This is a genomic window from Agarivorans litoreus (assembly GCF_019649015.1).
Classification (GTDB): domain Bacteria; phylum Pseudomonadota; class Gammaproteobacteria; order Enterobacterales; family Celerinatantimonadaceae; genus Agarivorans; species Agarivorans litoreus.
The window spans coordinates 2,240,344-2,297,128 of the sequence record NZ_BLPI01000001.1 but is presented as its reverse complement, the minus strand read 5'-3'; the positions used below and the strand labels follow the sequence as shown (position 1 = coordinate 2,297,128).

General features: G+C 45.8%; 59 protein-coding genes and 2 pseudogenes (2 of these 61 running past the window's edge). 23 read left to right on the top strand and 38 right to left on the bottom strand.

The window, feature by feature from the left end; translation table 11 throughout:
* From K5L93_RS10685 to K5L93_RS10660, 6 genes are all read right to left on the bottom strand, one after another.
* A protein-coding gene (locus K5L93_RS10685) for a sugar 3,4-ketoisomerase (protein WP_220719831.1) crosses the window boundary here: on the bottom strand, positions 1 to 226 show its 5' portion. 179 nt of this gene lie to the left of the window's left edge; the window shows 226 of its 405 coding nt (coding positions 1–226); the start codon lies at positions 224 to 226; the stop codon falls past the left edge of the window.
* 50 nt (positions 227 to 276) lie between these two features.
* On the bottom strand, positions 277 to 714 hold the full coding sequence (locus K5L93_RS10680) for a MaoC family dehydratase (protein ID WP_246615115.1): 438 nt from the start codon (positions 712 to 714) through the stop codon (positions 277 to 279).
* Positions 707 to 1,459 carry an N-acetyltransferase gene (locus tag K5L93_RS10675; RefSeq protein WP_220719829.1) on the bottom strand — a complete coding sequence of 251 codons (753 nt, stop codon included), beginning with the start codon at positions 1,457 to 1,459 and terminating at the stop codon, positions 707 to 709. The genes K5L93_RS10680 and K5L93_RS10675 overlap by 8 nt, the downstream gene beginning before the upstream one ends.
* 48 nt (positions 1,460 to 1,507) lie before the next feature.
* Positions 1,508 to 2,533 (bottom strand): L-threonine 3-dehydrogenase, encoded by a 1,026-nt coding sequence (gene tdh / locus K5L93_RS10670; RefSeq protein ID WP_220721504.1) that lies wholly within the window; start codon positions 2,531 to 2,533, stop codon positions 1,508 to 1,510.
* Positions 2,534 to 2,535: 2 nt separating this feature from the next.
* Entirely contained in the window at positions 2,536 to 3,729 is a 1,194-nt protein-coding gene (locus K5L93_RS10665) for a glycine C-acetyltransferase (protein ID WP_220719828.1), read from the bottom strand.
* An 82-nt stretch (positions 3,730 to 3,811) separates the two neighbouring features.
* Positions 3,812 to 4,456 (bottom strand): TetR/AcrR family transcriptional regulator, encoded by a 645-nt coding sequence (locus K5L93_RS10660; protein ID WP_220719827.1) that lies wholly within the window; start codon positions 4,454 to 4,456, stop codon positions 3,812 to 3,814.
* A 156-nt stretch (positions 4,457 to 4,612) separates the two neighbouring features.
* Here K5L93_RS10660 and rfaD point away from each other — a divergent pair, with 156 nt between their 5' ends.
* Positions 4,613 to 5,569, top strand: coding sequence for an ADP-glyceromanno-heptose 6-epimerase (rfaD, locus tag K5L93_RS10655; protein WP_016400135.1), 957 nt, complete (start codon positions 4,613 to 4,615; stop codon positions 5,567 to 5,569).
* Between the two features lie 49 nt (positions 5,570 to 5,618).
* Positions 5,619 to 6,650: a lipopolysaccharide heptosyltransferase II gene (waaF, locus tag K5L93_RS10650; RefSeq protein ID WP_220719826.1), complete on the top strand. Its 1,032-nt coding sequence runs from the start codon at positions 5,619 to 5,621 to the stop codon at positions 6,648 to 6,650.
* Here waaF and K5L93_RS10645 read toward each other — a convergent pair.
* Together K5L93_RS10645 and K5L93_RS10640 are read right to left on the bottom strand one after the other, a co-directional pair.
* Complete coding sequence (locus K5L93_RS10645) at positions 6,647 to 7,462, bottom strand: glycosyltransferase family 2 protein (protein WP_220719825.1); 816 nt, start codon at positions 7,460 to 7,462, stop codon at positions 6,647 to 6,649. The two genes, waaF and K5L93_RS10645, sit on opposite strands and share 4 nt — an antisense overlap.
* A gap of 4 nt (positions 7,463 to 7,466) precedes the next feature.
* Positions 7,467 to 8,468, bottom strand: coding sequence for a glycosyltransferase family 9 protein (locus tag K5L93_RS10640; protein WP_220719824.1), 1,002 nt, complete (start codon positions 8,466 to 8,468; stop codon positions 7,467 to 7,469).
* A gap of 119 nt (positions 8,469 to 8,587) precedes the next feature.
* Here K5L93_RS10640 and waaA point away from each other — a divergent pair, with 119 nt between their 5' ends.
* Positions 8,588 to 9,844, top strand: a complete 1,257-nt coding sequence (waaA, locus tag K5L93_RS10635; protein ID WP_220719823.1) for a lipid IV(A) 3-deoxy-D-manno-octulosonic acid transferase — start codon at positions 8,588 to 8,590, stop codon at positions 9,842 to 9,844.
* On the opposite strand, the gene K5L93_RS10630 is transcribed toward waaA, so the two are convergent.
* Complete coding sequence (locus K5L93_RS10630) at positions 9,841 to 10,560, bottom strand: 3-deoxy-D-manno-octulosonic acid kinase (protein WP_220719822.1); 720 nt, start codon at positions 10,558 to 10,560, stop codon at positions 9,841 to 9,843. The two genes, waaA and K5L93_RS10630, sit on opposite strands and share 4 nt — an antisense overlap.
* 89 nt (positions 10,561 to 10,649) lie before the next feature.
* Here K5L93_RS10630 and K5L93_RS10625 point away from each other — a divergent pair, with 89 nt between their 5' ends.
* Together K5L93_RS10625 and K5L93_RS10620 are read left to right on the top strand one after the other, a co-directional pair.
* Positions 10,650 to 11,699, top strand: a complete 1,050-nt coding sequence (locus K5L93_RS10625) for a glycosyltransferase family 9 protein (protein ID WP_220719821.1) — start codon at positions 10,650 to 10,652, stop codon at positions 11,697 to 11,699.
* A complete protein-coding gene (locus tag K5L93_RS10620; RefSeq protein WP_220719820.1) occupies positions 11,696 to 12,475 on the top strand; it encodes a glycosyltransferase family 2 protein in 780 nt (259 codons plus the stop codon). Before K5L93_RS10625 ends, K5L93_RS10620 begins: the two co-directional genes overlap by 4 nt.
* A gap of 2 nt (positions 12,476 to 12,477) precedes the next feature.
* Here K5L93_RS10620 and K5L93_RS10615 read toward each other — a convergent pair whose 3' ends face one another.
* From K5L93_RS10615 to K5L93_RS10600, 4 genes are all read right to left on the bottom strand, one after another.
* Complete coding sequence (locus K5L93_RS10615) at positions 12,478 to 13,551, bottom strand: glycosyltransferase family 9 protein (RefSeq protein WP_220719819.1); 1,074 nt, start codon at positions 13,549 to 13,551, stop codon at positions 12,478 to 12,480.
* A gap of 4 nt (positions 13,552 to 13,555) precedes the next feature.
* Positions 13,556 to 14,599: a glycosyltransferase family 9 protein gene (locus tag K5L93_RS10610; protein WP_220719818.1), complete on the bottom strand. Its 1,044-nt coding sequence runs from the start codon at positions 14,597 to 14,599 to the stop codon at positions 13,556 to 13,558.
* A 77-nt stretch (positions 14,600 to 14,676) separates the two neighbouring features.
* Positions 14,677 to 15,912 (bottom strand): EAL domain-containing response regulator, encoded by a 1,236-nt coding sequence (locus tag K5L93_RS10605; RefSeq protein ID WP_220719817.1) that lies wholly within the window; start codon positions 15,910 to 15,912, stop codon positions 14,677 to 14,679.
* Positions 15,913 to 15,920: 8 nt separating this feature from the next.
* Entirely contained in the window at positions 15,921 to 17,582 is a 1,662-nt protein-coding gene (locus K5L93_RS10600; RefSeq protein ID WP_220719816.1) for a response regulator, read from the bottom strand.
* Between the two features lie 132 nt (positions 17,583 to 17,714).
* Here K5L93_RS10600 and K5L93_RS10595 point away from each other — a divergent pair, with 132 nt between their 5' ends.
* Positions 17,715 to 21,170 (top strand): ATP-binding protein, encoded by a 3,456-nt coding sequence (locus K5L93_RS10595; protein ID WP_220719815.1) that lies wholly within the window; start codon positions 17,715 to 17,717, stop codon positions 21,168 to 21,170.
* Positions 21,167 to 22,552 (top strand): CHASE4 domain-containing protein, encoded by a 1,386-nt coding sequence (locus K5L93_RS10590; RefSeq protein ID WP_220719814.1) that lies wholly within the window; start codon positions 21,167 to 21,169, stop codon positions 22,550 to 22,552. Before K5L93_RS10595 ends, K5L93_RS10590 begins: the two co-directional genes overlap by 4 nt.
* Here the strand turns inward: K5L93_RS10590 and K5L93_RS10585 are convergent.
* Entirely contained in the window at positions 22,521 to 23,231 is a 711-nt protein-coding gene (locus tag K5L93_RS10585; protein ID WP_220719813.1) for a Crp/Fnr family transcriptional regulator, read from the bottom strand. The genes K5L93_RS10590 and K5L93_RS10585 overlap by 32 nt on opposite strands.
* A 392-nt stretch (positions 23,232 to 23,623) precedes the next feature.
* On the opposite strand from K5L93_RS10585, the gene coaD reads away from it, so the two are divergent.
* Positions 23,624 to 24,106, top strand: coding sequence for a pantetheine-phosphate adenylyltransferase (gene coaD, locus K5L93_RS10580; RefSeq protein WP_220719812.1), 483 nt, complete (start codon positions 23,624 to 23,626; stop codon positions 24,104 to 24,106).
* Positions 24,107 to 24,111: 5 nt separating this feature from the next.
* Here coaD and mutM read toward each other — a convergent pair whose 3' ends face one another.
* The 5 genes from mutM to radC form a co-directional block, all read right to left on the bottom strand.
* Positions 24,112 to 24,924, bottom strand: coding sequence for a bifunctional DNA-formamidopyrimidine glycosylase/DNA-(apurinic or apyrimidinic site) lyase (gene mutM / locus K5L93_RS10575; RefSeq protein WP_220719811.1), 813 nt, complete (start codon positions 24,922 to 24,924; stop codon positions 24,112 to 24,114).
* Positions 24,917 to 25,384: a hypothetical protein gene (locus K5L93_RS10570; protein ID WP_220719810.1), complete on the bottom strand. Its 468-nt coding sequence runs from the start codon at positions 25,382 to 25,384 to the stop codon at positions 24,917 to 24,919. The genes mutM and K5L93_RS10570 overlap by 8 nt, the downstream gene beginning before the upstream one ends.
* Positions 25,385 to 25,524: 140 nt before the next feature.
* Entirely contained in the window at positions 25,525 to 25,680 is a 156-nt protein-coding gene (gene rpmG, locus K5L93_RS10565; protein WP_285762680.1) for a 50S ribosomal protein L33, read from the bottom strand.
* Positions 25,681 to 25,703: 23 nt separating this feature from the next.
* Positions 25,704 to 25,940, bottom strand: coding sequence for a 50S ribosomal protein L28 (rpmB, locus tag K5L93_RS10560; RefSeq protein WP_016400150.1), 237 nt, complete (start codon positions 25,938 to 25,940; stop codon positions 25,704 to 25,706).
* 133 nt (positions 25,941 to 26,073) lie between these two features.
* Positions 26,074 to 26,748, bottom strand: a complete 675-nt coding sequence (gene radC, locus K5L93_RS10555) for a RadC family protein (RefSeq protein ID WP_163130312.1) — start codon at positions 26,746 to 26,748, stop codon at positions 26,074 to 26,076.
* 127 nt (positions 26,749 to 26,875) lie between these two features.
* Here radC and coaBC point away from each other — a divergent pair, with 127 nt between their 5' ends.
* From coaBC to mscS, 4 genes are all read left to right on the top strand, one after another.
* Positions 26,876 to 28,084 (top strand): bifunctional phosphopantothenoylcysteine decarboxylase/phosphopantothenate--cysteine ligase CoaBC, encoded by a 1,209-nt coding sequence (coaBC, locus tag K5L93_RS10550; protein ID WP_220719809.1) that lies wholly within the window; start codon positions 26,876 to 26,878, stop codon positions 28,082 to 28,084.
* A gap of 13 nt (positions 28,085 to 28,097) precedes the next feature.
* Positions 28,098 to 28,553 carry a dUTP diphosphatase gene (dut, locus tag K5L93_RS10545; protein ID WP_220719808.1) on the top strand — a complete coding sequence of 152 codons (456 nt, stop codon included), beginning with the start codon at positions 28,098 to 28,100 and terminating at the stop codon, positions 28,551 to 28,553.
* A gap of 51 nt (positions 28,554 to 28,604) precedes the next feature.
* Positions 28,605 to 29,198 (top strand): nucleoid occlusion factor SlmA, encoded by a 594-nt coding sequence (gene slmA / locus K5L93_RS10540; protein WP_220719807.1) that lies wholly within the window; start codon positions 28,605 to 28,607, stop codon positions 29,196 to 29,198.
* 123 nt (positions 29,199 to 29,321) lie between these two features.
* Entirely contained in the window at positions 29,322 to 30,152 is an 831-nt protein-coding gene (mscS, locus tag K5L93_RS10535) for a small-conductance mechanosensitive channel MscS (RefSeq protein ID WP_220719805.1), read from the top strand.
* Between the two features lie 62 nt (positions 30,153 to 30,214).
* On the opposite strand, the gene K5L93_RS10530 is transcribed toward mscS, so the two are convergent.
* Positions 30,215 to 30,670: a hypothetical protein gene (locus tag K5L93_RS10530; RefSeq protein WP_220719803.1), complete on the bottom strand. Its 456-nt coding sequence runs from the start codon at positions 30,668 to 30,670 to the stop codon at positions 30,215 to 30,217.
* 217 nt (positions 30,671 to 30,887) lie between these two features.
* Between K5L93_RS10530 and K5L93_RS10525 the strand changes: the two genes are divergently transcribed.
* On the top strand, positions 30,888 to 31,565 hold the full coding sequence (locus tag K5L93_RS10525) for a potassium channel family protein (RefSeq protein WP_220719802.1): 678 nt from the start codon (positions 30,888 to 30,890) through the stop codon (positions 31,563 to 31,565).
* A 13-nt stretch (positions 31,566 to 31,578) separates the two neighbouring features.
* Here the strand turns inward: K5L93_RS10525 and K5L93_RS10520 are convergent, their stop codons facing one another.
* The 3 genes from K5L93_RS10520 to rph form a co-directional block, all read right to left on the bottom strand.
* A complete protein-coding gene (locus K5L93_RS10520) occupies positions 31,579 to 31,716 on the bottom strand; it encodes a hypothetical protein (protein WP_220719800.1) in 138 nt (45 codons plus the stop codon).
* A 406-nt stretch (positions 31,717 to 32,122) separates the two neighbouring features.
* Positions 32,123 to 32,767: an orotate phosphoribosyltransferase gene (gene pyrE / locus K5L93_RS10515; protein WP_220719798.1), complete on the bottom strand. Its 645-nt coding sequence runs from the start codon at positions 32,765 to 32,767 to the stop codon at positions 32,123 to 32,125.
* Between the two features lie 13 nt (positions 32,768 to 32,780).
* Positions 32,781 to 33,497, bottom strand: a complete 717-nt coding sequence (gene rph / locus K5L93_RS10510) for a ribonuclease PH (RefSeq protein WP_220719797.1) — start codon at positions 33,495 to 33,497, stop codon at positions 32,781 to 32,783.
* Between the two features lie 126 nt (positions 33,498 to 33,623).
* Here rph and K5L93_RS10505 point away from each other — a divergent pair, with 126 nt between their 5' ends.
* From K5L93_RS10505 to hepT, 4 genes are all read left to right on the top strand, one after another.
* A complete protein-coding gene (locus K5L93_RS10505; RefSeq protein ID WP_137675385.1) occupies positions 33,624 to 34,484 on the top strand; it encodes a YicC/YloC family endoribonuclease in 861 nt (286 codons plus the stop codon).
* Positions 34,485 to 34,558: 74 nt separating this feature from the next.
* Positions 34,559 to 34,687, top strand: a complete 129-nt coding sequence (locus K5L93_RS20280) for a nucleotidyltransferase domain-containing protein (RefSeq protein ID WP_220719795.1) — start codon at positions 34,559 to 34,561, stop codon at positions 34,685 to 34,687.
* Positions 34,627 to 34,881 carry a type VII toxin-antitoxin system MntA family adenylyltransferase antitoxin gene (gene mntA / locus K5L93_RS20180; protein ID WP_220721503.1) on the top strand — a complete coding sequence of 85 codons (255 nt, stop codon included), beginning with the start codon at positions 34,627 to 34,629 and terminating at the stop codon, positions 34,879 to 34,881. Before K5L93_RS20280 ends, mntA begins: the two co-directional genes overlap by 61 nt.
* A complete protein-coding gene (gene hepT / locus K5L93_RS10490; protein WP_220719793.1) occupies positions 34,874 to 35,278 on the top strand; it encodes a type VII toxin-antitoxin system HepT family RNase toxin in 405 nt (134 codons plus the stop codon). Before mntA ends, hepT begins: the two co-directional genes overlap by 8 nt.
* Positions 35,279 to 35,363: 85 nt before the next feature.
* On the opposite strand, the gene K5L93_RS10485 is transcribed toward hepT, so the two are convergent.
* The 10 genes and pseudogenes from K5L93_RS10485 to K5L93_RS20240 form a co-directional block, all read right to left on the bottom strand.
* Positions 35,364 to 37,982, bottom strand: a complete 2,619-nt coding sequence (locus tag K5L93_RS10485) for a restriction endonuclease-like protein (protein WP_220719792.1) — start codon at positions 37,980 to 37,982, stop codon at positions 35,364 to 35,366.
* A gap of 85 nt (positions 37,983 to 38,067) precedes the next feature.
* Positions 38,068 to 39,789 carry a DUF8727 domain-containing protein gene (locus K5L93_RS10480; protein WP_246615034.1) on the bottom strand — a complete coding sequence of 574 codons (1,722 nt, stop codon included), beginning with the start codon at positions 39,787 to 39,789 and terminating at the stop codon, positions 38,068 to 38,070.
* Positions 39,790 to 40,875 (bottom strand): DNA cytosine methyltransferase, encoded by a 1,086-nt coding sequence (locus tag K5L93_RS10475; protein ID WP_246615033.1) that lies wholly within the window; start codon positions 40,873 to 40,875, stop codon positions 39,790 to 39,792.
* Positions 40,868 to 41,359, bottom strand: coding sequence for an HVO_A0114 family putative DNA-binding protein (locus K5L93_RS10470; protein WP_246615032.1), 492 nt, complete (start codon positions 41,357 to 41,359; stop codon positions 40,868 to 40,870). The genes K5L93_RS10475 and K5L93_RS10470 overlap by 8 nt, the downstream gene beginning before the upstream one ends.
* 109 nt (positions 41,360 to 41,468) lie before the next feature.
* A complete protein-coding gene (locus tag K5L93_RS10465; protein ID WP_220719791.1) occupies positions 41,469 to 42,734 on the bottom strand; it encodes a type II toxin-antitoxin system HipA family toxin in 1,266 nt (421 codons plus the stop codon).
* Positions 42,731 to 43,036, bottom strand: coding sequence for a helix-turn-helix domain-containing protein (locus tag K5L93_RS10460; RefSeq protein WP_004249763.1), 306 nt, complete (start codon positions 43,034 to 43,036; stop codon positions 42,731 to 42,733). The genes K5L93_RS10465 and K5L93_RS10460 overlap by 4 nt, the downstream gene beginning before the upstream one ends.
* A gap of 407 nt (positions 43,037 to 43,443) precedes the next feature.
* Complete coding sequence (locus K5L93_RS10455) at positions 43,444 to 44,562, bottom strand: hypothetical protein (protein WP_220719790.1); 1,119 nt, start codon at positions 44,560 to 44,562, stop codon at positions 43,444 to 43,446.
* Between the two features lie 10 nt (positions 44,563 to 44,572).
* Entirely contained in the window at positions 44,573 to 45,577 is a 1,005-nt protein-coding gene (locus K5L93_RS10450; RefSeq protein ID WP_220719788.1) for a YecA family protein, read from the bottom strand.
* A gap of 12 nt (positions 45,578 to 45,589) precedes the next feature.
* Positions 45,590 to 45,742, bottom strand: a pseudogene (locus K5L93_RS20245) (type II toxin-antitoxin system HipA family toxin); the annotation flags it as partial.
* A gap of 73 nt (positions 45,743 to 45,815) precedes the next feature.
* A pseudogene (locus K5L93_RS20240) lies at positions 45,816 to 46,106 on the bottom strand (helix-turn-helix domain-containing protein).
* Positions 46,107 to 46,582: 476 nt separating this feature from the next.
* Here K5L93_RS20240 and K5L93_RS10435 point away from each other — a divergent pair.
* The 3 genes from K5L93_RS10435 (at position 46,583) to K5L93_RS10425 (ending at position 49,299) form a co-directional block, all read left to right on the top strand.
* Positions 46,583 to 46,942 (top strand): DUF6172 family protein, encoded by a 360-nt coding sequence (locus tag K5L93_RS10435; protein WP_220719787.1) that lies wholly within the window; start codon positions 46,583 to 46,585, stop codon positions 46,940 to 46,942.
* A gap of 187 nt (positions 46,943 to 47,129) precedes the next feature.
* Complete coding sequence (locus K5L93_RS10430; RefSeq protein ID WP_220719785.1) at positions 47,130 to 47,897, top strand: endonuclease; 768 nt, start codon at positions 47,130 to 47,132, stop codon at positions 47,895 to 47,897.
* Between the two features lie 136 nt (positions 47,898 to 48,033).
* The gene (locus tag K5L93_RS10425) at positions 48,034 to 49,299 is read left to right on the top strand and encodes a GGDEF domain-containing protein (protein ID WP_220719783.1); all 1,266 of its coding nucleotides are present in this window, start codon (positions 48,034 to 48,036) and stop codon (positions 49,297 to 49,299) included.
* An 11-nt stretch (positions 49,300 to 49,310) separates the two neighbouring features.
* Here K5L93_RS10425 and K5L93_RS10420 read toward each other — a convergent pair whose 3' ends face one another.
* Positions 49,311 to 50,864, bottom strand: a complete 1,554-nt coding sequence (locus K5L93_RS10420; RefSeq protein WP_220719781.1) for a M14 family zinc carboxypeptidase — start codon at positions 50,862 to 50,864, stop codon at positions 49,311 to 49,313.
* 137 nt (positions 50,865 to 51,001) lie between these two features.
* Entirely contained in the window at positions 51,002 to 51,841 is an 840-nt protein-coding gene (locus K5L93_RS10415; protein WP_220719779.1) for a mechanosensitive ion channel family protein, read from the bottom strand.
* A 251-nt stretch (positions 51,842 to 52,092) separates the two neighbouring features.
* On the opposite strand from K5L93_RS10415, the gene K5L93_RS10410 reads away from it, so the two are divergent.
* The 3 genes from K5L93_RS10410 (at position 52,093) to K5L93_RS10400 (ending at position 53,915) form a co-directional block, all read left to right on the top strand.
* On the top strand, positions 52,093 to 52,791 hold the full coding sequence (locus K5L93_RS10410) for a PEP-CTERM sorting domain-containing protein (protein WP_220719777.1): 699 nt from the start codon (positions 52,093 to 52,095) through the stop codon (positions 52,789 to 52,791).
* 98 nt (positions 52,792 to 52,889) lie between these two features.
* The gene (locus tag K5L93_RS10405; RefSeq protein WP_220719776.1) at positions 52,890 to 53,435 is read left to right on the top strand and encodes a phage tail protein; all 546 of its coding nucleotides are present in this window, start codon (positions 52,890 to 52,892) and stop codon (positions 53,433 to 53,435) included.
* A gap of 264 nt (positions 53,436 to 53,699) precedes the next feature.
* The gene (locus K5L93_RS10400) at positions 53,700 to 53,915 is read left to right on the top strand and encodes a hypothetical protein (protein ID WP_220719775.1); all 216 of its coding nucleotides are present in this window, start codon (positions 53,700 to 53,702) and stop codon (positions 53,913 to 53,915) included.
* A gap of 38 nt (positions 53,916 to 53,953) precedes the next feature.
* Here the strand turns inward: K5L93_RS10400 and glmS are convergent, their stop codons facing one another.
* From glmS to K5L93_RS10385, 3 genes are all read right to left on the bottom strand, one after another.
* The gene (glmS, locus tag K5L93_RS10395; protein ID WP_220719774.1) at positions 53,954 to 55,786 is read right to left on the bottom strand and encodes a glutamine--fructose-6-phosphate transaminase (isomerizing); all 1,833 of its coding nucleotides are present in this window, start codon (positions 55,784 to 55,786) and stop codon (positions 53,954 to 53,956) included.
* 22 nt (positions 55,787 to 55,808) lie between these two features.
* Positions 55,809 to 56,573: a DeoR/GlpR family DNA-binding transcription regulator gene (locus K5L93_RS10390; protein WP_220719772.1), complete on the bottom strand. Its 765-nt coding sequence runs from the start codon at positions 56,571 to 56,573 to the stop codon at positions 55,809 to 55,811.
* An 81-nt stretch (positions 56,574 to 56,654) separates the two neighbouring features.
* On the bottom strand, positions 56,655 to 56,785 hold the end of the coding sequence (locus K5L93_RS10385) for a DUF2804 domain-containing protein (protein ID WP_246615031.1). 787 nt of this gene lie beyond the right edge of the window; the window shows 131 of its 918 coding nt (coding positions 788–918); its start codon lies off the right edge, out of view — the gene reads right to left on this strand; the stop codon is at positions 56,655 to 56,657.

Below are 56,785 nucleotides of genomic sequence, written 5' to 3'. Positions count from 1 at the left end.
GGTTTTCTCCGTCATCAAGCACGAACTCACAGCTACCCGTAACACAAACGGCCACTTGCTTGAGATTTCTATGCGCGTGAAACCCTCGAGATACTCCTCGCTCCGTGCGAAACACGTAATAAACTCGCTTCATAACAAAAGGAATATCGACAAGTTCCTCTAGAGCAACTAAATCTCCACGTTCATCGCCTAAAGGTTTAAAATTTAGTACTTTTATTAAGCTCAATGTTAGTGCTCTGCTTTTAAGTAATTTATTCCAATTAAATTATTATGAGGTTACTTTTGAGGCATAAAAATATCCGCGGAACCATCAATTACGACTTTGTTTTTGACAAAGCATTTGGTTTCAAAACTCACAATCTTTTTCACACGATCAATCTTACGAATTGTCACTTTTGCCGTAACCGTATCACCTACATATACAGGCCTCTTAAACTGCAGATTTTGTGATGCGTACACACAGCCTTCGCCTGGTAATTGAGTACCAAATAGAGCTGAAAAAAAACTTGCCCCATGCAAACCATGAGCTATACGCTTCTTATATCTTGAGTTCGCAGCATAGTTTTCATCTAGATGAACAGGGTTACAATCTCCAGATAAATCAGCGAATTGCAAGGTGTCCTCTGCCGCAATAACTTGAGTTAATTCAGCACTCATCCCTTCGATTAACTCCTCCAAAGTATATTTTTTTTTGGTCGGCTGCTGGTTAGGCATTGTCACTGGCGATACTCTCCAAAATTTTAATGGCTTCTTCTGGGTAACCACGCTTAAAATGCTTTGGCCAAGGGTAAGCGGGTCTCCTAGAGCCATCTTTTAAACGAATCTTTGACGTTTCACCTACTGCTTTTGCAGGTGAACCGGCATAAATAGTATTCGCTTTAGTATTTCGGTTAACCGAAGAGTGAGCAGCAACCAAACAGCCTCCTGCGATTTTCACTCCTGGAAGAATCACACTCATAGTGGCAATCACAGCAAAGTCTTCTACAGTTACGCCTTGCATTACGTTACTTGGGGGATGGGGATCATTGGTTAAAACCACATAAGGGAAGATCCATACAAAATTGCCGACAATAGAGTGTTGACCAATATGCACATTACTATGAAAACGCACATAATCTCCTATCACACAATCACCTTGGATGTCGCCTAAGGTACCAACTTGAAAATTTTTACCTGCAGAAGTGTTCTCTCTAATGGTAACCCTATGCCCTGTTACGAAATTACTTCCAAAGCTCGAGGCCGCATACAAAACACTATGAGAGCGAATATGAGAATTGCTGCCAACCACTAAGGGTTTATCACCCGTTCGTTGATTTCTAACACCCAATTCACAGTGAGATTCAATCACCACATTATCTGCAATTTCAACATTATCATGAACGATCGAAAATGGGCCAACAGTAACATTATTACCAAGGGTCGCTTTAGGCGATATAATCGCTGTAGGGTGTATATCCATATCTCATATCCAGGTTATTATCGCTTACTACAAATAATAATTTTTTTACTAACGCCAATCCAAAATAACCTTGCCACTTTGTCCTGAGCGCATCGCATCAAAACCTTGCTGAAAATCGTCAACACTATAATGATGCGTAATGATTGGGCTTAAATCGAGGCCAGATTGTACCAAAGATGCCATTTTATACCATGTTTCAAACATCTCTCGGCCATAGATACCTTTAATCACCAAGCCTTTAAAAATAACTTGGCTCCAATCAATACCCATATCGCTGGGTGGAATGCCCAACATTGCGACCTTACCGCCATGATTCATCAGCTCTAACATAGAGCTAAAAGCGCTGGGCACACCAGACATTTCTAGGCCTACATCAAAGCCCTCGGTCATGTTGAGTTCGTTCATGGTATCTTTCAACGATTGCTTGGCAACATTGACTACCCGAGTTGCCCCCATTTTTTGGGCTAGATCCAAGCGGTAGTCATTTACATCAGTTACCACCACATGGCGCGCACCAACATGCTTACAAATGGCCGCAGCCATTACACCAATGGGGCCGGCGCCGGTAATCAATACATCTTCGCCCACTAAATCAAACGAGAGGGCACTGTGTACAGCATTACCAAAGGGGTCAAAGATAGCGGCTAAGTCGTCACTAATTTCGTCGGGTAGTTTAAAAGCGTTAACTGCAGGAATAACCAAGTATTCTGAAAAGCAGCCAGTACGATTTACGCCAACTCCAACAGTATTGCGGCACAAATGGGTACGCCCACCCCGGCAGTTACGGCAATGACCACAGGTAATGTGCCCTTCGCCAGAGACTCTATCACCCACCGAAAAGCCACGTACTTCTTGGCCAATATCCACCACTTCTCCTGCATACTCATGGCCTATCACCATAGGCACTGGAATGGTTTTTTGTGACCATTCATCCCAGTTGTAGATGTGCACATCGGTACCGCAAATAGCGGTTTTGTTTATTTTAATCAGAAGGTCGTTGTGACCAAGCTCTGGCATGTCGACTTGGGTCATCCAAATCCCAGGCTCTGTTTTTAACTTTGCTAAGGCTTTAATGCTCATTCAATCACCCCCAACTCTTTACCTACTTCTGTAAAGGCTGAAACGGCATGTTCTAGTTGCTCGCGTGTATGCGCGGCCGAAATTTGCGTACGGATCCTTGCTTGGTCTTTAGGTACCACAGGGAAAGAAAAACCAATCACGTAAATACCGCGCTCAAGTAATTTGTCGGCAAAGGTGCTTGCCAGTTTCGCGTCACCTAACATCACAGGAATGATGGCATGGTCGGCGCCCGCTAAAGTAAAGCCCGCTTGGCTCATCTCAGTTCTGAAGTATTCGACGTTATCCCACAGCTGTTTACGCAGAGCATCACCTCCAGCGAGTAATTCCAATACTTTAAGAGACGCACTAACAATGGCCGGGGCGAGGGAGTTAGAGAAGAGGTAAGGACGAGAGCGTTGGCGCAACCAATCAATCACTTCTTTTTTAGCTGAAGTAAAACCACCTGAAGCACCGCCCATAGCTTTACCTAAGGTGCCAGTAATAATATCCACTCTGTCCATTACTTGATGGTACTCATGGGTGCCACGGCCATGTTCACCAACAAAGCCAACAGCGTGAGAATCATCAACCATTACCATGGCATCGTACTTATCAGCTAAATCACAAATGCCTGGCAAGTTAGCAATTACGCCATCCATAGAGAATACACCATCGGTGGCAATCAGCTTAAAACGCGCTCCTGCTTCATCGGCGGCTTTTAAGCATTGCTCAAGCTCTGCTAAATCATTGTTGGCATAACGAAAACGCTTTGCTTTGCATAAACGAACACCATCAATAATCGAAGCATGGTTTAGTGCATCAGAGATAATCGCATCCTCTGGACCCAATAAGGTTTCAAAAAGCCCAGCGTTGGCATCAAAGCAAGAAGAATACAAAATCGTATCTTCCATACCCAGAAACTCACTCAAGCCTTGCTCTAAGCGTTTGTGAATATCTTGAGTACCACAAATAAAACGCACCGAAGCAGCACCAAAGCCGTGGCTATCTAAACCCGATTTGGCTGCCTCAATAAGAGCGGGGGAATTGGCTAAGCCCAAGTAATTGTTAGCACAAAAGTTAACAACTTGGCCTTGTTCTACAGCGATAGCGGCTTGCTGCTGCGAGTTGATAACTCGCTCATGCTTATATAAACCGTCATCTTTTACTTGTTGTAAGAGCTGAGAAATGTGTGCTGAGAAAGCGGCTGTCATGGCAAACCCTATTAAAATCCAGAATAATAGCTGAATTATAGTGTTTTATTTGGCAAATACAGCCTTAAATCTAAATTAAAAACTATTCACTGCGTTCAGCACATTTTACATAATGTTGATGCAAATCTTGATAGATGTTTTGCGACTCCTCAGTAAAGTATGGGCGCAGGGTAAACAAGATTTTAAGCACCCCTTGATACAAGCGAGGTTTAGTGATTTCCCCACCTTTTAACTGAGCGCTTTGGTAGCCAATCCAAGCACCAATAATAAACTTAACACTGTCGGCTAACTCTACCATTGTTGCATCATCACCACTTATAAAGCGACTCTCGCGTAACTGAAAAAGAATATCTCGGCTCCAATTAGCCAGTTCTAACTGTAAGGCTTGGTATTTCTGTTCTAGTTCAGCATCTCGCGCCAACAGTTCTAACAAGTTGGCGTACATAAAACGAAAACGCCACATTAGCTCAAAGCTGGCATCTAGGTACTGCGTTAAGTGTTCTAGGCGTAATCGTTGATCAGCATGAGGACGAAAACTGCTTTCTAACTGAGCCACGTATAAATCGAAAATGCTGCGGATAATTTCTTGTTTGTTACTAAAATGGTAGTAAAGATTTCCGGGGCTAATGCCCAGCTCGGCGGCGATATGATTGGTTGTGATTTGTCTTTCGCCGCGCTCGTTGAAGAGTTTGAGAGAAGTATGAATTATTTTGTCTTTAGTTTTCATTTGGCTAAAAAGTTCTCAATGATATTACGTTGATACCTGCAAACGCTGCCAAAATCCAGTTTTTATTGGCTAGATTCAACTGGAAGCACAATTGCTATTCCCCTCGCCACAGCATAAAATCCTTAGATTAACGGCAATTTTTGGAATGGCAGTATTATGATTATCGTAACAGGTGGCGCGGGCTTTATTGGCGCAAACATTGTAAAAAGTCTCAATGAACAAGGCCATAATGACATCATTGTGGTTGACGACCTCAAAGACGGCACCAAATTCGTCAATTTAGTTGACCTAGAAATCGCTGACTACCTCGATAAAGACGACTTCATAGCTCGTATTGTTTCTGGCGAAGATATTGGCGCTGAATACGGCCAAAAAATTGAAGCCATTTTCCATGAGGGCGCTTGCTCTGCCACCACTGAGTGGGACGGCAAGTACATGATGGAAAACAACTACGAGTACTCAAAAGAGCTATTGCATTACTGCTTAGACCGTCGCATTCCGTTCTTATATGCCTCGTCTGCTGCCACTTATGGTGACACAGAGATTTTCAAAGAAGAAAAGCAATACGAAGGCCCACTTAATGTATATGGTTATTCAAAACTACAGTTTGATAATTACGTGCGCCGTTTGTTACCCGAAATTGACTCTCAAGTAGTTGGCTTTCGTTACTTCAACGTATATGGCCCTCGCGAGCAACACAAAGGCAGCATGGCCAGTGTGGCTTTCCACCTAAATAACCAAGTAAATGATGGGCAAAACCCTAAATTATTTGAAGGTTATGACGGCTATGGCAACGGCGGACAAAGCCGAGACTTTGTTTACGTTGGCGACGTGGTAAAAGTAAACCTATGGTTTTGGAAAAACCCGGACCAAAGCGGTATTTTCAACCTAGGTACAGGCCAAGCAGAACCTTTTCGAGCGGTGGCGGAAGCGGTAATCAACTATCACCAAAAAGGTGAAATTGAGTACATTCCATTCCCAGATCACCTAAAAGGTCGTTATCAAAGCTTTACCCAAGCAAATATCGACAAGCTACGCGCAGCCGGTTATGCAGAACCATTTAAAGACGTTGCCCAAGGGGTAGCAGAATACATGGCCTGGCTAAACAAGTAATAAAAAATACTCAAGGGGCGACAAGCCCCTTTTTTAACATAGGTTGTTAATGAAAATTTTGGTGGTAGGCCCATCTTGGGTAGGCGATATGGTAATGTCGCAAAGCTTGTACAAAACCCTTAAACAACTGCACCCCAAGGCGCAGTTGGACGTATTAGCACCAGATTGGTGTCGCCCCATGCTGGAGCGGATGCCCGAAGTAGACAATGCGCTGCGTATGCCCTTAGGCCACGGTGATTTGCAACTTGCAACACGTTGGAAGCTAGCCCGCGAGCTAAAACAAAACCGCTATGATTGGGCCATTACCCAACCTAACTCATTAAAGTCCGCACTAATCCCTTGGTTTGCCGGCATTAAGCAACGTACTGGTTGGAAAGGGGAAAGCCGCTATGGTCTGCTTAACGATTTGCGCAGCAACAAACAAAAATTCCCACTAATGGTGGAGCGTTATGTTTCCTTGGCTCACCCTAAAACGTCGATGCAATCAGCAGCTGATCTACCCGCTTATCTGCACCCTCAGCTACAAGCCAACCAAGCAAATCAGCAAGAGGCTTTAACTCAGCTTGCATTAAACACAGAACAGCCAATATTAGCCTTGTGCCCTGGCGCAGAATTTGGTCCTGCAAAGCGCTGGCCAGAGCAACACTACGCCCAAGTGGCAGCCCACTGGATTAGCGAGCGCAAAGGTCAAGTATGGATTTTTGGCTCAGATAAAGATCAAGCCGTGGGAGCGCAAATCATTAGCCACGTCCCCCAAGAGCAGCAACAGTACTGCCACAACCTTGCAGGAAAAACTAAGTTAGCTGAAGCTATCGATTTAATGGCGCTAGCGACTTTGGCGGTAAGTAATGACTCAGGTTTAATGCACATCGCCGCAGCGCTAGAGTTACCGTTAATCGCCGTTTATGGTTCGTCTTCACCAAAATACACACCACCACTAACCAAACATGCCGCTATCTTGCATACTGATATCGATTGTCGCCCGTGTTTTAAAAAGACTTGTCAGTTTGGCCACCTAAAGTGTTTAACCGAACTGTCTGCTGGTAGAGCAATTCATGCAATGGATGAGTTATTGCCTTAACCTTGCCAACGACGCTTAGGCTTAAACCAACTAGATTGCGGTAAAACCACCACCAATAAAGCAATCAGCCGACATTTTAGCCTAAATAGAAAACGGCTTTGAGTTTGATTTACAGGGAAGAAGTCATCATCCAGGCACAAGTTCGCAAGGCGCTTTTTTTCTGCTAAGCCTCCGTCAAGCTCTTCAATATGGTGAGTCACCATTTTAGAACGAATAAAGCTATTAAAACGGTAATTACATTTAGGGTATAACGTTCGGAAAAGCTTACTCGGGTGAACAGGCATATTCTCTTTTATGAACAAAAAGCGCTGATGATCTTCTAGTAAATAATTACATACGGTTTTCTCAGGGTGCTCACCATAATCAACTAGCTTGGGATTCGCACGTAAATAGTCACTTGAGATAATCGCAAAATCTAGACCAACACTCCAAACATTCGATATCCAGCTAGCACTCGACCAAACCGCGGCCTGATTACTCATTTTCCTGCAGTATCGAGTAATTAGCGAATCATCAAGCAACCAAGTATCGGCCTCCAAAATAACGGTGTACTCACTATCGTCTGCAATATAAGGTATAGCGGCCTGCAGTAGCTGACTATTTCCCTTCAGGTGACCAGCATTTTCTTCAAGGCAAACGTGCACGTTAGCATATTTTTCAAGTTCTTCAGAAACAACGTAGCCCGCGTTTTTACCGTTACTTACCAACACTACATGGTAATTATTTTGCTGCCAAAGCTGATTTATTACCTGTAAGCAGCATGCTAGATCATCAAGTCGGTTATAAACTCGAACTATTACCGTAATATTCATAATGTTAAATGTTATTCATCATTGAGCTAAGCTGAGACAGCACCCGTTCTACTGGCAATTGCTTCATACAATTATTGTGTTGGCACTGCTTAAATCGAGGGGTAAAAGAGCAAGGTGAGCAATCTAATTGCAAGCTAACAACGCTTACATGGTTAGCTTTACAGGAATATGGCCCGGTTTCATTAGGATCACTTGGACCGAACAAGGCTAAAGTAGGAGCGCCAGCCGCCGCCGCAATGTGCGATGGCCCCGTGTCGGTAGTCACAACCGCTCTGGCATTTCCCAATACACCTATAAGCTCAGCTAAGTTTGTATTACCCACTAAGTTATGCAGGTTTTTATGCTTTAAGGCCGTAAGTGGCGCAAGACCTTTTGCTTCTTCAGCGGTGCCAACTAATACCACATGGCAAGAATCGAGAAGCTGCTTAGCTAACAGCAACCACTGCTCAATAGGCCAAGCTCTATAACTACGGTAGTCTTGTTTATCAGAGTGGCTATTAGCGGCATGCAAAACTATATAGCTGTCAGGCAGGTTAAACTTATCGGCTATTTTGTCTAAACTCGAGCCAACTAAACGCGGCTTAGCGTGTTTATATTGATAGTCAGTACCCGAAAATACAGAAAGCATATTGTCTACCGCATGCGGCCCCAACGCTTTGCTTTTATCTACGTCAGCTACATTGAGTTTTTGTGTTGCCTTAATTGACTTAAACAGTGAATGAAAACGAGCAGAATGCTCCAAGTTAATCAGCAAATCATAAGGTTGCTTCTTCGAATGATTAACAATTGCGCGCTTCTCTTTACTTAAGCAAATAGGTAATTTACGTCTTCTCAAAGAAAACACATTTTTAATCAACGGATCCTCAGCAAACAAACCTTTTGCTAAGGGAGTTCCTAACCAATCAACTGCAAGAGCATCTCCAAATTGAGAATATAAAGCATCGACAATTGCGGTTGCAAAAACCGTATCGCCTAAGGCCCCGGCTCGAATAATAATGACTTTCACTTTGTTCACTTTATACAATTCTCTTCCAAGGCAATATTAACAGCTTAAAAGCAAACTACTAACCTTTCGCCGTATTTAGGTGCTAAACTCGCTGCATTACTCTCTATGTTAACCAGAATGTGATCGTCTTTTTCTTATACCAACTACTACTCGTTTTAGTACTTCCCTTAGCCCTGTACAAACTCTATTGGCCACGAGCGGGTAAACCTTCGGTAGGCAAACGCTGGTTGGAACATTTTGGGCTTAGCCAAAAAGTGGCGAAGGTGGACCTGTGGTTTCATGCGGTATCGGTAGGCGAAGTATTGGCTGCTATTCCACTAATTACTCAAATAAAACAACAACAGCCAGAGTTAAACATTCTACTCACCACCACCACGGCCACCGGGGCTGAACAGGTTAAACAAAAACTTGGTGACTTAGTTACTCATCGTTATGCGCCCTTTGATTTATGGCCTTGTATTTGCTGCTTTCTGCATCTTCACCGACCTAAAAAGCTATGGATTATGGAAACCGAATTGTGGCCAAACTGGTTAAGCTTGTGTCACAAAAAGCAGATCCCGGTATCGCTAATAAACGCTCGAATGTCTGAACGCTCGTGCAGGGGATATATGCGATTTAAAGGTTTTGCTCAAAACCTTTATAACAAGCTCAATTTGGTATTAGCACAACATCAAGATGACGCACAGCGCTTTAATCAATTGGGAGTTGCGGCAGCCAACTTAGTGGTAACGGGTTCTATAAAATACGACCTACCCGATACCAAAAATATACAGCAACAAGCAAAGCAACTTAGGTCGAGTTTGTTTGGTGAGCGCTTAGTATGGATTGCCGCAAGCACCCATAAAGGCGAAGACGAGAAAATACTTGAGGTAATGCAAAAAGTACGCAAGCAGCTTCCCGACAGCGTATTAATATTAGTGCCGCGACACCCAGAGCGCTTCGATCAAGTGGCCGAATTAATCGCAGGCAGCGGCTTTGATTGCGCACGTCGCAGCAAACAACAAAGCCCCAGCGCAAAAAACGCGGTTTATTTAGCCGACACTATGGGCGAGATGCTGTTGATGTATGGCTGTGCCGATGCCGCATTTATCGGGGGGTCATTAGTACCCATTGGCGGACATAATTACTTAGAAGCAGCCGCCATGGGCTTGCCTTGTGTGGCGGGCGAACATGATTTTAATTTCTCAGACATTAGCCAACAATTACAGGCATCAGGCGCACTTAAACTAAGCGCTGATACAGAACAACTGGCCAACTGGCTTAAAGCGTGGTTGGCAAACCAGGAAGAGCGCCGCAAAGCGGGTGACGCGGGTTTAACAATTGTAAAACAAAACCAAGGTGCGTTAACACGCAGTATATCTGCCTTAACCCCTTAAAGCGCCTGCTGATAGCTAGTTAAAAAATGCTGCCAGTCAGACTCTAACCAATGGCAATACCCTGGTTTGGCTTGCTCTTTCTCTAGAGAGCGGTATAAACGAGCGATATTGGCTTGCTGCCATTTTTTACGCGGGCGACAAATGCGGCCATTATCGAAATCAATAAGCCAAACCTGCTGCTGATCATCAACCATAATATTCCGCAGGTTTAAATCAGCATGATAAACCCCCGCTTGATGAAATTGGGCGATAGTCTCTGCAATTTTTTGCCACAAGGCTAATGATAACCGACGCTCGCTAAGTAACTTAGCAAGATCTTTAGCGCCACTAATCCGCTCTAAAATCAAATCCGCTTGAAAACTAAATCCTTTACGTTTTACTCTGCCGGCCACTGGCACTGGAGCGGGCAAACCTAAGGTTTGTAATTTCATCAATAATGAAAATTCTTTCCACACACGACTACTTTGTAAACTGGAGTAGATATATCGGTCATTGCTTAACTTTGAGATTAAACCACCGCGGTGATAATGGCGTAATACAAACTCACGATGCTCAAAACGAAAAAACAGCGTTTTACCTCGCCCCATTGCTTGGCCAACTACAGCTCTATTTTGCTGCCAATGACGTGGCTCAAAATAAGCGTCACTAACTTGCCGCCATATATCTGGGTTATAAAATAGCCAGCCGTCAGCAGTTTTTTGTTTTTCTATTTGCATAGTTATCGCTTGTGAAACAAATCACAGCAATTTTACAACGCACGCAGCAAAAAGCATAATACTTAAGAAAATCCGCCACTTTTGTCAAAATGAACAGCAAATCAGCTACCTTAAAAATCTGCGTATTACGCCTCTCTGCCATTGGCGACGTATGTAATGCCCTCGCAGTAATACAGCAACTGCAACAACATTACCCAAATAGCGACATCACCTGGATTTGCGGCAAGGCAGAAGCACAGCTATTAGCGGCCGTCAGTGATATAAAACTGGTTATATACAATAAAAAAGATGGCTTGAAAGGCATGCTCGCCATTAAACGAGAGCTTAAGAACCAACAATTTGATGTATTGCTACATATGCAAGCAGCACTGCGCGCCAGCTTGTTAAGCTGCTGCATTCGCGCAAAGCGTAGAATTGGTTTTGACAAGAGCCGCGCTAAAGATGGCCAATGGCTATTTACTAACGAGAAAATTGCGGCGGCTAATTCTGCTCATGTCTTAGATGGTTTTTTACAGTTTCTATTACCACTGGGAGTAGATATTCAAACTCCAAGTTGGCAGGTTCCACTTTCTCAAGCAGACCAACAAACTGCCAAACAATTGCTAGGCAGTTCTGGTAAACAAATCGTGATCTGTCCGGCCGCTAGCAAAGCCTATAAAAATTGGACCTTACAAGGTTATGCAGGCATCGCCCAATACGCGCTTAAGCAGGGTTACCATGTGAGCTTAATCGGCAGCCCAGCTAGCAATGAAGTGGCTCTAAGCGAGCAAATTAACCAAGCTTGCCAAGGAAAATTAAACAACCTTTGTGGAAAAACCAGCTTAAGCCAGCTTTGGGCACTGATTGCCCAAGCAGATCTGCTAATATCACCAGATACTGGCCCAGCCCACATGGCGGTAGCGGTAAATACACCCGTTTTAGGGCTGTATGCTCACCACAACCCGCAACGCACCGGGCCTTATCATTACCGAAACTACGTAGTGAGTGTTTGGCAACAGCTAATCGAACAAGAGCAAGGTAAACCTGCCGAGCAACTTAGTTGGCGCAGCCGAGTAAAAGACCCAAAGGCTATGCAACATATTACGCTCGATGCCGTTATTGAGATGTTTGAATTAATTAAAAAAGAGCAACTATTATGAGTGCACGCCAAGCTAGCATTAGCGCAATAATCATTACTAAAAATGAGCAAGACAGTCTAAAAGATTGCTTAGAAAGCTTAACTTGGGTGGACCAAATAGTAGTTGTTGACTCTGGCAGCACCGACAGTACCGTAGCCCTTGCCAAACAATATACTAAAGATGTTTATAGCAATGCTAAGTGGCCGGGCTTTGGTAAACAAAAGCAACTGGCCCAAAGTTATGCAAACAGCGATTGGATCTTGGCAGTAGATGCCGATGAACGTATTGATGACACTCTGCGCCAAAATATCCAAAAAATGCTTGAAAACCCGCCGAATAACACCGTATTTAATCTTAATGAACTTACTTGGGTATTTGGCCGCTTTTTAAAGCACTCTGGCTGGTACTACCGACACATTCGCCTTTATCCACGAGAACTCACTGGCTACAACGATAACTTAGTGCACGAGTCTGTAATAGTGCCGGAGAATTGCCAAGTGGCAGAGCTAGACGGTGATATCTTGCATTACTCCTACAAAAACATAGAGCACTACTTAGTCAAATCAGCGGGTTATGCCAAAGCTTGGGCAGATCAACGCGAAGCCAGAGGGAAACGTGCAACATTGGGGCAAGGCGTAATGCACGCCATAGGTTGTTTTGCCAAAATGTATTTACTTAAACGCGGTTTTTTAGATGGTAAAGCCGGCTTTTTGATAGCCCTGTTATCAGCGCATTCAACCTTTGTTAAATACGCCGATTTATGGGCACGAGAAAACGACAGCCACTACAAAAAGTAAACTTACTTAAGTTTAAGTTCTTCCAACAATTTGCCTGCATCAATAGCAGCCAAATCAGTCACATTAACTGCGTGTTCACCTAGGCAGCCATATTGCGCTACGTTGGTTACCGTAAACAAACCTACGCAATAGGCACCAGCAGAGCTTGCAAGGTGTAAGGGGCCTGTATCACCACAGAAAAACAACGGTACTTGCTGTAAAAATGCCGCTAACTTTCTTAAATCACCATTAGAATAGGTGAAATCTGCTTCTGCCAGTGGCTCTGTTACATCAGGGCTCAGTATCTCAATAAGGTTCACTTCGCCAGCATAGTGCTGCTTAAACTTAGCTAACAAAGCCTGCCAGTCTTTATCGGCAATCACCTTAGCGCCACGCGCGCCACGAAAATACGCCAAACTTGGTTTTGCTTGGCATTCGCCCAACAAAGTCTGCAATTGCTTAAGCGCTTCTTGCTGCTCAGCGTCACTCAATACTAGTCGTCCAAAATATTCAGTGGGCTCAGCATTATGCAGTTGCTCTAAAAGCTCCATACAGCTAAGTGCAAAGTGTTGGTAGCGGCCTTGATATTTAAACGTATGGCTACAAATAGCTGCATTAGCCGAACCGTTAAAGGCAATAACATTTTTGCTTTCAATCATCGACGCGACAATCCGATCACTTGACCCACCATAAGGCACTAGAGCCAAATCATAGGGCTGTTGCTTTAGTTGCCTCATTACCCGAAAAAACTGCGGAATGGTTTTCAAACCAAACTGAGAGAAATGGACTTTAGCCAACCCTAGGTTTTCAAATATCGAGCCCTGCCAAGGATCACTAAGTATTAGCTCAACCTCAGCATCGGGATACAGCGCTTTAACTTGGTTAACAAAGGGCAATAAAAAAAACATATTTCCTATGCGTTTGTTGTTGCGAATAATTAAAACACGTTTCACCTCTGTAGGCTTAAGCAAACGCTTAGTTCTACCGTTTCTACCGCCCAGAAATTTAAGAAACCAAACCTCCAAACCAATCGATTTCTCTCTGCGCTTTCCGTCAAACTTTCGCAGTGCCGTTTTTATCTTTTTTCTTACGCTCATCGTTTTATTCTGCTACTTGTTTTGTCTGCAGCTTTTGCCACCACAAATTAATTTTAACCGCCGAGTCACTCACATTTATCAAACTCATATCTTCTTGCGTGAGTTCACCTGCTGGCGGTGAAAAAGAAATATGACGCCCCTTGCTATTAAGCGGTTGCCAACGCAAAGGTGTAGCACTGCGACGACTGGGGAAAAAGCCCACGGTTGGCACATCCAAAGCGCCAGCAATGTGCAAAGGCCCGGTAGACCCCGCAATAAATAAACTTGCACAGGCCAGCACTTCACAAAAGGTTTTTAAACCATCTTCTGAATAATATAGCTGACTAGACACCTCTGCAGTATCTAACTGGTTTACCAACTCTTGGGCGGCGATTAACTCACCAGGCCCTGCAGTAATCACAAAGTGTAACTCGGGCTTAAGCTTAGCCAGACAATCAATCAAGCTAAAATACTGCTCAATGCTTAAGTTATTGGCCGAGCCACCGCTGCCGATATGCACCATGGCTAAGGATTTATCATCCAACTCGGCAAACTCAGCCTGTTTACGTTTAGCAATTTGCTCAGCGCTAAACTGCAAATAAGGAGGACTAGGCTCTATCGGGTTGACTTGCAACTTAGTTAAAAAAGCGCGGGTAAGTTCTAAGTTGTATTCAAATTCAGGTTTTCGAGATTGAGAGCGGCGTTGCTTTACTCGGTGATTATACAAAAACTGAGCGAGCTTAGTGGCGGGTGCACAGCGTAATTTAATACCGGCGCGTGCACCTAACCAAGCGTTACGCATGGTCGAGAACAGGCACAAATAACCATCAAAGTGCTGTTGCTTCACCTCATTAAGTAGTGCAGCTTGCTCGCCAGCATCACCATCAGCCCCGCAATCAATAATTACCTTATCAATCCAAGGGCAAAGCTCTGCCAGAGGAGCGGTATAGCTAGGAACTAAAGCACTAATTTCGCAATTAGGTAGAGAGTTTTTAAGTAAGGCAAAACTTGGCCACGCCAGCATAAAGTCGCCAATTTTATCGTTTCGCACTACCAACAATTTTTGCATATATTCATCTCTATAATTAAGCCTGCGCATTGTGACCAATCTGCTGATTAAATGCATCTTTTATCTGTTGATTCACCTCAAGCTCCGGCAATGTCCTTGGCAAGCTGAGCCTCGGCTTTGGCCCAAGTAATAAAGTCCGGTAAGGCCATGGCCTTGGCGTAGCAATAGCCTTGTAGGCCATCGCAGCCCCACTCTTCCAAGGTATCAGCCAGCTGCTGATCTTCCACCCCCTCGGCCACACTGCGGATCCCTAGGCTTTCAGCCAAAGCCAGCGAGGCCCGCACTACTGCCGCACATTTGCGATCACTGAGCATACGCCGGATAAACAGCTGGTCGATCTTCAGCTCAGTGAAGGGGCTGGTGCAAAGCTGCATCATCGACGAATGGCCGGTGCCAAAATCATCCACCGCTAGGCCAACGCCCAGCAGCCGCAAGCGGCTCAGGCTGTCCAAAGCCTTGGCCATTTGTGGATAGATCTCGTTCTCGGTAACTTCCAAGACCAGTCGGTGGGCCGGAAGTTGATGCTGCTCCAAGAGCTTAGCGACAAAGTCAGCAAAGCGCAGGTCCATCAAATCGCTGGGGGTCACATTGACACTGACATAGGCCTGATCCAGCTCATTTTGCCACTTAGCACAACTGGCAACGGCCTGAGTCAATACCTGCTTGGTCAATTGGTGACCTTGGCCCAACTCTAGCAAGCGCGACAAAAAGGCATTGGGCATATAAAGCTGGCCTTGGTGTTGCCAACGCACCAGCGCCTCGGCACCGACCAGCATACCGGTTTTAGCATCGATGTGGGGCTGATAATAGGCCTGAAACTCCCCGTCATACAGGGCCTGCTGCAACTGTTGATCGCTAAAGCACGGCTTAAGGCTGTGTTTAAGACTGGCCGTTATTTTAGCTTTGGGCTTAGCTAACAAATCATCCATCAGAGCCTGCAACTGCTGCTTACGCACCGGCTTGCTTAACACGCTCAAGTCCTTCAAGCCGTAGCCGCTGGCCATCGACTTTACCGCGGTAACCACGTCATCTTCGGCACTGCTACTCAGTACCAAGTGGGAACCCAGGCTACGCTTGGCCAGTGAGCGAATAAACTCCACCCCGTCCATCTCCGGCATATGTAAATCGCAGAAGATGAAGTCTGGTTCTGGCTGCTGACTAAGCTGGGCCACAGCCCTCAGACCATTATCGGCAACCTCACATTGCACCCCGTCCATGGAACTCAACAGGCTCTTCATTAGCCTTTGCTGAAAGGGGTCGTCCTCAACCACGAGCACCCGAATCGCTGTTTGTTGTTTCGCAGAATATGTCATAGTGACCCCTAGTTGCTGGTTTCGAGTTCTTGAACTTGTAGCTGTCCAGATAGCGCGCGCGAGCTAGTTTGATAGCGAGGTTGGCTGGAAAGACTGCTGCCCTTGAGCAACTCTCGACAGCGCAGCGCCAATTCAATCACCTCACTCTTGCTCCAACCCAGTGGCCAGGCCTTGGTCAAGCAGGTGGTTAAGCGTGCCGGGATCTCCAAATCGCTGCGGTTTAACTCTAGCGCTTGCACCAGCAAACCGGTGGCCCGCTCGAAATTCTGATCGCGATAAGCACGCTGACTTTGCTCCTTGAGCCGATTAGCCTTGGCTTGCATACCGTCAACGCGCTCCTGCCACTTAGACAGATAGCGCTGGAGCATCAAACTTTGGTCGCTATCGGACAACTTCAACAAGCTATGCTGGGCCACCCGCAATTGCGCTTTGTACTCCTGCGGAAAGCTCAGCAACTGATAAACCTTGGCTAGCTCCAAGTCCTCTAGTACTGAGGGCTGGTGCTGTTCCTGCTGCTCCAACCACGAGTGGTAGTCAGCCAGCATCTGTCGGGCTTTACCAATGTAACCTTGAATGCCATTGCTTCTGGCCAACATCAATAGCTCCAGCGGTTTATAGTCTTTGCGCTGAAAGCGGCCACGCAACCGGCGACACTGTTCGGCGAAGCGTCGCTGCAAGCTACTTTGCTGACCGTTGTCTTCGCTGAACTGAGCTAGATCTAGGGTTAGTTGGGCCACTTGCTGATGCAAGCTTAGCGTCTCGCGAAAGGAGTGGCGAGCGAGGTGCAGGGCGGCGTTAATACTCAGAGCTGCGGCCGGTAGCTCAAAGTTGGCCATCGCCAGCTGGGCTTTGAAGATCTGTCGCTGAGTATTCTTGGGGCTGTGCGCCAGCGCTTCCTCCAGCTTGGCATAAGCTTCAGCCACCCGCTGCTGGCGCAGCAACTTGATGGCCATTTTCTCCTTGGCCAAGGCACACAGCATCGGGTCGTTTTCCAGCTTCAGCAGCAACGCTTCAGCTAGCGGGTATTGTTTCTGGCGCAGGCTTAACTCAGCCAACAACAAGTTAACCTGACCTTTCTCTGCATCTAGGTTGAGGCCAACCAATTGATTACGCGCTTGCTCATACTCGCCCAAGTGCATCAAGGCCTCGGCCTTAATCAATAATGCTGACAGGCTGAACTCACTTCCGCCAATGACCAAGTTGTCTACGAGGTGCAGCGCCATATGGTAGTCCTGCTGCGCCATCGCCTGATGAACCCGCGCCAGACTCAGCTTTTTGTGAGCAATTGTCGGTAAGCGCTTGGACAAGTTGCTAAAGTTGAGCGGCTTAACCAAGTAACCGTCGGGCTGCAGCTCGGCGAAGCCGCGAACCACTTCGGCCGAGGCATCGGCAGTCACGATCGCCAATACACAATCGGCGGCCAGCAGCGCACTATGGCGCAACTCGTCGATCAACTGATGGCCATTAGCTCCCTCACCCAAGTTGTAGTCACACAACACCAGTTGAAAACGACGGTTACGACATTGTTCCAAGGCCGAAGGAGCATCCTTGGCGAAAAAAATTAGTTCAGAAGAGACACCCAGTTTTTGCAACATGCCACGGGCGGCGGTGCGATACATTGGGCAATCATCGATGATCAGTGCGGGACGTTGTGGGTCGAAGCTAGGCATCTTTTTACTCGGCTGCTGAAAAACTCACCTCAAATTTTTATCTAATTTTCATCACCTGTCTGTTCCCCAGAGAACAGAGTTGTACAAAAAATCACCATAGAATGCACTGGTGCTTTTGAACAGGGTTATCCGATGCAAACCAACTACAAACTACTTGGCCTAGTCTTGCTGCTACTTGGTAGCACCTTGGCGGTCAGCTTTGCTCCATCCGTCGCCAATACCATCGCTGATATTAGCGTAGAGCCAGAGCCCCTCGAGCCAATCGGTCAAGCCGAGTCCTTATACACAGACACGCCAAGTTTGCCCAAGCGCCAACTGCCGCTGCACTTGGATTATTCACGAAAACTGGTGATAGGCCTGCCAGAATTAAGCTCTAGTCAACGCAACACCCAGCAGGCCGCTGCTGCGCTGCGCCGTTACTTGATCAACTATTGGCAACAATGGGGACGCAACTTTAACTATCAGCTGTCATTTAAGCTGATTCCGGCAGAACAGGCCTTTGCGGCACTCAGCGAGCAACGAGTCGACATCATCGCCACCAGCTTTTACAGCTCGGCCAAACATACCCAAAACTTGTTTAGCATTCCCTACATCAACAGCACATCGGTGCTGTATCGCCGCGCCGGTGAATTGCCCGCCAGACCCAAATTGGGTGTCCATCAGTTGATAGAGCAGCAACTACCGACAGATCTAGAGCGTTACTACTCAGTGGAGGTGATTGAGGACTTAGCCCTAGCAGTTGAACAGCAGCGCTTCGATTTGCTCTACAGTAATGCCCCAGCCTTGTTGGAAAGTATCCTGCATCAGCACAACATGAGCGGTGACTACCAACCAATTCCCGCACCAGCCTATGACAACGCGCTGCGGGCAGCAGTACTACCCGAGCGCCGCGAGTTGATGTTGGACATCAACACCGGTATTCGCACCTTACCCGTCCACTTCATCGACCAAGCTTGGCAACAAAGCATGGGCCAACAGAATGGTCAGTTCTCTCCTATCAGCGGGAGTTATCTGCCGCAACTGAGTTTGACCAAGCAACACTTCATCATCGATCATCCGGTCTTGGAGTACGGCATTGTCGGTAAGGGCTGGCAACCTTATACCATCAATCAACAGGGCATGATTGATGGCTATGTGGTGGACATTCTTGAGCTAATCGGCAGCAAAACCGGCCTGCATTTTGTGCCGCGCGAAATCGGCAGCTTTGACGCCGCCATGCAGGCGGTAAAAGGGGGTAGCCTAGACCTGCTGCCCAACGTTTACAAGACTAGTGAACGCTTGGAGCAGCTGCAGTTTAGCGTTGCCTATGACGACGCCCAATCAGCCATTGTCAGTCTTCAGGGTTTTGACCAGTTGGCTGATTTAGCGCAGGCTAAGCTGGCGGTGATTCGCGGCTATCACGAAAGCGAACTACTCCGTCAGTTACTGCCCCAAGCCGAGTTGCAGGTGTTCGAAAACCCAAACGCCGCAGTGCAAGCGGTCAAGCAGGGCCAAGTGGATGCCTACGTGGGTAACTACTTGGTTAACAGCCTCCTGGTTAACAGCCTAGAAGATAGCGAGTTAGAGGTAGAGCCAATCGCTCCCTACAGCGAGACGCTGCTACTGCGCTTCGCCACTAGCAAAAAGATGGCGCAACTGGTATCGCTGTTGGACATGGGCCTGAACTCGCTAGGCGAACAACCGTTGGCAGAGCTACGTCAGTCTTGGGTTGAGCGCTTTAACAATCAACAGGTCGAGCAGCAGATTGATCAAATTTACCAGCGTTTGAGTGTTGCAGGAGCCGCGCTGGCTGGGGTGCTACTACTGGTATTTCTGCTCTATCAACAGCAACAACGTAAACGTCGCCAGACCGAACGCACCATTCGCCAAGCTTTAGACCAAGCCCAGCAGGCCAAAGCTCAGGCTGAATTGTCCGCCAAAGCCAAGACCGATTTTCTGGCGCGCATGAGCCACGAGATCCGCACTCCAATGAACGGCGTGTTGGGCATGGCCGAAGCCTTGTCTTGCACCCAGCTCAGCCACGAGCAGCAAGATTTACTTGGCACCCTAAACGGATCGGCCCGCAATTTAATGGCGCTACTCAACGATGTGTTGGATTTCTCCAAGATGGACGCCGACAAGCTGAGCCTGGAGCATATTCCACTCAATCTCAGCAGCCTGGTGCAGGGAGTGGTTGATAATTACCGCCACCGCGCCAAACACCAGCAACTCAGCCTGCACTATCAGATTGATCCCCAGCTTAGCGATATCTATCTAGGAGACCCCACCCGCTTGGCTCAGGTATTAAACAATCTGGTGTCGAATGCTCTCAAATTCACTCAACACGGCTTCGTTGATATTCAGCTTAGCTGCCTAGAGAAGGGTAGTGAAGGTGAAGCTGACCGAATCCTGTTCGCGGTTCGCGACTCCGGCATTGGCATTGCCCCAGACAAACTGGCCAGCCTGTTTGACCCTTTCGTACAGGCGGAGGGCGATACCACCCGCAAATTCGGCGGGAGCGGCTTAGGCCTGAGCATCTGCAAGGAAATCATCGCCACCATGGCTAGCGAAATCCAGGTGCAGTCAATCCAAGACATGGGCAGCCTGTTTAGCTTTGAGCTGCAACTGCAGGCTCAGACTCAGCCTGAGTTCGATCTGGCAAACCCGCTGCTGGAGCTACCCCTACAGTATGATTTGAGCCAACTCCGAGTGCTGTTTGCCGAAGATAACGCAGTTAACCGCAAGGTGATTCAAGGACAGTTGCGTCGCTTAGGCATCGAGGCCGATGTGGCCGAAAACGGTCTACAGGCGCTGCAGATGCACCAGCAACAGCGCTATGACCTAGTGCTCTCCGACTGCCATATGCCAGAAATGGATGGCTATAGCCTAGCCGAGCAGCTCAGTGCTGAAGAAAACAGTCCTTATCTGATAGCGATAACCGCCGATGCTCTAAGCGGCGCCGCCGAGAAGTGCCTAGCCGCTGGCTTTAACGACTATATCTCCAAGCCTTGCCCCATCGATGTGTTGGAAAGCAAACTGCAACAGACCGCCGAGCGACTTGGTTGCAGCCTCTATGCTCATGACTTCGCCTGCGCCGAGGAGCGCTTTCTGGCGACTCAAGCAGAGATAGATGCGCTGGAGCAAATAGACTCTAGGCTAGCCGCAGAAGAGATCTACCAAGACTTACAGCAAACGTGGCAGCAACAAGATGCAACGCAGCTTGAGTCGCCCAGCCCGTGCAGTGGGACCGCCGAGGAGGCTAAGCTCAACCATGCTCACCTGATGGAGATGTGCGGTGATGACCCATTGCTAGCCGAAGAAATCCTGCAAGTCTTTGTTGAACGAAGCCAAGTCGATATCGACGAACTCCAACAGGTCTTGAGTCAGGGTTGTGGAACCCAGCTGAAAAACCTTGCCCACCGCATCAAGGGTAGCTTGCGCTACCTAGGCGCCGAACAACTGGCCGAGCTGGCCGCGTACTTCGAGCAGCAAGGGCAGGCCGGGCGAGCAGTGCCCGAAGCGAGCGCACAGCAACTAATTTACGGTATTCAACAACTTAGCCAAGCCGCCAAGCAGTGGTTAGCAGCACAGCGGGAGCAAGACCAATGAAATTAGCACAGAGTATCGAAAAACGGCTGATTGGCATGGTGCTACTCAGCATCGGCCTAATGTTTGTTTTGGTTAGCGCCAGTTCTTGGCTGTTTATAGAAAGTGAAAAGCAACACTGGGAACAGCGTCAGATATCCCGCTTGGAGGTGATTGCCGAAAAGCTGGTGGCCAATCAGTTTGATGCACTGCGTCAGCTAGCGGTGAGCTACGCCCTAGCCGACGACACCTACCTATATGTGGAAAACGCCAACCTGGATTTTGTGCTGCGAAAGATGCAAAAGGCCAGTCTTAGCTACACCCAATTATCGGCGGTGCTGGTCACCGACCGCCAGGGCTACTATCTGCATGGCACCAGTCTGCTCAGCAAGGGCGAACAAAATTTGTTGTTCGAGTTGTTACTGCAGCCGCATCCAGCCATCGACTCGCAGCGACCCGATAGCGGCGCCATTTACCTCGACCAGATGGTTTTTATCTATGTTCGAATGCCAATCAGCAATAGTACCGGCGAAGCCGCACACAATGGCCATGCCTACGTGGTGCGCGCCTTTGACGAGCGCATGCTCAATCAACTCAGCGATGACTTAGGCCACCAGTTTCGCATTCAATACAACACCGAGTCAGCAATCAGACTTAAGGCCAGCTTTCAAAAAGGCTGGCGCACCGAGCCCATTGCCGCCAAGTACTTTGAACACGAGATTGAGGCCCACTATGCCATCCACCTTGGCCATGGCGAACGGACCCCGCACGATTTCGTGATTAATTTTGAGCGCGAACTACAAAGCTTAGCCACTCCACTGCTGTGGGTGGTACCGCAACTATTGGGGATTACGGTACTCAGTTTAGTGTTAGTGAGAATTGTGCGCCGCCAATTCACCCAACCGCTGACCGAGATCAGCCAACAGTTGCAGCTCAGCCAGAGCAGCGATCCCGAAGAGCGGCCACTCAAAGAAGATCGCCAGGATGAGCTTGGCCTGCTGGCCAAGAACATCAACCGCCTCTATCGCCAAGCCTACAGCCAAAATCAGTTCTCCTCACTGCTGCTGAGTTCGATTGGCGAAGTGATCATCACAGTGCAAAGCAATGGATTAGTCAGCTTTGCCAATCAGGCTGCCGCAAATTGGCTAAAAATGGACCCCAAGACTCTGTGCAATAAACACTTGGCGCTGTTGGTGACTTGCGTTGACCATGCCGAGCACAGCGTCGAGAAGTGGTTGCATCGAGTATTGCAGCAACAAGAGCTGAACGTATACGCACAGCTACGTAGCTGCAGCCAGCCACTGCAAACCCGCTATGCCCAAGTTTTCGCCCACCCCTTATTGACAGCCAAGGGCGACAGCGAAGGAGCGGTGTTTATTTTGCGGTTGGAAAAAAGGATGGATTAGAGTCACTTAGCGAAAAATAAAGCTGACTAATTTCACGCTCCAAAGCGGCTAAATCAAGCAATTGGATGGCGCCGCGCTGCACTACTATCAGCCCTTGTTGCTGCAGCGCCTTAAGCACCTCATTGAGCCGCGGCCGAGTTAAGCAGCAGATCTCACTGAGCTTTTGCTGCGATACCTTAAGCTGGGGCAAAGCACCGCTGATAGTGGTTTGGCGCGCGCTAAGCTCGAGCAAAACATAGACCACTCGGGTGCGGCGACTATGGTGCTCCGATATCACCGCCCCCAGCAGCCGCGGTTGAAACTGGCAGGCGGCGAAGTACAGCCATTTGTAAATCTCGGCGTTGCCTTTGGCCAACTTATCAATGCTGGCGGCAGGGAAAAACCAATAACTGCTTGGCGCCACCTCAACGATAGCCACTACCAAGGGGTCGGCCCGGTCGATGGCCAACACGCCAAACCAATCATCTTTGGCCACCACCGTGCTCAAATATTGCTTGTCACTGTCTGAAGTCAGGGTGACCGTGAGCATGCCTTGCCGTAAGTAGTAGACCCCATCCATCAGCCAGTGGTTGGCAGGTAAGTTGGCGTTGTTTGAGTTGACGCTGCGTGAAATAGCAGTCAATTGCAACTTGGTTTCGCTGCTCAACTCACAGGGCCAGGCTATTTGCTCGCTATCCATCCACTACCTTTCGCAATCGCTTTCTCACAATTATAGTACGTGAATTTCAGTACCTTGCAGCAAACCCTAATAAGCCTTCGTCAGCCACTAAAAGTCTGTCATGACGAGTCTCCATATGGAAAATCCTATATTCTCTCGCCTAAGTGATTACTTGAGGAGAGACTCATTTCACAATGTGAAATGAAATCTGGGGAGGGTATCGTACTGATGCCAAGACGATCGGTAACTTTGAAAGGGCAGTACTCGATAATCTCAGCTAGGGCGAATAAACATCGAGCAAGGACCTCTCTCTGATCCTAGATAGCGCTACTGCGCTGTTTCTATTGCCCCCTAACATTTCAAGTTCTTAGCCGTTATACTTGCCTGCAAGATATGCTGATTAACGACTAACTATGACCACTCGAGTGATTTACCCCGGCACCTTTGATCCAGTGACCAACGGCCATAGCGATTTAATCCAACGCGCGGCGCGCATGTTCGACACAGTAATTGTGGCGGTTGCCGCCAGTCCCAGTAAACAACCTCTGTTTAGCTTAGAAGAAAGGGTTAAGTTGCTGGAGCAAACGATTAGTACCAATACCAATATTGAAGTGATTGGTTTTACCGGCTTATTGGTAGATTTAGCCAAACAACAAAATGCCAACGTATTATTACGAGGCTTGCGCACCGGTTCTGATTTTGAATATGAGATGCAGCTAGCCGACATGAACCGTCAACTGGATCCCAACTTAGAAAGTGTGTTTCTTACGCCGGGTGAGGGAGTGAGTTTTATTTCCTCTACCCTGATTAAAGAAGTGGCCAAACATGGCGGCGAAATCGAACGCTTTGTTGCGCCGCATGTTGCCCGAGCCGTCAGTGAGAAACTCGCTAAATAAAAAAGCTAGCACTGACAGTGCGGGCAAAAGAAGGTATTGCGCTGACCAATGCGCAATGCCTTAATCAACTCCCCGCAAGTATCACAAGCTTCGCCTTCTCTGCCATATACCGCTAAGGTTTGCTTAAAGTAGCCAGGCTTGCCATCGGCATTGGTAAAATCTTTAAGGCTAGTGCCACCTTGTTCAATGGCTTCCGCCAACACTTGTTTAATATTGTCGGTTAGCAATTCTAGGCGCACTTTACTCACTTTGTTAGCGGCACGTTTAGGGTGGATGCCCGTTCTAAACAAAGCTTCGTTCGCATAGATATTACCTACGCCCACGACCACTTTGTTATCCATAATAAATTGTTTAATCGCCACACTGCGCTTGCTGGCTTGCTCAATTAAATACTTAGCTGAGAACTCATCATGTAAGGGCTCAGGCCCCAAATTAACCAACAAATTATGCTGCTCGATAGGTAACTGACTAAACAATACACAGCCAAAACGGCGAGGATCGTTAAGCCTAAGCACTTTTCCGTTAGCCAATACTATATCTACATGGTCATGTTTTTCGGCCACAAGGCCTTGCTCAACAATTCGCAAACTACCCGACATGCCCAAATGAATAATGATGTGGCCAGCCTCTGTTTCCAGCAGCAAATACTTAGCCCGCCGCGTTACCGACAAAATAGCTAAACCCACACAGCATTGGATTAACTCCGGCACAGGCCAACGTAATTTAGGCTGGCGAACCACTATTTCGCTAATTACTTGCTTTTCGATATGTGGGCTAATCCCGCGGCGGCTGGTTTCTACCTCTGGTAATTCAGGCATCGGGTGAACTCATAGTAGGAAATAAAGCATGGTAGCTATCGCTATCCACAGACAAAAGTTGACCTTGCCAGTTGGTAAGCCAGTGCTGCTCGCCTAAGCTAAATAAAGTAAGCTCGAGCGGCACGGCAGAATTGGCTAAGTAAACCATAATGCTACGGCTCGTTGCTGCGCCACCTAAAGCATCCTGCCAAGGTTCTAGCTTAATATGTAACCATGCATCAATAACTGCCACCGAGCGCTCTATAGGCGGCTCACTGCGCCATTGAGTACCAACACGTTCAATCACCACACCCGGTAACTCTACGCGCAATATGGTCGCGCCTTGCGGCAATAACTGGCCAACAGCCATTTGAGCATCGGGCGCTGCTTGTTCATTCATTTCCACATATTTGAAAATCAAAATCATCGAGGCAACAGCAAATATAATGATGTTATTCCAGCCTCTGCGGCTCATTTTCATTGAGAGTCTCCTTTAGATAGGAGTCATCATAAGCGGGAAGTCTTTGGTGAGTAAAGGGCACTAGGTGGGTGTAGCCACTAAAAAACAGGCAAAAAAAAGCCCAGCCTAAGCTGAGCTTCTTGATTCATTAAAGCCAAAATCTATTTGATTTTGCCTTCTTTGTACATAACGTGCTTACGAACAACAGGATCAAATTTTTTGATCTCCATTTTTTCAGGCATGTTACGTTTGTTCTTATCAGTGGTGTAGAAGTGACCAGTGCCAGCTGATGAGTTCAAACGAATTTTCTCGCGAATACCTTTAGCCATTTCTTAGTTCCTTATACCTTCTCACCACGACCACGCATCTCAGCTAAAACAGCGTCGATACCTTTTTTGTCGATGATGCGCATACCTTTAGTTGATACGCGTAATTTAACAAAACGTTTCTCAGTCTCAACCCAAAAACGGTGAGATTGAAGGTTAGGCAAAAAACGACGACGAGTGCGGTTTTTTGCGTGCGATACGTTGTTACCAACAGCTGGTTTCTTACCAGTAACTTGGCATACTCTAGACATGTCAGTCTTCTCCAAATATGTACTTCTGCTCGAGCATCTGTTCATGCCCCGTTAGGCCGTCGCCCGGGACGACAGAAAGGCCGCATTTTATACAGGAAATAGAACCCTAGATCAACTAAAAATTGAACAAAGATCAGATCCAACCGCGCTCGGCGAAAGACACAGTCTCTCCACAGCCGACTACAACATGGTCTAAAACTCGCACATCAATCAGCGCTAAGGCCTTGATTAATTTGGTAGTAATTTGCTTATCAGCCAAACTTGGCTCTGCCACACCCGAGGGGTGATTATGGGCAAATATTACTGCAGCAGCATTTTTTTCTAATACTCGCTGTACCACCACCCGTGGATAAACACTGGCGGCATCAATCGTTCCGAAAAATAGCGGCGCGAATTGTAACACTCGATGCTGATTATCCAATAGCAATATTGCAAATACTTCGCGTTGTTGGTGAGATAATTCCATAGAAAGGTAGTTTTTTGCCGATTCGGCACTATCTAACACGCTATTTTCACTGATATCGGCCAACAAATAACGCCGACTCATTTCTATCGAGGCATGTAACTGTGCAAATTTTGCACTACCCAAACCTTTTTCAGCACAAAACTGTTGATGATCGGCTGCTAACACCGCGCGCAAGGATCCAAATTGGGCTAATAAGTGCTGGGCTAAACTCACCGCATCTAATCCGGCACATCCTACCCGCAAAAAAATTGCCAGTAATTCAGCATCACTTAAACTTTGGGCACCACTATTTAATAGCTTTTCTCTTGGCCGCTGTTCGGCCGGCCAATCACAAATTGCCATAGGTTCTAGTAACTAATGAATCAATAAAAATAAGCGTAGTCGAAACTGCTGGCTTGTGTGTGCGGAGATCTTAAGTTTTGTGATAGGCTTGCCGATATCAAACTGAGTTTATCGAAGCGGTATCAGCATGTTAACGGGAAAGAAGATCCTACTCGCGATTACAGGCGGGATTGCGGCATACAAAATGCCAGAGTTAGTGCGTCGTCTAAAAGAGCAGGGCGCCGAAGTAAAAGTGGTAATGACCAAACACGCCACCCACTTTATTACTCCCTTAACGCTACAAGCAGTATCTGGCGAACCAGTAGGCTTAGAAGTGGTCGATCCCGCTCAAGAAGCATCCATGGGTCACATCGCCTACGCCAAATGGCCAGATTTAGTATTAATGGCACCAGCCACCGCAAATAGTATTGCCAAATATACCCATGGTTTAGCTGACGAATTAGTAAGCACATTAATGCTAGCAACTGCCGCTCCCATTGCTATTGCGCCAGCAATGAACCAACAAATGTACCAAGCAGCCGCTACTCAGGCTAATTTAAGCCAGCTTAGGCAACGCCAAGTGCAAATATGGGGCCCAGCCCAAGGCGAGCAAGCTTGTGGCGATGTAGGCCCAGGTAGGATGCTTGAGCCCGCTCAACTGCTCACTCACATTAAAGAGTTTTTTGCTCCCAAAGCCCCAGCGCTACTAAAAGACGTAAATGTGATGATTACCGCTGGCCCTACTCGTGAAGCGATTGATCCGGTGCGTTATATAAGCAATCACAGCTCCGGTAAAATGGGCTTTGCTTTAGCCGCAGCAGCTGAACAACTTGGCGCCAAGGTTACAGTAGTTTCAGGCCCGGTGAACTTAAGTACACCAGCAGGCGTAACTAAGGTGGCGGTAAATACTGCCCAGCAAATGCTCGACGCAACACTAAAGCAAGTCGCAAGCTGTGATATTTTCATCGCTTGTGCGGCCGTCGCCGATTATCGCGTGGCCGATGTTGCCGAGCAAAAAATAAAGAAAACCGATGACAGCGACGAAATGCAGTTACGTTTGGTGAAAAACCCAGATATTGTAGCCACCATTGCTGGTTTAGCGAATAAGCCCTTTACCGTGGGTTTTGCTGCAGAAACACAAGATGTAGCGCATTACGCACAAGATAAAATGGCGCGGAAAAATCTAGACATGATCGCCGCCAACGACGTATCAAAGCCCGAACAAGGCTTTAATAGTGAACAAAATGCCCTATCGGTATTTTGGCCAACTGGCCATCAGCAATTAGACCTCGCTGATAAATCAGAATTGGCACAACAATTAATGGCATTAATCGCCAAGCAGTACGCTGCACAATAATCAAAACAAAAAAATGAAACAAATAGCACTAAAAATACTAGACCAAAGAATTGGCACTACTTTTCCAATGCCAGAATACGCGACACCAGGCTCAGCAGGTATGGATTTACGCGCCTGCTTAGGCCAAGCCATCACATTAGCCCCGGGCCAAACCGAGCTAATTCCTACTGGCTTAGCGATTCATATTGCCGATCCTACTCTTGCTGCCACCATTTTACCGCGCTCTGGCCTTGGCCATAAGCACGGCATTGTTCTGGGTAACCTAGTTGGACTGATCGATTCCGACTACCAAGGGCAATTAATGGTGTCTTGTTGGAACCGCGGACAAACGACTTTTACCATCGAACCCGGCGAGCGCATCGCCCAGTTAGTATTTGTGCCCGTGGTACAAGCTAGCTTCGAGATAGTAGAAGATTTTGCCGCTAGCCAACGCGGTGAAGGTGGATTTGGCCATTCCGGTACCAAGTAAATGGCTCTCAAGTAGTACGCTAATAGACTAATAAAAAGGATTACCATAACCATGGCGGGAAAACCAAAAAGCAATCGCCGCGAACAAATTCTACAGGCGCTAGCGCGCATGTTAGAAACCAGCCACGGGCAACGCATCACCACTGCTAGCCTAGCCAAAGAAGTAGGCGTATCAGAAGCTGCCTTGTATCGTCACTTTCCCAGCAAAGCTAGGATGTTTGAAGGCTTAATAGAATTTATCGAAGAAACCTTGCTATCACGTATTAATCTGATTCAAGAAGAACAAAAAGACACCTTAAATCGCTGCCAGCACATACTCATGCTATTACTAGGTTTTGCCGAGCGCAATCCCGGCTTAAGCCGAATTTTAACTGGCGATGCCTTACAAGGTGAACACGAGCGTTTGCGCGCCAGAGTCAGTATTTTGTTCGACAAAATTGAAGTGCAACTAAAACAAGTATTGCGCGAGCGTAGGCTACGTGAAGGACAAGGCTTCTTAATTGAAGAAAACAGCCTAGCTACCTTGTTACTGGCCTATACCGAAGGACGTATTAGCCAATACGTGCGCAGTGAATTTAAGCTAGAACCTACCGCGCAGTTCGACATCCATTGGGGATTTTTAAAGCAACAGCTGCTCCAAAGCTAAACTCTTAAGGCCTGTTAATCCTTCCGCAGGCCTAATACTTTCTGTAAAAAATCTAGACACTTGTTTGTATTAAAAAAGCTGCTAAATTTGTAGCTTATTTCACTCCATAAAAAGGCTTAACACATGGACGTATTTACCGAAGGTACCAGTTGGTTTGAGAACAACCAAGACCTGCTAATAGAGTACGCAATCAATATTGCTGCTGCGATCGCTATTTTGTTTGTTGGTATGATCGTTGCGCGCATAATGGCATCAAGCGTCGAAAAACTAATGAACGCCCGTAATTTAGATACAACGATTAGTCACTTTGTTGGCTCAATGGTGAAATACATCATTATTGCCTTTGTGATTATTGCAGCACTATCACGTATTGGTATTCAAACCGCTTCATTTGTTGCCATTATTGGTGCCGCTGGCTTGGCCGTTGGTTTGGCCTTGCAAGGCTCATTGTCTAACTTTGCGGCAGGCGTACTGATTATTGGTTTCCGCCCATTTAAAGCTGGTGACTACGTAGAGATTGCCGGTACAGCGGGTTCGGTAGCTTCAGTGCAAATTTTCACCACCGTGTTAAAAACGCCCGACAACAAACAAATTGTGGTACCAAACGGCGCGGTATTAGGCGGTAACATTGTTAACTATTCTACCCATCCTACCCGCCGCGTGGATTTGGTGGTAGGGGTAAGTTACAATTCAGACCTTGCTCAAACAAAAGCGATTTTACGCGAAGTATGCGAAGCGGACCCGCGTGTATTAAAAGATCAAGACATCACAATTGGTGTAAAAGAACTTGCTGATAGCTCGGTAAACCTAGTGGTTCGCCCTTGGGTGAATAGCGCCGATTACTGGGGTGTATACTTTGACCTAAACGAAAACATTAAAGTTGCTCTAGATAACGCTGGCATCGAAATTCCATTCCCACAAATGGACGTTCACTTGGATAAAGTGGCCAGCTAATACGCTGCATTGCACCAACAAAAAGCACAGCCAACGCTGTGCTTTTTTTGTCGTTAATTGGTTTAGATATCATCTAAGCGATGAGTGGCATGCACCATTTGCTGTTGGCGTTTTTCTTGGTGTTCAATCAAGTTAGCTAAAAACTGCCTCGCCCCTAACATGGTTAACTCATCTTTAGCTAAGCGCAATAAGCTTAAGGACTGCTCACTCAATTCCAAAGCTAAATGGCTTACATCATCAACGGTAATATCCGCTGGCTTGCTCAGTTTAGCCATGTACTCCTGCAAGTTTTGCTCTAAGCGAATATCTGTCCAAGTATCTAATAAATCGGGCTTGGCTTGACTAATAAATGCCTGTAAATGCTCGGCATTTTCCCGCTCTTGATGCTGCAAATAAGCCAACAACATGCGTACTCGCTCAGCGTCGCTGTTTAATTCTAGCCGCCGGTATAACGCCGTCATAGCTTGTCGGCACGATACAAAATGTTCCAACAACAGTTTTAGTTGATTAAATCGCATAGCAACTCTCCCGACTATCTGGTGATAATTACAGTGTAGAAGCTGATATTTCCTCTGTTTTAGCTAAGCGATCTTGGCTTGATTTACATCAAGCTAAGTAGCTACCAAATTTCAAAGTTGCGATTAATAACAAGCTTTAATCTACACAATAATTAATAAGCAGTTCGTCACTAAATTTGCTAACTTATTAACCAAACCATTGATATAGGTTAGCTAAATGAAAAATCTTATAAACTGGAGCGACAAAAATAACTTCTATTTTCTCACCATTGCATTGGTGGGTTATATTTTTTTAGCCGCCTGCTTAGATCAGTTCCGGCAGGGCGATGGCCTCAGATTTCTACAAGTTGCTATGGTTTTAGTACTGGGGGCAGGAATATGGCAAGCCAAAGGAAAGCGCCTTTGGTATTTAACAGGGATAGGCTTTTTATTCACCACCACCATATTGGCCTTTTTCAGCTACTGGTTTGAAGCCGAAGGCTTAGTGAGCTTATACCTTTGTATTGTACTGTGTTATTTAGTATTAACCTCCTGGACAGCATTAAAGCAGGTACTGTTCACAGGCGGCATAGACAGCAACAAAATTGTGGGCGCTGTTTGTATTTTCTTATTGATTGGGCTTAGCTGGGCACATTTATACACCATCTTAAATTTTTGGTTAACCGATGCATTTAATGGGGTACCTAAGGAGCACTGGAGCACTCAAATGACTGACTTTATTTACTTTAGCTTTGTTACGCTCACCACCTTAGGTTATGGCGAAATCACTCCCAACACCCCTATTACCCGTTTCTTCACCTACAGTGAAGCCGTGCTAGGGCAGTTTTACATGGCAATATTAGTGGCTAGCCTAGTGGGCACGCGCCTTTCGGAACGGGAAAGCGAAAATCACTAAGCTTGTCTCTAGCTTAGCTAAACAGCAAATGATAACTGCTGTTGTTTGGTAAATCATCGCAACTACCCGCAGCGATAATACCACCAGCATTAGCACGCTGGCCATTTACCCCCTGCGCTTTAAGCAAAGTAGCATTATTTTGAATCATCATGGTATTGCTGCTGCCAAAGTGCTGCACATTACTTTTAGATGATTAGGGTCTGTTGATCTTTGCTGATGGTTTTTGCAGCAATTTATTAGCCATTTAGGCAAGGCAGTGAGTGTGCAGTTAAGTGGGCTTAATAATCACTCGCTAACGCTGAGTAAATGGCTAAGAAATGCTGCCCGAAGGGTTCGGATAAGCGAACAAAATTTCAACACCAAAGATCAACAGACATGAGACTTCCTTAGTTCTCTGAATTACATGCAAATATCCTAATAAATGGGGTATTAAGCCCCAAACCACGCCACTCTAGCCTTTAAAAACAAAACCACCAATACGCTAATGACAATTAACGTATTTTAGGTACAAAAAAGGCGACTTAAAAAAGCCGCCTTAGGTTTAGATATTATAAATGCTAAGCAATGCCGTATTGCTCGCGATAAGCGCTCACTGCCTCTAGTGCAGTTTGATTATCGCCCTGTTCTTCTAAGTAGGTGATTAAATCTGCCAACTTAACAATCGAAATAACCGTAGCGTTGTAATCGCGTTCAACTTCTTGAATTGCCGACAGCTCGCCTTTACCTTTCTCTTGGCGATCTAAGGCAATAAGCACGCCTGCTAATTCAGCGTTGTGGGCATTAATAATGTCCATCGATTCACGAATCGCAGTGCCAGCAGTAATTACGTCATCCACCAACATCACTTTGCCAGCCAACTCAGAACCTACCAAGCTGCCGCCTTCGCCATGAGTTTTAGCTTCTTTGCGATTAAAGCAGTAAGGCACATCTTTACCATGGTGCTCATCTAAGGCTACAACCGTGGTGGTTGCGATAGGAATACCTTTGTACGCTGGGCCAAACACCAAGTCATAATCAATATTTGAGTCTTGTAGCGCCGCAGCATAAAACTTGCCTAAGCGGTTTAAATCTCGGCCTGTATTAAACAAACCAGCATTAAAGAAGTACGGGCTAGTACGGCCAGACTTTAAGGTAAATTCGCCAAACTTTAATACGCCTTTGGCTAAAGCAAATTCAATAAACTCACGTTGATAAGCTTTCATTTTTCTCTCTCAATTACTTAGCTAGGGCTTCGCGCTGGGCAGCATTAATTTGGCTAATACCCTCTTTAGCAAAGGCCAGCATTTCTAATAGTTCTTCATGGCTAAACGGTGCGCCCTCTGCAGTGCCTTGCACTTCAATCATATTGCCGTCTTCACACATAACAACGTTCATGTCGGTTTCGGCTACGCTGTCTTCGGTGTATTCAAGGTCACACACTACTTTGCCATCAACCACGCCAACAGATACAGCCGCAATAAGTTGCTTAAGAGGGCTCACTTTTAGCTTCTTCTGTTCCATCATCCACCAAATAGCATCTTGCAAGGCTACGCAAGCACCAGTAATAGCCGCAGTACGCGTGCCGCCATCGGCTTGAATAACGTCACAATCCACTACAATGGTGTATTCGCCAAGCGCTTCTAAATCAACCGCAGCACGTAGTGAGCGACCAATTAAACGTTGGATTTCTTGAGTACGACCACTCTGCTTACCACGAGCAGCTTCACGGCCCATACGGCTATGGGTAGAGCGCGGCAACATGCCATATTCAGCGGTAATCCAACCTTGGCCTTTACCTTTTAAGAAACGTGGCACACCATCGTCTACCGAGGCATTACATAGCACTTTAGTATCGCCAAACTCGACCAAAACAGAACCCTCGGCGTGCGCCGTGTAGTTTCGAGTAATAGTAATTGGACGCATTTGTTCAACAGCTCTTCCGTTCGGACGCATGGTAATAACCCTGTAATTTAAAATTCGCGGCTATTATATAGGCTTTTATCGCACTTGGTCACGCCTAGACTGACTAAGCAAGCAATAGCCGCTATAATCGAGCAAATTTATTAAGGGCATTCAACTATGATCCACAGCATGACAGGCTACGCACGCCACCAACTTAAAGGCGATTGGGGCAGTGCAACATGGGAAATTCGCAGCGTAAACCAACGTTACCTAGAAACTTACTGGCGCATGCCAGAACAGTTTCGCTCCCTAGAGCCAGTGCTGCGTGACAAAATCCGCAAGGCCCTACAGCGCGGTAAAGTAGAGTGCAACCTACGTTTTGAGGCCGACCAAGCCAACCGTGGCGAACTGCAGTTAAATAAAACCCTTGCCGAACAACTTATTCAAAATGCCGAATGGGTACAGCAGCAAGCGGGCGGGCAAATTAACCCAGTAGATATACTGCGCTGGCCTGGCGTAATGGAAACCCCAGAGCAAGACGCCGACGCCATTAGCAAAGAGCTACTCGCTGGCTGGCAAGAAGCGCTAACGGCATTTATCGAAAGCCGCGCCAGCGAAGGGGCAAATACCGCGGTGATGATTACCACCCGCCTTGATAAAATTACCGAGCAAGTGGCCTTTGTACGCGAGCAAATGCCAGCAGTAATGCAATGGCAGCGCGAGCGCTTAAAAACCCGCCTAGCCGATGTGATTGACGAGCTAGACCCGCAGCGCATCGAGCAAGAAATGATTATGGTAGCGCAAAAAATTGATGTAGCTGAAGAGCTAGATCGCCTTGATTCACACGTAAGCGAAACGCAAAAAATCCTTAAAAAAGGCGGCGCCTGCGGACGACGCCTCGATTTTATGATGCAAGAGTTTAACCGAGAAGCGAATACCCTAGCGTCTAAATCGATTAACGCCGAGATCACTCAAGCCGCGGTAGAGCTTAAAGTGTTAATTGAGCAAATGCGCGAGCAGATCCAGAATTTGGAATAAGCAGCCATGGAGCCAAATTCAACAGAACATCAAGCGCTAAGCAAGTTAGTATAACGGCCTTACCGCAAACGCGTTTGTTATATCTATTTGGCTCCCAAGCTAACAATAGCGCTACGGCGCAAAGTGACATCGACCTCGCGCTATTGTTACCCAAAAACTCGACCCCATTCAACGCTTCGACCTGCAAGAAGAACTGGCCATAAAACTTGGCAAAGATGTAGACCTTATAGATTTACTCTCGGCCTCTACCGTATTGCAGCACCAAATCATTTATAAAGGGCAGCTACTGTGGGGAGAAAAACCCGAGAAAACACGCTTCGAGATGCAAGTAATGGCCATGTATCAAAAGCTTAATCAAGAGCGTGCAGACATTCTAAAGTCTTACCATAATGAATGACCCCATAATTAATAAGCTTGTTACCGTAGAGCGTTGCTTGCAACGTATTACAAAGGTATACCAAGAAGCGGGTAACAACTTTAAGCAAGACGATACACGGCAAGACTCGGTAATCTTAAACCTGCAACGCGCCTGCGAAGCATGTATAGATTTAGCCAACATCATCAATAAACAGCAACAAACAGGCATTCCTCAACATAGCCGCGACAGCTTTGCGCTATTAGCCAGAGCCGGTTTATTGCCGTTGCCGCTATCAGAAAGTTTGCAAAAAATGCTGGGGCTACGCAACATAGCCATTCATTACTACCAAACGCTAAACCTCGACATAGTCATCCACGTAGTTGAACATCGCTTGAGTGACTTCAGCGACTTTTGTGAGCGTATTAAGCGGCTTTAATTCCTATCAAATCGGAAGATAACTTCCTGTTTAACGAGCTACACAGTCTAGATCTTCCCTTTCATAACAAGGAGTCGTGTGCCATTCACACCATCGCCTCTCGGTACACTTCATCTACTTCAACAAACTTTGTCACGCTCTCTAAGCGAGTCAAGGTTGTGAGTTTCATCGAATGACTAAAATTTCGTAGCGGAACATGAGTCACCGCCACCTGGAGAGCCAATGGCTTACCTAATTGAAAAAGGTAATAGGGCTCTGGTGAATCAACTTCCTTTCCAGCCTGTACGGCAGTGATGGAGTTACGTGGCAAAATCGCAACCCGTTTCACAGGCCAAACCTTTGCTATCTCTTTAGTGCCCACATGCTGAGTTGATGGCGTTGCTAACGCTAAATAGCGGATCTCCTCAGCAATATGATGTGACCCAACATTATTTTCGAGCTGTTTAATTGCCGCTACTTTTATGTGATACCACTGAGCAACACCATTTTCGAAGTTTTCCAGATAGCGTTTATTACGGCCTTTTTGAGGCCCCAACGCGGCAGTAAACGTAAGGTCTGGGTACAGCATTTGGCGCATGCCGTAATACGGTATGCGTGCGGCTTCTTGCACGTAGAGCTTTTCCGCCATGCCAGCCACGGGATACATGGCTTCATTGTTTTGCCCTGTTTGTGCGTTCGGAGCTGTGCCAATTTGCGCTTGCAAGAACTCTAGCAACCATTGATGGCCGGAATAACTGCTCTTAGTCTGGGTAGGATCAGTTTGACTAAGTTCGTTTTGACTAGGCTCATTTTGGCTAGGCTTATTTTGACTAGGTAAGAGGGCAAATGCGCCAATACCCACTTCTTCTATTGCGGTTGCGTAGGGGTTTGGTGTTGTGGCTTGGTCAAAAAAACCAGGATATAAAGCAAACGCACCAAAAACTGGGCGGCTTTTTTTGGTGGGTTGGCCAGCCGTTGAGCTGGATGGATACTCAGACAGGCGGATCAAAGCGTCCCGATAACGATGCATCTGATTGATGGCATCGTCTGGTACGTAATCGGTACTTTCGATATCTTCATTGCAGTCATCAAAGCGGTTTTTCTCGGTTTTAATGCGATACTTGGCATCAAACAGCCAAATAAACTGCTTTTCTTCTGATGAGTCTGCTTTTGTTAAATCGGCGCTTTTAGGCAGTGTCACTTCCAACACAATATCTGGCTTTTGGCTCACTAGATACGAGCGTATTTTACCCGCTTTATTAAAAATCGGTTCATGAGCTAATCTTGCCGTCACTCCATCAGCACGCTTAAATCGAAACGCACCGCGCATGCCATCTTCTTTAAAGCTGTACTCGAAAAAGTCATTCTGCTTTAACTCTGCTGCACCATTTTCCACCAACTTAAAGCCGAGATCCTGCTCTAAAATCTGTTTCAAACACAAAAAACACCAGATTTCATAAATCTCAGCCACTGACTTCATTGAAATGCTCGACTGATTGCCAAACACATCTAAATAAAATTTCAGCTCCTGCCAAACGCGATACACCGCGCTGTAACCGGTTTTTTGCTGTAGCACTAAAGACTCACGACTTAACCCTGTGTATGCACCCACCTCTTTTAAAAAACTTTGGCCTAATACTTTTTGTAGCGGCGGCTGCCAACTGTGTACTTCATCAATGAAGGATTCTGATAAACGTGGGCGCTCTAGTGCTTGGTTACTTTGCCTTAGCTTTTGTTCAAACTCCGCTAATTGCCGCTTGCTTTTACTCACCGCCATTTTGATAAAGCGGTTTTCTGGGGTGTCGACACTCAGTTGCTTTTTTTCGACCGCGTAGCGTTTATCGTACTGGCCATTCGCAAAGTCTTGCTTTACTTGCTCGGCTAACTTATGAGGCAAACGGCCTTTTAATTTGGCCGCTTTAATATTGGCAACCGTCGGCTGCAAACGGCTATGCGGTGCGGCACATACCACCTTTAAGCCACTTTCAAAACGCTTTCTTAGCTCTCTAAAGTTTTCAAGCCACACTAAAGGAAAGTGAATACGCTTTGTACTTCGCGCAACATTTTGCTCGGTTTTTTCGACCAAACTAAAACGCCAATGAGGGAATACAGTATCAATCGCTTGATACATGGCGGGCAAGTCTTGGTGCAGGGCCATTTTAGTTGGTAGCACTTCAAAGGCAATGTGCTGAGTCTGTGTTTTGCCATTAAGTTCAAAAGTGAGCGGTAAACGCAACCAGCCCACATCATTGCCGGTATTAATGGTGCCGGTTAAACGTGCAGGCACCACGCCCCTTGCGGTTTGTACTTCGGGGGCAAAACGAAATGCCTCATTCACACTTTGGCTGCGATGGGTTAACCGCGCATTAGTGACTTCACTAAAAAAGACCCACTCAAACTGGTACTGAGTATTCTCAAAAAACAGCGGGGAATTTAATGTCAGCTCAGCGTGTTTCGCTAAGCTATTGGCAACAAGGTCGTTGTCGGCTAAGTCACTTTCATCTAACCCACTTGGTACCAAACCATCTGCAACAAGCCCTTGCGGCTCAATAGCATTGCTCAGCTGCGCCGCAGGCGCAAAGCGCAATTCGTAGCTAGGTTGTACATCATTAGCGCTCGCCCTGTGCGCCATTGTATTCTGGTACACGCTCAACCGCTGGCTAATATCATTCGCCCAGACAGAAAACTCAAAGTCGGGGGTTTGTAATCGTATTAACTCAGGCATTCCCTAGCACTCCTTACACCATCACTGTACGGGTTCTGCTTATGGGTTGCATTCATTGCAGAAGGCATCAAACAGCACCGACTCATTAAGGCCAGAAACTGGTAAAGGTGGCGCTGTCTAATCGATCGATCATCCACTTCAACTTAGCTTTTGAACGGCAAGGTATACGAAGTACTTTCTCCTCATCAGTAGCACCATCGGCCACGATTTTCTCGCGATATAAGTCAGGGCGTTGATTCTTATCGGCTTGTTCTGCTTGCCAAATAGGGGCTAACTGGTCTGAAAGCTCAGCGCTAAGTTCTTCCAGCAAATCCTTGCGATTTGATGTAGTCAGTTTATCGGTATCGCCTTCTATACGCGGCAGAACCTTGCACATCATAAAGTCGTCCCATACGGCTTTTAGGGTCAGTTCATCTTGTGGTTGGCTGCTGGCAACTGCGAGGAGCAGCTCATTGAGCGCACGAAACGCCAACTCAAACGGTGTATTTTTTAGCACTGTGTTGACTGCCGATAAAAACGCAATTGTTTTAGAGCCATCCGCATCAAAGGTATTGGCTAAATCTATTTTGCTGGCGTTTGACCAAATAGGATAGCTAAGGCGCTTATTGCAACTTGTTGGAGTTCCAAAATCAGCAAACTCATCAAAGTTATTTGGGAAAAACGCACCAAAATCAAAGCTCAGCGCTCGGTCAATCACTTTGCGTGAAAAGCCATGAGTGGTTTCATCCATATTCACTGTGCCCGCTACTAGCAGGTTAAACGGAATACCTAAACCATATTGGCAAATATGTGCCCACAGCTCGTTGTATTTCGCATCATCAAAGCCTAGCGCTCCGCGTAGCTTTTCTATATCAGCGACTTCATTAATGGTGGCAGGTTTTAATAACGCATCACTGCTGTAGGTAAAGCTATCGTCTGTCCAACGCCATTCGCGGGTTTCCAGCACCGACAAATAATCAGCAAAATACTGCTCAACAGGGGCAAGGTTCATTTCATCCAAACACAACCAGAAAGGAAGTATCCGCTCAAGTGCATCACGTTCACCTATTACCACTAAACACTTACCTTGGTCTTCGCTCTCTTGCACCTCAATGGTTAAGCCGCTATCAGCAATAGCACGCCATGCTTTGGCGATAAATTGCAATACATCGGTAGTGATGTATTCAGCTTCGCCGTCTTTTGCGAGGCGAGAAATATAACCAAGCAAATCACTCGGCTCATGCCAGTCGGGGCGCACTGAGGTTAAACAATAAGTTTCAGCAAACTGCATTGAAGTTTTTGCTTGCTCACGCACAAAGCGGGTTTTACCTGTACCAGAGATGCCGGCTAGAAGGAGGAAGGGTTTGGATAAGGCCTGTGCTTTTTTTATTTCACCAATACTTAAGGACAGTTCGGCGAACTCATCTGCACTTATATCCATAATATTACCAAGTGGATGAATTTCTTTATTTAACCACTGCAATACTTTGTTTTTACGTTTATTTCTTCCTTTATTTGGCAGCATAAATCCCACAGGTGGGAAATTCGCAATAATTGTCTCAATGACAGTTCTGTCATTGCTACCCGATCGAAGAATGGTGTCAAAATGAACTATTTGGCCATTTATTAAAATTTTAATTGCATCTTCAACTCGTTTAAAATTAATAGATATTTCTTTGTCGCCGCGCCCAACAAATAATTTCCCCTCACCTTCCCAATCAACACGAGTAATAATTGAAGTATTTCTTCCTGTTATATATTGCAACTCGTTACCAACAAGTTGATCTATCCATGTTCTTGATTTGCTTAACGCATCTTCAATTTTCATCTACTCATCCTTCAGATAATCCTGAATTGTTTTAGCAATGCCATATGAAAAGAGATAAGGAACACCATTTCCAATTGTTTTAAACATCGCACTTAAAGTCATTGAACTTGGAAGTTCGAAATCACAAGGTAAAGACTGAATAGCCATAGCTTCCGCAGCTGATATTCTTCTAGCCTTAGTTGGATGCAGATGAACTTCATTATTACCGTATGCGGCTGTTGGTGAGTATCGAAAACGATGAAGCCTCTTATAAGACTTTTTTGATGTATCACCTTCATCAATAACTAGAAACTTTGCTAATCCAGCTCTTGGTGTAAAATGATGATCCTTATTTGGATGTAGATGAACTTTATTTTTATTAAACCAATATTCAACTGTAAGCTCCAAAGGAAGGTCACTTGGTGCTTTAAAAGCTTCTCCAAATGGACTTTTTTCCGGCCATTTGTAGGAAAATGCAGACTTATTTGGGTACTTCATATATCTCTCCCAAAAAAAGTCTTTATCTATTTTTTCATGAATATTTTTTTTGACACCAAAAAGTATTATCCGGTCTCTATCTTGAGGAACACCAAACTCCAACGAATTAATCAAACGATCATTTAAATCATAACCAGAATCACTTAATTCTTTTTTAAGTTCATCATAGAACTCCCTATGCTTTTTAGTTCTCCATAGGCCTTTCACGTTTTCAAAAACGAACCAATCTGGCTTATATTTTTTAATACACTCTACGTAGGATCTTGATAATTTACCATTTTCTCCAGTTTTACCAGCATTTTTCCCTCCAACAGAAAAATCAGGGCAAGGCGGCCCCCCAATAAAACCTACGAGATTACCTATACGGCTTTCATTATTGACACTATCGTTCAGATACCCTTCATCTTCATTATTCAAATAATCTTCGATTGAATTAGCTTGATAACCATATTTTGGCTCACTATGCCCCATTGTTTTTCGGCTAAACTCATAAGCCTTAATAAACTGATTTTCTACTTCATTTACAAATACAATTTCAAAACCAGCTTTTTCAAAACCCAAATCAAGAAATCCTGAACCTGAAAAAAAAGAAAAAATTACATTACTCACAATAATCTCCTACCACAACAAAGGAGCGAAATTTTATAGTTGGTTTCACTTGCCCAGATACACGCGTTAAACACACTATGCCCAAACCATCTAATGTCTTAAGTGTTCTCGACACATTACTGACCGCACGGCCCGTAAGCATTGCCAGCTCAGTCACCGATTGCGGCTGTTGCTCGGCAATTACTTTTAACAACTGCTGGTTTTCTTTCGACAGCACATTAGCTACCGATTTAAGCGAATCGAACCAGATATCAACGGGGTAATCGGGGTCGGGCGTTTGCCCTTTAATCCCAATCACGCAGCGCGATTGTTTTGCGTTTTTCATTGCTTCACTCACATAGCTTACTCGAACAGTTTGCTCACTAGGTTCCCAGCAAGCAGATAAAACAGCGCTTGGCCAATAAAAAGACTGTACGCTTATACATAAGCCGAACATCTTATCAACTGCTGATAATGGCGCAAAGATATTTTCCGTTTCGGACAACAACAATCCCTGTGGACAGTAAGTGCGCCACCTGTAATCTAGCGGTCTTGTCTGTAATGGAGTTCAAACCTCGCTAGCCATTTATGTTGACTGTTGGTTCACTTACTCATTAAACGTTAAACGCCGATTGTTTCATGGCTTGCTCGGCTCGGCTGATGCCTAGCCGCTTAGCAACGATTTGCCACTGCTTAACCGCCTTTAATACTTCATCGTAAATTTGCGTGGCTTGGGTTTGAGATAATCGGAAGAAGTCTTTCACGCCAAAGGCTAATTGGTAGTCTAAAGCGTTGTCTGCATCGGTAATATTCAGATGCAGGCCGTGCTTATCCACTATCGGGTTTAAATCATAAGCGGGTGATAACTTCCAACCCTTCTTTGTTAATAAAAACCCATGGTTACGCAGGTGATCATCTGTGTTGGACACCGCAATATTAAACACGATACGGCGCCATAACTGTGCTAAATCCGCTTTTGTTTGTGCACCACAATTGGAAATAAATTCAGCAATTTCTAGGTAGCTGGCACCTTGAGATTGTTCACCATCATACTTTTCGTTTCCAAAATAGCGAAGCTGTGTCATGGCCGATGAAAAATGCAGCCGATTTTCGCCATCGCGATCAAACCGTTTTGTTAAAAAGGTATGATGCCCAGAGGAAAACTGCCTGATCTCACTTGGAAACATCTCAACACCTGCCGCCAGAGCCAACTCATAACAGACCATCTCCCACGCCCCCACGTCATGGGTATCATTTAAGTTGGGAAACTTGGCAATCCACAAGTGGCCTTGTTCATCTGTCACACAAGCCTTGGGCCTTGCACCGCCTAATGATGAGCCTGGAGAAATCAGCATTTTCAACCAGCGGTAATACTCGTCACTGTCGATGTTATCGTCTTTTTCAATCTGCATGGCTGCGTGCTCTAGCTCTCGCAAAGACGCCATTGGCGGCGCAGCAAACTCAGAGTTGTCATCTAAGAAAGCATTCGAGCCTGCTCGCTTAAATCGAATCCCCCCCATCCGGTAAGAGTCATGAACGCCCAGCAGGTAATCCAACTCGTTTAATCGACTTGTTGCTCGAATGCCTTTGCGCGCTTCAATCGCTGCACGCCGCTGCATTAAAATACGTCCCCATCTATCAGGCGATGAATCGAGAAATGCGCGAAAGTTTTTGTCAGCTTCATCGTTGTAGAGTTCACCGGAGTGAAGCGTCAGGATTGGATCAATTTGCAAACGATAGGCTGAGGTTAAAAATGCTTTATCGTAGGCAAAACTAAACACGCCACCTCGGCTTGAATCACTGTAAGCAAGCTGCCCAATTAGCAAAGGCGCTTCAATTGGCTGCCAGTCTGCATAGACTTCGACGATTTCACGGCTCATCTTGAACCTTCCAGCAATTTTATGTTTTGCAGCTTGATACCCACTTCATCATGAGCGGCCATTTCTGCAAAGTTGCTTTCCATGCCTAGAACGGCCATCACTTTTAAGTAAGTGCCTATGGCAACGCCCGGATCACCTGCGAAGACTTTGTTCACGGTTTTATGATCAAAGCCAGTACGTTCACACAGCAGCTTTTTTGTAAAACCTCGTCGCTTCATGGCCAACAGCAAGTCCTCACCAAAATGCGTCAGAATTTTGCGCTGCTTTGGAAACAGTACATTGTGTAAATCACGCTTAGCCATACCACCAACCTAAGGGACTATATTCCCATTATTTAGTCATTAATGGGAATATAGTCCAAGCATGATACTCAAACAACTCTAACACTAAAAATGTGGGACTGTATTCCCACTTGACTCAATATAATTGGATTTATATCCTACTTTTAGGTTTAGTTTGCGCGTTGGCCAAGGCGATGATGTGAATGCCAAAGGCCACTAAATCACACGTTTATGTGCGTAAAAGTGTGAAATGCAAGTTGAGAACTCGTCTATGCGTTTTACCGAACGGGGAAATGCAGCGCTTAGAGGTCTACACAAAGTGACTTGATAGGTAACAATCTGTAGACCTAAGGGTGGGCTTATAAGCTTTCAACCAACCCTCAACCTGTTTGTTGTTAACATTATTTGGCCAGCCTATAGCCCCACATTTAAAGCAAATCACTCAAGCGATTTAACAGCGCTTTACGGCTATTATTCGCCACAACAAAGCGCTTAAAGCGTTGTTCAAACGCCGCTTCATCCGCTTTGAACTGATAGGCCTCAAACAGCTGATGCAGATAGCGTGATGCCGCATCGTAACCACTAGCACAGGTTCGATCAGCTTGCTCTTGTGCTTGCTGCCAGTAGTGCTGACGCCGATTGTAAACATCCGTCAACGCTTTTTCTTTTTCTGCTTTTTCGATGGCTAATTTTTTTGCGAGAGCTGCGGCTTGCTCTTGCTGTAATTGGCTTTGCGCTTGCTCGATGAAAAGGGAAATTACCTCGGGGGTTAACCAGTATTGATAGATCTCGTCTGTGTTGGCAGGTTCTTTTCGCGTCAGCGCTAAAGCTTGGTGACGGGTTAACTGGCCTTGCTCAAACAGCGCGCGTAATAGCGTGTCTTTCTCAACTTCCGTGAGATTGTTTAGCCACGTATCAAACTGAAACTGGGCTTGTTTGGCTTGATGGCTGGGTTGTGCGTTCAGCACCATGGCGAGTGCCTTAACCAATGCTAAAGGAATATCATACAGTGCCACAAAGGCCTGCGCCTCGTCACTGAGGTGCTCAAAATCGAATTGAATCAACGGCACTCGCTCAATTTCATCATTACAATCAAACGCTTTTAGCCACATAAAGTACACAAGGCGCCAATCCCCTTGCATTAACCCACTGCGTAAAGCCGCTAAATGCTGGAAAAAGTCGTCGGCATGCTCATCGTCAAAATATTCGTCATACTCCTCGATAGAAAAAATCAGCAATTGCCACTCATCATTTTCATGTACATGAAGCCCATCTATTGAAAAGCCGAGTAACGCATCTGGTAGCGTTCCGGCTGGTAGCTTGATGTAGGCTTCAATTGAGCCCCAATCGGCATAGTAAAAACCGATATCGAAGTATTTTAACATCAGCTCAAAAGGCTCTGCCTTTAGATCACTGTAGGTGTAATACACCTGAAAGGACGTAGCGCTGATCTCGGCACGGCTTGAAATGGCTCTGAGTGCTTGACGCGCTTTAGCATCTAAATACCCATCCAGACGCTCGAATTTATAGTATTGATATTCGCTCACGATGACCTTGCTATGTATTTATTGTGAATTGAAAGGTTTGTTTTAACAAAGGCAGCACCTGTACCGTTCTACCGACAGGCTCAATGTTTAAATAACGTCTTGGATCAATGGTCACAAATCCCCAAAACTGTAAAAATCGCGCAATAAATCGTGATTCAATTAATATGCTTAAGTTTCTTTCTGGCGAGAAGTAATCGTCAGTGGGGAATGCCTGTAGCAGATCAGGGAACGCCGTCATAACCTCTTTAACCAGCTGTTCAACGCTGTTGTGGATCTGAATGCGCCACAACATAAACAGCCAAAAGGTACGCAAATCGACATCGTATTCAAAGCTATCTAAATAGCCCCAGTTATATTTGCCGATTGCGGCTTCTAACATAGGTTTGAAAAATGCCTGAATACCTAAAGCCTGATACTGCTTTTGCGCTGATTTTTTTACATGGTAGCGGCCACTGCGCCGATAAATAATACCACTAATTTCAGCCAGTACTCGGGTGTAGTGCAAGGCATTAAATTTATCTTCGTTACTGCCCGAAAACTCGCTGATGTTAATAGTTTTTGAGAACTGAGAAACGGCAAACTTAGGCAATAATTCACTGGCCTGTTTGACCAACTTAGCCGGCAAGTTGCCTTTGCTTGTGGCTTTAAATGAGCCTTCTTGCGCCATAGCCTCATCAAGAATGAGGGCTAAATAGCGCATCACAGGGCTGGCTAAAAGCTCATCTGGTGTACTAGTTGTCACCCACTGTAACTCATCAAAAGGCGCATAAAGCCAATTGGCCATTTGCGTTGGCGTCACACCACAAAAATCGGGATGAGGTTGATTATTGCGATCCTGCACTTTGTGTTGTAAAGCAGCGTTGAGTTCATCAAGACTCAAATTTGGGTTCATTGCCTGCATGCCTTCGACATCATCAAAGGTTTGGGCATGTTGCTTGGAAACGCTGCTCATACAACAACGCTTAAATTTTTTACCACTGCCACAATGGCAAGGATCGTTACGACCGAGCTTCATTGTTGTCCCTTTTTATAATTGTTTAAAAAGCGCTACATTTTCCTGTTTGCGCTGATCCAATGTCTTAGCAATCGCAGACACTGTTATTTTACTGATTCCTTATTGCTGCGCGAGATAAGTAAATTAGCTGAGTGCTTCTGCTACCTCTTCAATAACTTGCCGGTTCTGAGCTAAGCCCCCTATGCCTACCTGCTCACTTGAGCTTAAGGTACGGGTTACGGCGAGTTTTTGAATGGGGTTAAAACTCATCTTTTAGCACCTCATCAATACTAGAGGGCATAGTGGCGCGCACTTTGTTAGCTTGTGTGAGTTAATAGAGCCTACCTAGCGAGTCAAGTGTCTGCCAAAGCAACAACAATTGGCGAAATGAAATTTGCCCAGTCGGTTCAAAATTCTTAATGGTGGCCGCAGGTACGCAACTTCGCTCTGCCTATGCTGATAGAGACATTTTTGCCCGCTGGCGTAACTCCCGTAAATAAGCAGCATAGGCTTGGCTTACATCGGTATCATCAAGTAAGGTAAAATTCATCCGTAACGACCAAATCGATACAGTTATATCCATCATAGCGAAATAAGACAAAAAATGGGTATTATCGTATCCATTGGAAACGAGAGTATTGAAAGTTTGCTCGATAAAGCCTTTCAAAATTGCTATGTTTTAGCCCTAACAGCAGCGTAAAAACGTCACTGTTTTTTCATACTCATAACCAAGAAGCACCACTAAGATTTAGTAAAAGTGTTGGGCAAACAGGCATTTTTCAACGGTTTCTTTTCGGTCACTTATTGAGTTTTTAGGTCTAGAACACTCCTCAATGAACTGTTCCAAAAATTCGAATAATACTGTCATATCCATGCTTCAAAGCCTCTTACTCAAAGAGGCTTCATCACTTTGGTACTCTTTTCCACTGTGCTTTTGCAAACAATCTCGATTAAACCTTGCTCTATAGCCTAGAATCATTACAGTGTGCCTCCCTTTGCTACTTTCGGCAGTTTTCTAGGATTATTATGAAAAAGACTTATCCGCTTACTCACCCCAAGCTTAAATTGGCGCGCATTGTTGAAGCCGCTAAGTATGATGCTAAAAAATATATTCGCCGCGAGAAGAACAAAACCTTGCCTGCCGGAGCCGATTTTTGGGCCTTTGATTGTAAGTACGGACCAACTCAAGAAGAAGCAGAAGAGGTCCACGTTTCGCAAATTAACGCTTGTATGGACAAAGCTGAGCAACAGCAATTGCCGTCATTTTACTTAGAGATTATGGCTAAACCTGCCAATCGCCCAGAAAAGCCAGATGTGGAAGAATCTTCAGATCTTGACGATATCATCGCTAGCGCAGAACAAGAGCTAGATAAAGACGCTGAATAAAAAGATCGAGCCTATTCTAGCTGCCTCTAGTTAACCAAAACTATTCCAGCGAGTAGTTTTGGTAACTAGCACTTTAACTATTTCCAATTCATACTCGCTTCTTCGCTAAGTTATTGATAATTAGCTGTACACTCTAGCCGCATGCTAAATTTTGGGCTGTTTTTTTGCGGTTATTTATAAGATTAAGATGTACTTAAAAACAGCCCTACATAGCTTAGCTGGCTATGCCTTATTATTTGCCCTTTCCTTACCTTGTCTAGCGCTGGCTAATGGCAATCAAAGCATTGAATCATTTACCACCGCCAAGCGACTTTTATTGCAACAGGTATACGCGGAGCCAAGTACCCGTAAAACACTGTATTGCGAAGCTAAGTTTGATGAGAATAAAAATGTCACGCTTAATTCTGGTTTTGCTACCGGCAAATATCTTAACCGATTAAGGCGTTACGAGACCGAGCACGTTGTGCCAGCAGAGAACTTTGGCCGCAACTTTGTTGAGTGGCGTGAAGGCCACCCCAAATGTGTCAATTCAAAAGGCAAAGCCTACAAGGGCAGGCGCTGTGCAGAAAAAACCAATGCCGAATACCGCTTAATGCAAGCCGACATGTACAACCTGTATCCGGCTATTGGCGCGGTAAATGCGGCGCGCTCTAATTACAACTTCGCCATGCTAAGCACTCAAACATCAAGCTTTGGAACTTGCGATATGCGCATAGAGAACCGTAAAGTACAGCCGCCAGAATCCGCGCGAGGGCCAATAGCACGCAGCTATTTATACATGGATGCCACTTATAGCCGATTTACCATGAGCAGTAGTCAACGCAAGTTAATGCAAGCTTGGGACAAGCTTCATCCGGTTACTGCTCAAGAATGCCAAAGAGCCACGCTGATTGCGCAAACTCAACAAAACAACAATCCCATTTTGGCGTCGCGTTGTATAAATGTTGAGAGCTAAAACTCTAAATTTGTGCAGTATCGCGAATTTGCCAATAGACTGATTCTTATAAATGGGCTGTACAACCCTTTATAAAGCATGGATTTAGTGAATAATACTATGGTAATTTTTTGTACTATCCATGCTAAAGCACACTATGAATCAGCAACAACGCGACATTTATTACCCGGTACTATTTCTGATCTCTTTAGGGTTGGTGCTTTGGCAGTACCTTGGCATGGAGCGACACCTTAATTACTCACTAAACGAAGAATCGCCCATCTCTCTTTCTACTCAGCTCGCCGATGGTCGTGTAGGCAAAGGCTTGTTATTGCGCCAACAAAACAAAGCCACGCTATTTTGCAATATCTCCAATAGCCAGCAACCCGATGCCTGTGCTTTGCAGTTAAAGTTAGTGGAAAATAATCAAGCGGGCATAAGCCTGGCCAACTTTGACAACATCCAACTAAATCTATCTTTTCAAAGCACTGCCCCAGATTCCATTTGGCTACAAGTATTTACTCAACACAATGCAAAACATTTACACCTGCACCAACAAAGCATTTTGCCCAAGCAAGGGCGCGCCAGTTACAGTATTGATGTAGATAGCTTATATCAGCCCTCTTGGTGGCAATTTGTCCAACGAGATAGCCAGCACCAATCGCAAGACGCTGAAATCACGCATATTAGCTTGCTCACTGGTGACAATACTCAGGATAAAAATATCGAGTTATCGCTTCATTCAGTCCAGTTTTCTGGCAAATGGTTGCAAGCCAAAGATTTATATTTAGCCTTATTGGGCATTTGGTTGCTAAGTATCACGTACGCTTTTTACAGTGTGACCCGTGGGGTAAAAGAGCAGCACCAGCAATCAAATAAACACGCGCTAGAGCTAAATAAAATCAACAGCTACCTGAGCATTGAGCGCGATAACTACGAATTTATGGCCAAAACCGACCCACTTACCAGCTGCTTTAATCGCGCCGGTTTGAGCAGCATTTTTGGCGACATCATTATCGAATACGCTGAAATTGGCATGCCGGCCAGTATCGTTTTATTCGACATAGACCACTTCAAAAAAATCAATGACCAATATGGCCATGACGAAGGCGACAAAGTACTGGTTAATCTAGCAAACTTGGTGCGCCAACAAATTAGAGAGGGCGATTACCTAGCCCGCTGGGGCGGTGAAGAATTTTTGGTGGTATGCGCCCACACTCGCTTGAAAGGCGCTTGCGCCCTGGCAGAACACCTTCGCCAAAGTATCGAAAACACCATACTAAGTGAAGAAACACGTATCACCAGCTCTTTTGGCGTAGCCGAAATCAACTCAGGCTTCTTAGAGCAATGGATAAAACGTGCCGACGAAGCGCTGTATCAAGCCAAAGAAGGCGGCCGCAATAAGGTAGTTGCGGCCAACTAATCGCTAAACGTTTACAAAGGATTATCTGGGCAGTTGCCGCTAATGTATAAAGGTACGCCAATGCTGGGCTCTATGGGTATTAACACAGCGCCATTGGTGGCTTGTGGCCCCCAATATTCTACCGGTAAGCTAGCTTGTAAGCCTTGAGCTAAGGGGTAGTCACAAAACCCACTACTGTCACTTGGCGCATTGTCGCTGTAGTTAGCTAAAGTGGCGAGCGCTTCAAATAAGGCCACTCGGTTTATCCAGATTTGTTTGCTCAGAAAGCTTGGGTCCGGTAGGCCTGGGTTAACGCCAATTTGCGGCTGACCAAGATGCACAGCTGTAACGTCAGCACGTAAATCTTGTACAAAATTTACTGTCTCCCAACCACCAGCCGCCGCTCCAATATGTCGATAATTTGCTGTCGCGCCGCTGCTAATATTTCCGGCGCCAAGTTGCACCTGAGAAAAGCGCCCGGTTGAACCTACAAATACCCGGTCGACTTTTTTCATCACTTTCACCGCCAAGCTTTGCGCTAAAAATTGTTGCGGTGAGCCAGGCAGAGCATTGGCAAAGGGGCTTAACAATCGAAAGTTATGGGCGGTTTGGCCATGTAAGCAGTTAACGGTGGGTAATTGCCCCAATACTTGGGCTGGCTTGATGGAGGTGAAATCTAATTGGCAGTCGGTTTTTTGTAAGTCGCCGTGTAAATCGAGAACAACTTCAGGCTGAAAGGCTAAGGCTGCAGCAACCATGGCTTGGCTTTCTAATGGGCGAATGGGTTTATCTAAAGTCACATGATGATAGCGGTTTAAATCGTAACCTCGACCGACAATGCCGACAAAGTCTGCTTCTGAATTTTCGGCAAAGGCGCCACCTGCCATGGGATCAACATTTTGGCGGATTAGCGCGCAGTCATTATCGATCACCATTCCTGGAATAGGGTTTAAACTGCAATGTTCTGGGTCTGGTTCACCGCCATCAGGGTTGGCCCGCAATAACACTAAGAGATCTAGCGTAGCTAAAATGCTTTTAGTTTTGCGGCCAAAACCGCTGCTTAACCAACGAACAATGCTCAGGGCTGCTTCGGTGCCCGCCGGCTCGTTGCCATGTTGCTGAGTAATCACCATTACTCGAGTACCATTAGGGTTGCCCATGCGAATAGCCAACAGGTCTCTGCCTTGAGTAGAGGTACCTACTCGCTCTGGGTTAACATTGCCACGCCCACCGTCATTTACGGTACACACAACAGCTTGTCGAATACTGTCGGCTTCAACTTGTTCACCACACACCTGATAATTGATGTTTAAATTTGCTGGAAGGGCTTGGTCAATATTCAACAATCCGCCGTTACTTCCATTGCGAATTAACGGCCCGGTTTGCATTTTCACTCTAGAAAAGTAGGGCAGATAACTCAGCTGAAATTGCAAATCTTGATAACGAGACAGTTGCCAATAGTCCTGGCTATTTGATTGCCAGTGTAACTGTGGGGTGGCGCTCATTGAGGCACTCGCTAGCCCCCCAATCAACAACGCCCAGAGCTTACTTTTACTTAACATCCATATCACTTCACGCATGTTCATTGATCATCCCTGATTTTTTGATGCCGATTGCATGGTCAACATCTTGTCAAAAATTAATCATAGAAACACTGGGCGCTAATGAGAAAAAAGTTATTAAACATTCTTGTAAGTGACTGTATTTTTTACTTTGCACTAGATCACTTAGTAGCTGGTTGCTCCGATAGCATACGTACTTCGCGCTGTGGAAAAGGTATTTGCACACCCGCTTGTTGCAAGGCATTAAACACCGCTAAATTGGCGGCAAACTTAGTTTGATGAAATAACGGTGTTGGCACCCAAAAGCGATAACTAATATTAATACCACTGTCGGCGAAGGCTTCTATCCCCACCTTGGTGGCAGGCGCCTGCTGAACCTCGGCAATGGCCGCCAAGGTCTCTTCTATTAAGCTAATCACTTGTTCTGGATTACTGCCATAAGCGACCGCTACCTCGCCTTCAACTAAGCTGTTTTGTTCGGTATTTTTAAGTATTTCGCCGACAATATGGCGATTAGGAATGGTCACCCGCTCGTTATCTTCATTAATTAGCACCGTGGTGGCTAAATTAATTTCTTCTACAATGCCGGTGTAGCCCTTTACGGTAATGGTGTTTTTAAGTACAAAAGGGCGGGTGAGAATAATTGCTAAGCCCGCGCCGTAATTGGATAAAGTACCTTGAATCGCCAAGCCGGCACCGAGAGAAATAGCACCCAAAGCAGCTACAAAGGGGGTAATACTTATTCCCAACTTACCTAAGGCAATAATCACCGTAATGGCAATAAACAACACCTTAACCACATTGGCGATAAAGTTGGCGAGGGTAATATCTAAACCTTTACGCTCTAGAGTACGAAACAACCCTTTAGACACTTTGCCAGCAAACCATAAACCCAGTAGCACAATAATAATTGCCCCTACTAGTTGGAAGCTGTATCTCACTAAAAAGTCGACAATGGTTTGGTATACCGATTCAAGTTGGGCGAGTTCTTGGTCAATCATTTAGCATTCCTTGCTGCAAGCATTTTTCGATAAGGCAATAGCACAGTAAAACCGACTATTTAACTAAGTTTACTGCTTAAACCGGAAATATTCCCTCCTCTTTGAATAGCAAATAACTTTGTCAGTAAAATTTACAACTCAAACAATCTTAAAATGGTTAGTTTTTATACAACAAAGACTTAATGACATGGAACATTTTATGCAATTTGACAATGTTGCCAATAATGGTGGCATTAATAAGGATTGTTAAAATGAAACCCTGCTTAATTAACACATTCATTACACGCTCGGTTGTATCGCTGTCTTTGCTTAGCCCAATAGCTAATGCAGGCGTGATTGATATTACCCTTGGTAACGGCAGCTCGGGCTTGGTAGATGAAGGCATATACGCCTATGCTACCAGCATCTTCCCCACACAAAGTGGCCAAGCAGCCCCCTTCAACGCCATTATCGGGCACGAGATACTCACTAACCCAACGAGTACCAGCTGGTCGTTTAATTACGCGGCAATTGCCGACACTATCGTTAGCGCTACCTTTAGCTTTGGTATTTGGGATGTTGATTCAGCATCTTCCGGCAGCCAGCTTGACGCTTTCTCCCTAGATGGTAATGACTTAACTTCTGAACTTGATACTCGCTTTGAGGCAGGTGGTGGCTCACTCGACTTGCAATATAACGTTTATAGCTTTGATTTAGACGCGAGCTTTTTTGCCGATCTCAGTGATGGCTTGTTTACTGCCGATTTAGATATTGGCGGTACTGGCTTATCAACCAATGCACTCACTGCAGAAGTCACCGAATCAGACAACAATCGCTACGGCTTAATTTATTCAAACTTAGTCATTAATACCGAAGATAGCAGTCAACCACCAAACCCAGTTCCAGAGCCTAGCAGCATACTATTGTTTGTTGCCGCACTGTTGGGTCTGAAACGATACCGCCAAGCGTAAGCATAAACCCAATAAAAACAAGCCAAGAGGTAGATATTGCCTCGCTCCACCTGCGCCTAGTGAGTAGGCAGCTAAACACAAATTAAGGAAACATTAATATGGAAGGTTACATAGGCCAAATGATTATTTTTGCAGGAAACTTCGCCCCACGAGATTGGCAATTTTGTCACGGTCAACTTTTATCGATTGCAAGCAATCAATCTCTGTTTGCAATTATCGGCACAATTTATGGCGGTGATGGAAGAACCAGCTTTGCTTTGCCCGACTTAAGAGGGCGCGCACCGGTTAGTGCTGGCCAAGGGCAGAGCTTGTCTCAGTATCCTTTAGGCCAACATGGTGGTAGCGAAAGCAACATTCTAAACGAACATCAAATGCCTAGCCATAATCACCAAGTTACCGCCAAAGCTAAATGCTTGAATGGCTCAGGTAATGTGCAAACTCCCGTTGGCGCCGTTTGGGCTAACGATGCGAGTGCATCCTCAATTTCCTATTCCAACAGCGTAGCCAATGCCGAAATGGAAGCAAGTGCCATTGAGATTAGTCAACAAAACAAAGGGAGCAACTCAGCTGTTAACAACATGCAGCCTTACTTAGCCGTTAACTACATTATCTGTGTAAATGGCATCTTCCCCTCTAGAAATTAGGCATAAATAGCCCCTCAACACCACGCGGAGGCCCAAATTATATGGGTTGAAGTACCGCGAACCTCCTTTTCAACTAAGCACGCTCAGCGGCTGACTACTTTTTCCTTCAGCAAAACCACCCCCAAAATGGTTAAATAACATACAAATAAGTAACACCAAGTTCTTTAAATAGTCTATTGGGCAATATTGTTTAATTTGGCAGTGCAGCGTATTTGCCGATGCGAGATTACCGCTTTAGCTTGCTGCATAAACAGGCTTTTGCCAATGGCCAACAAAGCATTGCTATTAAAAAACTATGCCTTAATAGATACGGTGTTAAAACGAATTGCCGATGAAGGCCCGTTAATGGCCAAAGACTTTGACCATCAGGGAAAGAAGACTGCTGATTGGGCGAGTAAACCGGTAAAACAAGCCTTGGAATGTAAGATGTTCTTACGCATAAACTACCAGCAAGCATCCAAAAAAGCCCCGCTAGCATAGGCATAGCGGGGCTTTTTAAATACTAAGTTTGAATAGGCTTACTCAACCGTTACCGATTTAGCTAAGTTTCTAGGTTGGTCTACGTCGGTGCCTTTAATCAGGGCTACGTGGTAGGACAACAACTGCATTGGTAAGGTGTACACGATAGGCGCTATTAACTCGTCTACATGTGGAACATTAATCACGCGCATGGTTTCGTCGCTTTCAAACTTAGCGTCTTTGTCAGCGAATACATACAAAATACCGCCACGAGCACGAACTTCTTCAACATTAGACTTAAGCTTTTCTAACAATTCGTTGTTAGGCGCTACCACAATGATTGGCATTTCTGCATCAATTAAGGCTAGTGGGCCGTGCTTTAATTCGCCCGCTGCGTACGCTTCGGCGTGAATATAAGAAATCTCTTTTAGCTTAAGCGCACCTTCCATGGCAATTGGGTATTGGGTACCGCGACCAAGAAATAAGCTGTGGTGCTTGTCGGCAAAATCTTCGGCTAGCTCTTCAATAGCGCTGTCTAGTGTTAAGGCTTGTTCAATTTTGGCAGGTAGCGATTGTAGTGCACCCACAATGCGCGCCTCCAAGTCTGCTGATACATCTTTATTACGACCAATCGCCGCTACCAGCATCAATAAACCAGCAAGCTGAACCGTGAAAGCTTTGGTTGAAGCTACGCCAATTTCGGTGCCCGCTTTCATCAAGTAAGCCATGTCTGATTCACGAACTAAAGATGACCCTTCAACGTTACAAATGGTTAAGCTTGAGGTGTAACCTTGTTCTTTAGCTAAGCGCAATGCTGCCAGCGTATCGGCAGTTTCACCACTTTGCGAAAGGGTAACCAGCAAGCTGTTTTTAGGCGTAAATGACCTGCGGTAACGAAACTCTGAGGCAATCTCTACGTTACATGGAATACCGGCCAATTCTTCAAACCAGTAGCGCGCTACCATGCCTGAGTTATAAGAAGTACCACAAGCAATAATTTGCACATGCTCAATGGTAGGTAGTATCTCAGCGGCTTTAGGGCCAAAAGCACTGTCTAGCACTTTGCCTGCTTGCAAGCGCCCTTCTAAAGTACGTTGAATTGCAATGGGTTGCTCGTAAGTTTCTTTTAACATGTAGTGGCGATATTGGCCTTTATCACCAGCATCGTGTGATGCTGTAGACTCACTAATTTCGCGCTCTACTGGTTCGCCATTCTCATCAAAAATGTTTACGCCTTGGCGTGTAACTTCGGCTACGTCACCTTCTTCTAAGAAGGCAAAACGGCGAGTTACCGGTAGTAATGCTAGTTGGTCAGAAGCTATGAAGTTTTCACCCACACCGTAACCAATAACCAGTGGGCTGCCTGAGCGTGCTACCACTAAACGGCTTGGATCGCGTTTATCGGCGATCACCATGCCGTAGGCACCTTCTAACTCGGCCACTGCCGATTGCACCGCTTCTACCAAACTTTGGTGATGTTTAATCTTGTGTTCAACCAAGTGAACAATCACTTCGGTGTCGGTATCTGAGGCAAAGGTGTAACCTTTGGCAATAAGCTGCTCACGAAGCTCGGCGTGGTTTTCGATGATGCCATTGTGCACAACCGCGATGGTTTCACATGAAACATGTGGGTGAGCATTACGCTCACTAGGCTCGCCGTGGGTGGCCCAACGTGTATGCGCAATACCGGTGCCGCCAAGTACAGGGTTGCTTTCTAAGGCATCGGCTAATTCTTGTACTTTACCTAAACGGCGCACGCGACTTAATTCGCCATCGGCAGTGATGGTTGCTACACCCGATGAGTCGTAACCACGGTATTCTAGGCGGCGCAATCCCTCAACCAAAATATCTGCTACATCACGCTGAGCTACCGCTCCTACAATTCCACACATAGTTATTTCCTTGTCGATAAAGTTATTGGGCTATTACCACATTAACGCCGTGAGCACGGATTTGCTCGGCCACGCTAGGCTCTAGCTGATTGTCTGTGACTAAAGTTGAGATCTTCGACCATGCCAACTCTAGGTTATGAATTTTTCTGCCAATTTTATTGGACTCGGCCAGTACCACGACTTCTCGGGCAACCTCGGCCATTACTTGGCTTAAACCAACTAATTCATTAAAGGTAGTCGATCCTCGCGCTACATCGATGCCATCTGCGCCAATAAACAATTGGTCGAAGTCGTAAGCACGTAATACTTGCTCGGCCACTTGGCCTTGAAACGCTTCTGAGTGAGTATCCCAAGTGCCACCGGTCATCAAAAGTGTCGGCTCGTTTTCTAACTCTCGTAAGGCGCCAGCAATGCTTAAAGAATTCGTCATTACCACCAAACCTTCTTTCTCTGAAAGCTCTGGCAGTAGCGCAGCGGTTGTGCTGCCACTGTCGATAATTATTCGATTATGATCACGAATTAAGCCTGCAGCAGACTGGGCAATCGCCTGTTTTTGCTTGGATACTTGCTCGTCGTGCGGTTCGTTTATCAATTCTTTAGGAATAGGCACTGCACCGCCATAACGTCTTAGTAACAAGCCGTTAGCTTCTAGACTAGCTAAATCCTTTCGAATCGTAACTTCTGAGGTTTCAAAAGCGTGAGCAAGTTCATCAACCTTCACTTCACCGAGGTCGGCAAGGCGATCTAAGATAAGGCGACGGCGCTGCTGAGTGTTTCGTTTGATCATAATCTCTTTAGCTAAGTTTCGAATCGAAACTTATTATAGTTAAGCGAAACTTAAGATCAAGCCGAGTTGTTAAAAAATTATTCACAGGTTTAAACGCTCTTGGCGGCAATTTAAGGGAGTAAACCTAAGATTTACTCGACCGTCGGCTGAGTAAATGTGCCAAGGCTGATGCAACTTGCTAGTTTCAGTTGCGAGGCTGCGTTTAAAGCTAA

Coding starts and splice junctions, on each gene's coding strand:
- K5L93_RS10680 (WP_246615115.1), bottom strand. CDS start 714: ATGCCTAACCAGCAGCCGACCAAAAAAAAATATACTTTGGAGGAGTTA.
- K5L93_RS10675 (WP_220719829.1), bottom strand. CDS start 1,459: ATGGATATACACCCTACAGCGATTATATCGCCTAAAGCGACCCTTGGT.
- K5L93_RS10665 (WP_220719828.1), bottom strand. CDS start 3,729: ATGACAGCCGCTTTCTCAGCACACATTTCTCAGCTCTTACAACAAGTA.
- K5L93_RS10660 (WP_220719827.1), bottom strand. CDS start 4,456: ATGAAAACTAAAGACAAAATAATTCATACTTCTCTCAAACTCTTCAAC.
- rfaD (WP_016400135.1), top strand. CDS start 4,613: ATGATTATCGTAACAGGTGGCGCGGGCTTTATTGGCGCAAACATTGTA.
- waaF (WP_220719826.1), top strand. CDS start 5,619: ATGAAAATTTTGGTGGTAGGCCCATCTTGGGTAGGCGATATGGTAATG.
- K5L93_RS10645 (WP_220719825.1), bottom strand. CDS start 7,462: ATGAATATTACGGTAATAGTTCGAGTTTATAACCGACTTGATGATCTA.
- K5L93_RS10630 (WP_220719822.1), bottom strand. CDS start 10,560: ATGCAAATAGAAAAACAAAAAACTGCTGACGGCTGGCTATTTTATAAC.
- K5L93_RS10625 (WP_220719821.1), top strand. CDS start 10,650: ATGAACAGCAAATCAGCTACCTTAAAAATCTGCGTATTACGCCTCTCT.
- K5L93_RS10620 (WP_220719820.1), top strand. CDS start 11,696: ATGAGTGCACGCCAAGCTAGCATTAGCGCAATAATCATTACTAAAAAT.
- K5L93_RS10615 (WP_220719819.1), bottom strand. CDS start 13,551: ATGAGCGTAAGAAAAAAGATAAAAACGGCACTGCGAAAGTTTGACGGA.
- K5L93_RS10610 (WP_220719818.1), bottom strand. CDS start 14,599: ATGCAAAAATTGTTGGTAGTGCGAAACGATAAAATTGGCGACTTTATG.
- K5L93_RS10605 (WP_220719817.1), bottom strand. CDS start 15,912: ATGACATATTCTGCGAAACAACAAACAGCGATTCGGGTGCTCGTGGTT.
- K5L93_RS10600 (WP_220719816.1), bottom strand. CDS start 17,582: ATGCCTAGCTTCGACCCACAACGTCCCGCACTGATCATCGATGATTGC.
- K5L93_RS10595 (WP_220719815.1), top strand. CDS start 17,715: ATGCAAACCAACTACAAACTACTTGGCCTAGTCTTGCTGCTACTTGGT.
- K5L93_RS10590 (WP_220719814.1), top strand. CDS start 21,167: ATGAAATTAGCACAGAGTATCGAAAAACGGCTGATTGGCATGGTGCTA.
- K5L93_RS10585 (WP_220719813.1), bottom strand. CDS start 23,231: ATGGATAGCGAGCAAATAGCCTGGCCCTGTGAGTTGAGCAGCGAAACC.
- coaD (WP_220719812.1), top strand. CDS start 23,624: ATGACCACTCGAGTGATTTACCCCGGCACCTTTGATCCAGTGACCAAC.
- mutM (WP_220719811.1), bottom strand. CDS start 24,924: ATGCCTGAATTACCAGAGGTAGAAACCAGCCGCCGCGGGATTAGCCCA.
- K5L93_RS10570 (WP_220719810.1), bottom strand. CDS start 25,384: ATGAAAATGAGCCGCAGAGGCTGGAATAACATCATTATATTTGCTGTT.
- rpmB (WP_016400150.1), bottom strand. CDS start 25,940: ATGTCTAGAGTATGCCAAGTTACTGGTAAGAAACCAGCTGTTGGTAAC.
- radC (WP_163130312.1), bottom strand. CDS start 26,748: ATGGCAATTTGTGATTGGCCGGCCGAACAGCGGCCAAGAGAAAAGCTA.
- coaBC (WP_220719809.1), top strand. CDS start 26,876: ATGTTAACGGGAAAGAAGATCCTACTCGCGATTACAGGCGGGATTGCG.
- dut (WP_220719808.1), top strand. CDS start 28,098: ATGAAACAAATAGCACTAAAAATACTAGACCAAAGAATTGGCACTACT.
- slmA (WP_220719807.1), top strand. CDS start 28,605: ATGGCGGGAAAACCAAAAAGCAATCGCCGCGAACAAATTCTACAGGCG.
- mscS (WP_220719805.1), top strand. CDS start 29,322: ATGGACGTATTTACCGAAGGTACCAGTTGGTTTGAGAACAACCAAGAC.
- K5L93_RS10530 (WP_220719803.1), bottom strand. CDS start 30,670: ATGCGATTTAATCAACTAAAACTGTTGTTGGAACATTTTGTATCGTGC.
- K5L93_RS10525 (WP_220719802.1), top strand. CDS start 30,888: ATGAAAAATCTTATAAACTGGAGCGACAAAAATAACTTCTATTTTCTC.
- K5L93_RS10520 (WP_220719800.1), bottom strand. CDS start 31,716: ATGATGATTCAAAATAATGCTACTTTGCTTAAAGCGCAGGGGGTAAAT.
- pyrE (WP_220719798.1), bottom strand. CDS start 32,767: ATGAAAGCTTATCAACGTGAGTTTATTGAATTTGCTTTAGCCAAAGGC.
- rph (WP_220719797.1), bottom strand. CDS start 33,497: ATGCGTCCGAACGGAAGAGCTGTTGAACAAATGCGTCCAATTACTATT.
- K5L93_RS10505 (WP_137675385.1), top strand. CDS start 33,624: ATGATCCACAGCATGACAGGCTACGCACGCCACCAACTTAAAGGCGAT.
- hepT (WP_220719793.1), top strand. CDS start 34,874: ATGAATGACCCCATAATTAATAAGCTTGTTACCGTAGAGCGTTGCTTG.
- K5L93_RS10485 (WP_220719792.1), bottom strand. CDS start 37,982: ATGCCTGAGTTAATACGATTACAAACCCCCGACTTTGAGTTTTCTGTC.
- K5L93_RS10480 (WP_246615034.1), bottom strand. CDS start 39,789: ATGAAAATTGAAGATGCGTTAAGCAAATCAAGAACATGGATAGATCAA.
- K5L93_RS10465 (WP_220719791.1), bottom strand. CDS start 42,734: ATGAGCCGTGAAATCGTCGAAGTCTATGCAGACTGGCAGCCAATTGAA.
- K5L93_RS10460 (WP_004249763.1), bottom strand. CDS start 43,036: ATGGCTAAGCGTGATTTACACAATGTACTGTTTCCAAAGCAGCGCAAA.
- K5L93_RS10450 (WP_220719788.1), bottom strand. CDS start 45,577: ATGAAGCTCGGTCGTAACGATCCTTGCCATTGTGGCAGTGGTAAAAAA.
- K5L93_RS10435 (WP_220719787.1), top strand. CDS start 46,583: ATGAAAAAGACTTATCCGCTTACTCACCCCAAGCTTAAATTGGCGCGC.
- K5L93_RS10430 (WP_220719785.1), top strand. CDS start 47,130: ATGTACTTAAAAACAGCCCTACATAGCTTAGCTGGCTATGCCTTATTA.
- K5L93_RS10425 (WP_220719783.1), top strand. CDS start 48,034: ATGAATCAGCAACAACGCGACATTTATTACCCGGTACTATTTCTGATC.
- K5L93_RS10420 (WP_220719781.1), bottom strand. CDS start 50,864: ATGAACATGCGTGAAGTGATATGGATGTTAAGTAAAAGTAAGCTCTGG.
- K5L93_RS10415 (WP_220719779.1), bottom strand. CDS start 51,841: ATGATTGACCAAGAACTCGCCCAACTTGAATCGGTATACCAAACCATT.
- K5L93_RS10410 (WP_220719777.1), top strand. CDS start 52,093: ATGAAACCCTGCTTAATTAACACATTCATTACACGCTCGGTTGTATCG.
- K5L93_RS10405 (WP_220719776.1), top strand. CDS start 52,890: ATGGAAGGTTACATAGGCCAAATGATTATTTTTGCAGGAAACTTCGCC.
- K5L93_RS10400 (WP_220719775.1), top strand. CDS start 53,700: ATGGCCAACAAAGCATTGCTATTAAAAAACTATGCCTTAATAGATACG.
- glmS (WP_220719774.1), bottom strand. CDS start 55,786: ATGTGTGGAATTGTAGGAGCGGTAGCTCAGCGTGATGTAGCAGATATT.
- K5L93_RS10390 (WP_220719772.1), bottom strand. CDS start 56,573: ATGATCAAACGAAACACTCAGCAGCGCCGTCGCCTTATCTTAGATCGC.